This window comes from Agrobacterium sp. LEGMi-208b, from assembly GCF_059511785.1.
Genome location: NZ_CM183445.1, coordinates 2,515,309 through 2,571,374, shown reverse-complemented (window position 1 = coordinate 2,571,374; position 56,066 = coordinate 2,515,309). Strand labels below are relative to the sequence as shown.

Sequence of the window (56,066 nt, the reverse complement as noted above, 5' to 3'; positions counted from 1 at the left end):
ATCGAGCGTTTCGCCTTCTACGAAAAAGCCAAACAAGCCTATTGCGTCATCACGACGGGCGAAACCCGGTTTTACGGCTGCTTCCTCCTGACGAAGGGCGTCATCCCGCCAGCCACCTAAGGCCGACGACGGGAAAATTGCGCCGCCCACCCACCTTCATGACAATTTCAAGTTGTTATGGCAAAAACTTCCACTAGGCTTGAAAAAACCAACCGGAGGTGTGCGGATCATGACCCAATATGTCCTGGCGTTCTGGAATGTCGAAAACCTGTTTGCGCCGGAGGGTTATCCGGCGCGCGAGCCGTGGATTGCGGAGCGGCTGAAGAACGACCTTAAAGGCTGGACCGAGGACCTGTTCAAAACCAAGGTCAAACAGCTCGGCCTGATCATAAGCCAGATCGGCGGCGCGGGACCGGATCTGCTCGGTGTCTGCGAAGTCGAGAACCGTTTCGTTCTGGAGACGCTGGCGGAACATCTGAACGACCTCATGCCCGCGCGCTCCTATCGTGTCGTGCACGCCGATTCCAGCAAGGACCAGCGCGGCATCGATACCGCCTTCATTTACGACAGCGAAAAGCTGCTGATCAACGAAAACGAGATTTTCAGCCATTTCGTGATGCGCCGCACCGGCACGCGCGACATTACGCAATGCACCTTCATCACCAAAGGCGGCCGCCAGCTTGTCGCGCTGTCCAATCACTGGCCGTCACGCTCGGGCGGCGCGGTGGAAAGCGCCGGTTTCCGCATGACCGCCGGCGAAACGCTGGGCTACTGGCACCAGCGTATCCGGGAAGAAAAAGGAAACGATATCGCCGTCATCGCCTTCGGTGATTTCAACGATGATCCTTCCGACGCCTCGCTCCGCTATCACGCCAATTCCACCCGCGAGCGCGACGATGTCGAAAACTCGCAATCGGCCATGTTCTACAATCTCGCCTGGAACTATCTGCGCCAGCCGGTGGTGGATTCCGTCGGTTCGGCAAGAACGATCTACGGCACGCTTTATTTCAACGGAGACGCCAACATCTTCGACCAGATCCTTGTTTCCAAATCGCTTCTGAGCGGCGGCAGCGGGTTCAAGGTGCGCGAGGAAACCGCGAAGGTGGAAGCCATCGCCGCCATGGTCAGCCACAGCAAGAACGAAGGACCGATCCGCTTCGGCCTGTCGAAAGGCGATGCGGTCAAAAACGTCAATCTCGGCGGTTTTTCCGATCATTTCCCCGTTTCGGTCGTTGTCGAGGAAGACGACACCATCGTGTGATCGGGAATAAGCCGGCATCGAAAACAAAAAAGGCCGGGGCTTTCGCTCCGGCCTTCCTGTTTTCCCGTTAGGGAAGCTTAGTTGACGGCCTTGTCGACCAGCTTGTTCTTGCCGATCCAGGGCATCATGCCGCGCAGCTTGGCGCCGACTTCTTCGATCTGGTGGGCGTCGTTGTTGCGGCGGATGCCCTTGAAGCGGGCAGCGCCGGCCTTCCATTCCTGCATCCACTCGGAGGTGAACTTGCCGGTCTGGATGTCGTGCAGGACGCGCTTCATTTCAGCCTTGGTGTCGGCGGTGATGATGCGCGGACCGGTGACGTATTCGCCCCACTCGGCCGTGTTGGAGATCGAGTAGTTCATGTTGGCGATGCCGCCTTCATAGATCAGGTCGACGATCAGCTTCACTTCGTGCAGGCACTCGAAATAGGCCATTTCCGGAGCGTAACCGGCTTCGACCAGCGTTTCGAAACCGGCGCGGATGAGCTCGACGAGACCGCCGCACAGAACGACCTGTTCGCCGAAGAGGTCGGTTTCGCACTCTTCCTTGAAGTTGGTTTCGATGATGCCCGAACGGCCGCCGCCAACGCCGCAGGCGTAGGACAGAGCGAGTTCAAGGGCGTTGCCCGAAGCGTTCTGGTGAACGGCAACGAGGCAGGGAACGCCGCCGCCCTTCTGGTATTCGCCGCGAACCGTGTGGCCGGGGCCCTTCGGTGCGATCATGACGACGTCGAGCGATGCCTTCGGCTCGATGAGGCCGAAGTGAACGTTGAGGCCGTGTGCGAAGGCAATCGCTGCGCCATCGCGGATGTTGCCGGCGATGTCAGCCTTGTAGATGTCGGCCTGGAGTTCGTCCGGCGTCGCCATCATCAGGAGGTCGCCCCACTTGGCGGCTTCGGCAACGGTCATGACCTTGAAGCCGTCGGCTTCGGCCTTCTTGACCGTCGGCGAGCCGGCCTTCAGAGCGATGACGACGTTCTTGGCGCCGGAATCCTTGAGGTTCAGCGCATGGGCGCGGCCCTGGGAACCGTAACCGACGATGACGACATTCTTGGACTTGATGAGATTGAGATCGGCATCACGATCATAATAAACGCGCATTTTATGGTCCTTCCCTAATGCTTGTCTCTCAGTTGTCTGAACCGGAATCTCAGGCGGGTTTGCCGCTGAGTTCCGAATGTACCTTTTCCGTCCCGTAGAGCGTCAGAAAGGCGACGACCGCCTTCTTTGCCCGGGCGGAAAAATCCTTGTCCGGTGCCTCGCCCAGCAGCATGCGCACATGCAGATCCGAAACGATGAGACCGTAAAAACTGCGATACGCCTCCTCGGCGTCATCGAAACGCAGATAGCCGGAACGGCGACCCGCTTCGATCAGTCCACGCGCCCGACGGTCGATCTGGCGACGGCCACGCTCGAGCAACAGATCACCGAGCTTGGAACCGTCTCGGCTCGCCTGGCCGATGGCCAGACGGTTGAGCGCCAGCGACACGTCGCCCGCCAGCACGTCCAGCAGATCATGCGCGAAAACCTCAAGGTGATCGGCAAGCTGCGGCGCGGAGACGCGGTCACCGGCCTTTTCGAAGGTGCGGACCTTGCTCTGCTGGAAGGTGATCATCGCCGCCAGCAGGCCATCGCGATCACCGAACCACTTGTAGAGGCTTTCTTTCGAACAGTTGGCGGCGCGCGCCAGCCCGGATGTGGTGAGCGCTTTCTCGCCGCCCTCGACCAATAGACGCAATGCCTGATCCAGAACGGCGTTCTGGCGCGGCGAAAATTCCTGCGCTGTGATCGGGTCGGAAGCCAAGTCTTTTCCACTCCAGGGCTCGATTAATGTACCGTACGGTACGGTTCGAGCGCCATTTAAGCGGAGGCAGCGTTGGGGTCAAGCGGATTCTTTAAAGGGAGATAAGATTGACGCTGCCCCGCGGTATGGATGGAGGCTTGCGGGTAACCTCAAGGAGGTTGTGCGTCGGTATCGGATCGAGGTACGTGTGGTTTACCCCCCTCTGCCCTGCCGGGCATCTCCCCCTCAAGGGGGGAGATCGGCAAGAGGCCCCCTTGTCGCTTCACTCTCAAGCTTCAAGATGGGCGAGACCTCGCCGCAGATCGATCTCCCCCCTTGAGGGGGAGATGCCCGGCAGGGCAGAGGGGGGTAAAGCCACACCCACCTTCGGTCCGCCAGTCAACACGCGACCTTCCAACGAACCAATCTACCCCGCCGCTATCTCACGCGAAGCATCAATATCCCGCGACGGCGACAGTCCATAAAACCGGCTATATTCGCGGCTGAACTGCGAGGGGCTCTGGTAACCGACACGATGGCCCGCCGTGCCCGCATCCAGCCTTTCCGCAAGCATCAGCCGGCGCGCCTCATGCAGCCGCAGCTGCTTCTGGTACTGCACCGGCGTCATCGCCGTGATCGTCTTGAAATGGTGATGGAAGGACGAGACGCTCATGCCGATGTGCTCGGCAAGATCCTCGATGCGCAGCTGGCGTGCGAAATTCTCGCGCAGCCAGGCGATGGCGCGGGCGATGCGGTTGCCATGGCTGCCGGCCGCGATGATGTTCATCAGCTGCCCGCCGGCCGGTCCGGTCAGGATGCGATAGAGGATTTCCTGCTCGATCAGCGGCGCCATGGCGGCAATGTCAGCTGGACGATCGAGCAAGCGTAGAAGCCGGATGGCCGCATCGAGAAGCTCCGGTGTGGCCTTGTTAACGACGATGCCGCGTTGCCCATTCGCGGGCTCCGAAGGTGGATCGATCGGTACGCGGCTCATAAGATCAAGCAGCTTCTCACTGTCGATGGCAAGGGCGATGCAGAAATGCGGCACCTCCCTGCTCGCCTCCACCACCCGCCAGGCAACCGGCAGATCCAGTGACGTCAGGAGATAGTCGCCGGCGCCATAATTGATGGTGTCCGTGCCCAGCTGAACGCTTTTCGAGCCCTGGATCACGAGTGCGAGCGAGGGACGGTAACTGCCGTGACATGGCGCGCTGGGTATCGTGCGCCGACTGATACCGAGGGATTCGATCGCCGTGCGCGCCTCACCGTCTTGGGTAGCGTGCCGCGCGGCGATGGAGGCAATCTCCTGATAGACATTGAACGGCAAGGACATGAGGGAAAATCCCCTGACTGAAGGAAGAGACATATTGGATGTCTCTTATTTATAAAGCCGCCCGCCATCCGCAAAGAGCACACGGGTATTTTTGCAGGATCGTGCAAGAAGCTCGGAGGATCGCTCTAACGCCCCTTGACGCTTCCATCGCATAGTCCGCCGTCCCCAACTCCCGAAAGGATATTCAGATGGCTATTGCAAGAGGTTATGCTGCGACCGACGCGTCGAAGCCGCTTACCCCGTTCACCTTCGAACGCCGCGAGCCGAATGATGACGACGTCGTCATCGATATCAAATATGCCGGCATCTGCCACTCGGACATCCACACCGTCCGCAATGAATGGAAGAACGCCGTTTACCCGATCGTTCCGGGTCACGAAATCGCCGGTGTCGTGCGCGCCGTCGGCTCCAAGGTCACCAGGTTCAAGGTCGGCGACCATGTCGGCGTCGGCTGTTTCGTCGATTCCTGCGTTGGCTGCGCCACACGCGACCTCGACAATGAGCAGTACATGCCCGGTCTCGTCGGAACCTATAACTCCGTCGACAGAGACGGCAAGACCGCGACCCAGGGCGGCTATTCCGACCATATCGTCGTTCGGGAAGACTACGTCCTTTCCATCCCGGAAAACCTGCCTCTTGACGCCTCTGCGCCGCTTCTCTGCGCCGGCATCACGCTCTATTCGCCGCTGCAGCACTGGAATGCCGGCCCCGGCAAGAAGGTTGCAATTGTCGGCATGGGTGGCCTTGGCCATATGGGCGTGAAGATCGGTTCGGCCATGGGCGCTGATATCACCGTTCTCTCGCAGTCCCTGTCGAAGAAGGAAGACGGCCTCAAGCTCGGCGCGAAGGACTATTACGCCACCAGCGACGCCTCGACCTTCGAGAAGCTCGCCGGCACCTTCGACCTGATCCTGTGCACCGTCTCGGCCGAAATCGACTGGAATGCCTATCTCAACCTGCTGAAGGTCAACGGCACGATGGTTCTGCTCGGCGTGCCGGAACATGCGATCCCGGTCCACGCATTCTCGGTCATTCCCGGCCGTCGTTCGCTGGCCGGCTCGATGATCGGCTCGATCAAGGAAACCCAGGAAATGCTGGATTTCTGCGGCAAGCACGACATCGTTTCGGAAATCGAGAAGATCGACATCAAGGACGTCAACGAAGCCTATGAGCGCGTGTTGAAGAGCGACGTGCGTTACCGCTTCGTCATCGACATGGCCTCGCTCGACGCTTGAGCGTTGAATTGGGCAAAGATGCCACATCTTCACTCCGTCACCCCGGACTAGATCCGGGGTCCAGCACGATCAAGTCTTTGATCGCAAAGGACTCTCCTCACGGCGCGGACGCGCCGTGGCTGGATGCCGGATCAAGTCCGGCATGACGGAGGAGAAGTTTGGCGCAGCGACAGAAGTACGAGGGCGGGAAGCACGGCCTCGCTCTTAGCCTCAACCCTCGTCCTTCAGCGTCTCTTTCTGGGTAATCAGCCGCGCGCTGTGCTGGCCGCTCAGATAAATCCACAGCCAGCTCCACGCCACGGCAAGCCGCGACCGGGTCCCGATCAAAAAGTAGATATGGGCAAGCCCCCATATCCACCACGCCAGCACGCCCTTCAGCTTGAACCTGCCGAAATCGATCACCGCCGCGCGTTTACCGATGGTGGCGAGATTGCCCTGATGGCTGTAACGGAAAGGCGCCGGCAAAGGCTTACCCTCCAGCCGCGCCCTGATGACCTTCGCAACATAAGCGCCCTGCTGCTTTGCCGCGGGCGCAATGCCCGGCACCGGCTTGCCGTTCTCCTGATTGACGGCGGCCGTATCGCCGATGACGAAGATATCGGCATCGTCTTCCAGATTGAGATGCGGTCCGACGATGGCACGCCCCGCCCTGTCCGCGGCGGCATCAAGCCATTTGGCGGCGGGCGACGCCTGCACCCCGGCGGCCCAGACGACGGTGCGGCAGGGATAATAGGTCTCGCCCACCGTCACACCCTCGTCGCTGCAGGCCGTCACCGGCGTGCCCAGCAAAACCTCGACGCCGAGCTTCTCAAGCGCTTCCTTGGCGTAGGCGGAAAGGTCCTCGGTGAAAACAGGCAGGACGCGGGCCCCGGCTTCGACGAGCAGCACACGGGTCTTCCGGGTGTCCACATTGCGGAATTCCGCCGGCAGCGCCTTGTGGGCCAGTTCGGCGATCATGCCGGCCATTTCCACGCCCGTCGGGCCTGCCCCGATGATGACGAAGGTCAGCTGCGCCTGCCGTTCCTCTTCACTGGTGGCAAGTTCGGCCCTTTCGAAGGCCAGAAGCAGGCGGCGGCGGATTGTCGTTGCATCTTCCAGCGTCTTGAGGCCGGGGGCGGAACGCTCCCACTCGTCACGGCCGAAATAGGCATGGCGCGCGCCGGTGGCCAGCACCAGCGTGTCGAAGTGGATCGCTTCACCCGAATTCAGATGGACGGTTCGTGCCGCCCGGTCCACACCGGTCACCTCGGCAAGCAAGGTCGTCACCTCCTTGCGGTCGCGGTAGAGATGGCGGATCGGCCAGGCAATTTCGGATGTCGCGAGAGCCGTGGTCGCCACCTGATACAGCAATGGCTGGAACAGGTGATGATTGCGGCGATCTATCAAGGTGATGCGGACAGGGGCCCCCTCCAGCCCGTGTACCAGTTGCAAACCGCCGAAGCCTCCACCCACGACGACAACATGATGTTCTTGCATATGTCTCTGCCTTCAAAAGCTCGCGCACGGAGCATGCGCCAGCTAACTATAGGCAAAAAAATTGACTTTGGTTATGCAATAGCCTGACCGCAGGCGCGACAAAAACGCCGGACTGTTTCAGCCATGCCAAACTCCAGCGCATCCGCCGTCAGCCCGTGACCAATGGAAACCTCGGCCAGATAAGGGATATGTTTCATCAGCTTGGGCAGGTTTGCGACCGTAAGGTCATGGCCGGCATTGACGGCAAGGCCGAGCGCTTTGGCATGGTCTGCCGTCTGCCCCAGCTTCTCGACAAGCGCGTCAGCCTTTTGCGGATCGTCAAAACAGCCGCCATAGGGGCCGGTGTAAAGTTCGATACGCGCCGCACCTGTTTCAGCCGCCAGCTCCACCGGCTCGCGGTCTCCGTCGCCATCGGCAAAAAGCGAAACACGCATGCCGCCCGCCTTCAGGCGTCCCACCACATCTTTCAGGAAAACGCCGTGTTTGCGGAAATCCCAACCATGGTCTGACGTCGCCTGCGACGGGTCATCGGGCACCAGCGTCACCTGCTCCGGCTGGGTCTTCTCGCAAAGAACGAGAAAATCCTCGGTCGGATACCCTTCGATGTTGAACTCTGCACCGGGAAAGCGGTCGTCGATGAGCGCACGCAGCATCGGCAGATCGGAAAAGCGGATATGGCGCTGATCCGGCCGCGGGTGTACAGTCAGGCCGCTTGCCCCCGCCGCCAGTGCAATATGCCCGAAATGCGCGACATCCGGCCATGGAAGATCGCGGCGGTTGCGTAACATGGCAATTGCGTTCAGATTGACAGAAAGTTTTGCGGGCATGGCATCGGCGCTCCGGTTCGGAATTGACATCCTGTTTCACGCAGGTTGAGGCCAATCGCAAGGAGGCCGGCAAATTTTTTATTATTGCGGGAACGAAAACAGACAATACACGTTACGGTTCTGATGTAGCGTTTGGCATGAGGTCTTGATCGGAAAACATGTCCGGCTTGGGGGAACAAGCAACGGACACCTTTAAAAAGGCAGGCACACTGTCAAAGAGCGCAAAGGGGGAGACAATGCAGGATGGCCGTATGCCGTTCGGAAGTCACGGCGACGAGGATAAACCCAATCTAAGGGTCAGCAGCTTTTTACCTGACATAAGCCTGCCCTCCTCCCTGCCCGCGGAGCCCGTCCCCATCGCCGATATGGCCAATATCTTCGGGGTGACCCACCGGACGCTGCATTTTTACGAGGAAAAAGCGCTGCTGACCTCCAAGCGCATCGGCCAGATGCGGGTCTACACCCACCGCAACGTCCAGCGCATGGCCGTCATCAACGTCTGCCGCGAAGTGGGTATTTCCGTCGCCGCAATTACGGAAATTATGGAAAAACTCGTCCGTTCGCTCTCGCAGGAAGAGGCGGACGATATATTCCACGCCGCGCTGCGGCAGCGGAAGCGGGAACTGACCGCCGAGCTTTCCACCCTTCAGCGCCAGGCCCAGCAGATCGAGGAGTTGCTGGTCACCGACGAGGATGCGGATGGCATGGATGGCGCGGAACGGGCGCCGGCGAAGGATATCGCCCTGACCGACACCGAACGAAAATGCCTGGAACTGATGGCGGAGGGTTATGCCCCGGTGCGTCTTGCCCGTGCTCTTGGCCTTTCCGGCAGCGATCTCAACATGCTGGAGGCGAAGATCATCGGCAAGTTCAATGCCAGCAACCGCTTTCAGGCAGTCGCCAAGGCGGTTCTGCTCGGCGTCATCCGCGCCTGACAGGGCATTTCCAGGAAAAGTGCACAGCGGTTTTCCGTCCGGACAATGCGTAGACAAAAAGATAGAGCATTGACGCTGCGCCCGTTATTAACCGGAAATGCTCTATCTCAGCGAACGATCGTCAGGGTTTCCGCCGCGCGCGTGATGGCGGTGTAAAGCCACCTTTCGCGGGAATCCCGAAAGGCATAGCTCTCGTCGAAGAGAACTACATTGTTCCATTGCGAGCCCTGCGCCTTGTGCACCGTCAGCGCATAACCGAAATCGAATTCGTCATAACGCTTGCGGGTCGACCACGGAATTTCGGTCTCCACATCCTCGAAGGCCGCCTTCAGCAATTTGATCTTGGCCGCGCCGCGATCCATATCGTCGTCTTCAGGCCGGATCATCAGGTTGATGCCGGGCTTCACCGTCTCGCGCGAAGAGCTCATCACCTGCCAGAGCGAGCCGTTGAGCAGGCCTTTGGCCGGATCGTTCCGGAGGCAGACCAGCTTGTCGCCGGATTGTGGGTAATCGGCGGTAAAACCCTTCAGCTCACGAAGCCGCTGATTGTAGCGGCGGCGGGTGCGGTTGGTGCCGACCAGCACCTGGTCGGCATCGAGCACCAGCGACTGCGTCACTTCGGATTTGGAAATCACCTGCGCTGTTCCGTAATCGCCGCGCATGATCTCGCGACCTTCCCGCACATCCATGGCAAGATGGATGATGGGATTGTCCTTGGCCTGACGGTGAATTTCCGACAGCAGATAATCCGGCTCCTGCTCGGTGAAAAAGCCGCCGCCCGAAACCGGCGGCAGCTGCCCCGGATCGCCAAGGACGAGGATGGGCGTGCCAAAACTCATCAGATCCTTGCCGAGCTGCTCGTCCACCATCGAACATTCATCGATGATGATCAGCGCCGCCTTGGCGAGCGGGCTCTGGCGGTTGATGGAGAACATCGGCGCGATCGAGGTCTTGCCGGTTTCCTCGTCCTCCACCGTTTCTTCGCCGCGCGGGCGGTAGATCAGCGAATGGATGGTGCGGGCATTGGTTGCCCCGCGCGAACGCAGCACCTGCGCCGCCTTGCCGGTGAAGGCCGCAAACAGCACCTCGCCATCGACATTTTCCGCAAAATGCTTGGCAAGCGTCGTCTTGCCCGTTCCGGCATAACCGAACAGCCGGAAAACCGGCGTCCGGCCTTCCTTCAGCCAGCGGGAAACAGCCTTGAGCGCTTCGTCCTGTTGCGGTGAAAATAACATGCGCCCTCATCGCAGGATTCGAGCCTGATGCGCAACAGAAAAAGAACGAAAGATGAATCATCCCGCCAGAATGCGGCAATAAAACACGGCTGGTTTTTAAGTCATGGTCGCTATCATGCCGGGCATGAAGATATTGATTCTCGGCGCGACAGGTTTCATCGGTTCGGAAGTGACAGCAAGGCTGCACGGCCGTGGCCATGCCGTCAGCGGCCTGGCGCGCTCTGTCGCCCGCGCGCGGGACAGGTGGCCTTTCGCGACCTGGATTTCCGCCGATCTCGCCCGCATGACACGGGCGGCGGACTGGGACACGCTGGTCAGGGATCACGACGCCATCGTCAATTGCGCCGGCGCACTTCAGGACGGCTTGTCGGACGATCTGGCGGCGACACAGGAAAAAGCCATGCTGGCGCTTTACGAGGCGGCGGCGCAGGCGGGCGGCAAGCGGGTGATCCAGATATCGGCCCGCACAGCGGGAGCCGCGGCCGACCTGCCATTTCTCGCCACCAAACGCCATGCCGATCAGGCGCTCACCGCAAGTGACCTGCCTTACGTCATTCTGCGCCCCGCGCTGGTTGTCGGGCGCAATGCCCATGGCGGCACGGCGCTGGTGCGCGCGCTTGCCGGCTTTCCTTTCGTCCTCCCGCTCGTCAATGGCACAATGCCGGTTCGAACGGTCGCGGTCGTGGATGTGGCGGCAGCCGTTTGTGCGGCCATCGATGGTGAAATTCCACCCGGCAGCGATCTCGAACTCGCCGCTGAAGAAACGCTGACATTGCGGGATGTCGTTACCGTGCACCGACAATGGCTCGGACTGTCCCCCGCACCCGTCGTAGACCTTCCGGCAGCCCTCATACGGCCCGTCAGCCTGTTGGCAGATGCCGCGGGCAGGCTCGGCTGGCGCTCCCCGCTCCGCTCGACCGCCATGAAGGTCATGTCGGAAGGCATCGTCACCGAAGAGAGGTTGCAATCGGTGACGCCGCTCAAGAGCCTGAAACAGACGCTGACCGCCCATCCATCCGGCGTGCAGGACCTGTGGTTTGCCAGATCTTATCTGCTGAAACCGCTGGTCATCCTCTGCCTGTCTCTATTCTGGCTGTTGTCCGGTCTTATTCCGCTGTTCGAAATCGACCGCGCGGCGGCGCATTTTCTGGCCTTCATGCCGCAGGCGCCGGCCGTGACCCTCACACTTGTCACCTGCCTCATCGATATCGCCCTCGGTATCACCGTGCTACTGCGCCCACTCGCCGGAAAGGCGCTCATCGGCATGCTGCTGGTCAGCGCCGCCTATCTGACGGGCGGTAGCCTGCTGGAACCGGGTCTGTGGCTCGATCCCCTCGGTCCCCTTGTCAAGGTTCTGCCTTCCATCGCCCTGACGCTCCTTGCCCTCGCCACGCTGGATGAACGCTGATGACGCTTGAGGAACTGCTGCGGCTCGCCCATGTCATCGGCGCGACGGTGCTGTTCGGCACCGGCGCGGGCATCGCCTTTTTTATGGTGATGGCACGCCAAACGGCAAACCCGGCGCTGATCGCGCATGTGGCCGGCACGGTCGTCATTGCCGATACGATCTTCACCGCCACCGCCGCGATCATCCAGCCGGTGACCGGCTATTTTCTGGCGCGCATCATCGGCTGGCCGCTGACGGAAGGCTGGATCGCCCTTTCGCTTGGCCTTTATGTCTTCACCGGCATTTTCTGGCTGCCGGTGGTGTGGATCCAGATCAGGCTGCGCGATATCGCCCGTGATTGCGCCGCCACCGGACAAGCCTTGCCGGCCCAGTGGTTCCGCCTTTACCGCATCTGGTTCGCCTGCGGTTTTCCCGCCTTCTTCGCGGTTCTCGGCATCATCTGGCTCATGCTCAACAAGCCGGATATTCCCCTGTTCGGCTGATGCGGCTCAATGCGCCGCCTGCTTCTCGACAAGCTGCGCCAGTTGCTCCGCAACCGTGTTCCAGCCGTCGAAGAAGCCCATCTCCGCATGCCTGTCGCGGTCGGCAAGGTTGTTGTGCATGGCATAGGCCACATATTCCATGCCGTCTGGATGATCGCGAAACGTCATCACGGCGGTGAGGAACGGCTCTGCAGAGGGCCGGAAACCCGCAGTCAGCGCATCGGTGAAGATGAGACGCTCCTCATGATCCACCGCCAGGAAACATCCGTTGACATGCGGACCGAATGCCGCCCCATCCTCGCTGTAGCGTGTCTCGAAAGCGCCGCCGGGATAAAGCTCCATGCGGTCGACGCGGCATTGGCCGGGATGCGGCACCCACCATTGTTCGAGGCTGGCCTTGTCCGTCCAGGCATTCCAGACGAGCCGGCGCGGCGCCCTTATGATGCGTGAAATCTTCAGGTCGAGATCGGGATTGAAAGTCTCGGTCATTGGTCATTCTCCCCTTTGCTGGACATCCTGTCCTGTTGCGCCATGACGAATTGCTCGAGCCGATCGGTGCGGCCCTCCCAGATGGCGCGCTGCTGCGAAAGCCAGCCATCGAGCATGGAGAACCGCTGTTTCTCCAGCGCGCAGAACCGGACACGCCCCTGCTTGCGCGTCACGATCAACCCCGCCTCTTCCAGCTGGCGGATATGTTTCATGAAGGATGGCAAGGCCATATCGAAGGGTTCGGCGAGCGTTCCGATGCTCGCCTCCCCGCCGCCCAGTCGCAGGATCACCGCCCGGCGGGTCGGATCGGCAAGAGACTGGAAGATGTCGTCGAGCGCGTCTGAATAGTTTTCCATAAGGCTAACTATCATGACAAAACACTTAGCTCAATGGATAAGTTTAAAAATATTCGAAACGGGGAATAATCCATCGGGTTGCGGTGTCTCTTGATGTGCTGGCGGCTTGAGCCCGCCCCCGAACCAAGGAGGATATGTCCATGAAGATCCGCTTTCTCGTTCCCGCCCTCGTTCTGGCTTTTGCCGGAACGGCCTATGCCGCCCCTGCGGTCGAAACCGTCAAGACCGCCAAGGGCGATGTGCTGGCGGGCGAAAAAGGCATGACGCTCTACACTTTCAAGAACGACAAGAAGGGCGTATCCAATTGTTATGACAAATGCGCGGTGAACTGGCCGCCGTTTTTCGCAGCCGCCAGCGACAAGGCCGAGGGCGCCTATTCCCTCGTGAAGCGCAAGGATGGCAAGATGCAATGGGCGAAGGACGGCATGCCGCTTTATTACTGGGTCAAGGACACGAAAAAAGGCGACGCCACCGGCGACGGTATGAACGGTGTATGGGATGCCGCAAAACCCTGATGGCATGACGGACGAAAAGCGGGGGAACCATTCCCCCGCAGCCGGCAGTTTCGAAACCGAAATGCTGGCACTGATGCCCATGCTGCGCCGTTATTCCCGCAGCCTTTCCCGTTCCGACGCCGATGGCGAGGACCTCTTGCAGGACTGCGTGGAAAAGGCGCTGGCCAATAAAAGGCAATGGCGCGGAACGGGTTTGAAAACATGGGCTTACACGATAATGACGAATCTTTATCGTAACCGCCACCGCGCCGAGAAACGCCACCCGTCCGAGAGCCTGGACGGCCATGAGAGCATCGCCGTCACGGAAACGCTCTCCGACACGCTGGAGAACGACCGCCTGCATGGCGCGCTCGCCCTTCTTTCGTCTGATATGCGCGCGGTGCTGATGCTGGTGACGGTGGAGGGTTACAGCTATCAGGAGGCGGCCGAGACATTGTCGATCCCGCTCGGCACCGTCATGTCCAGACTGTCCCGCGCCCGCGAGACCCTTCGCCAGCATCTGGCGGCGGATAATATCATTCCCCTGCGGAGACCACGATGAAACGGCTAGAGGCCATAACCGAAGACGATCTGCACGCCTATGTCGACGGACTTCTTTCCGACGACGATCGCGCGGCTGTCGAGGCCTGGCTGGCGGAAAGACCGGAAGACCAGGCCCGGGTGCAGGCGTGGAGAAATCAGGCCGATATTCTGCGCAATGCCTTTGCCTCCTATGCCGCCGCGCATCCGCATGATGCATCGATGCTCAATCCGCAAAAAAAGGACAGCGCATGGCGGGCAAAACCGGTTCTCCTGCAAACAGCGGCAGCCCTCTTGATCTTCGTGGCGGGTGCTGCGGCGGGCAGGCTTCTGCCGCCGTCTTTTTCCACGCCACAGGACGTGACCCTGGCGTCGCTGACGACGGATATTCCGGCACAGGCGAAATCCGCCTATCTCATCTATGCAAGCGAGGTGCGCCATCCCGTCGAAGTCGGCGCCGGAGAACAGCAGCATCTCGCCACATGGCTCGGCAAGCGGCTCGGTTACCCCTTCACCATCCCCGATCTCTCGAAGATCGGATACGACCTCGTCGGCGGACGTCTTATCCCCGTCAGTGGCAAGCCGGGTGCGATGCTGATGTATCAGGACAAGACCGGCCGCCGGGTGACGGTGCTGATCGGCCATAACGAGGAAAACCGCACCACCAGCTTCCGCATGGCCAGCGCCGACGGCATCGAGACCTTCTACTGGATCGACAATGAACTGGGCTACGCCGTGTCCGCCGAGCTGACGCGCGACGAGGTGCAGGCAATCGCCGAGGAATGTTACCGGCAATTTCCGACGTGAAGACCGCTATTTCAGCATCGGCCAGAGGCTGATGACGAGAAGCACGGCCATGGTGATATTGAACCATTTGAGTCGGGCCGGGACAGCCAGCCAGTCGCGCAGGGCCGAACCGAAACCGGCCCAGGTGGAAACGCTGGGAAGATTGACCGCGGCGAAGGCCACCCCGACGACAAGGACGGTGAGGAAATATTGCCCCTCATCCGTATAGGTCGCCATCGCCGTCACCGCCATCACCCAGGCCTTCGGGTTGACCCATTGAAAGGCGGCGGCTGCGAGGAAACTCATCGGCTCGGATGCGGCCGAACCTTCGCTGAGGCTGCGCGAGGTGCCGATCTTCCACGCGATCCAGACGAGATAGAGCCCGCCGGCGAATTTCAGGCCGGTGTAAAGCGCTGGCACCGAATGCAGCAACGCGCCGAGACCGAAGCCGACCCCGATCAGCAGCGACAGAAACCCCGCGCCGATGCCCAGCATATGCGGAATGGTGCGGCGGAAACCGAAATTCACGCCTGACGCAAACAGCATCATGTTGTTCGGGCCGGGCGTGATGGAGGTGGTGAAGGCAAACAGCACCAGCGCGATGAAAGTTTCGATTGTCATGATCTCTCCTTGAGCCGAAATCCTATCCGCCGGGCCATCATCAGGCCACCCCGCCGGATCGATGGCCGGGGTCAATTTTTTTGATGGATCGATCCTGTCCGTGCCGGCTTTGAGAAGTCGGAACAAAGTTCTATTGTCCAATCAACAACCGCTGGAGCGAACCCATGTATGACGATATTCCTTCCGTCACCCTGCCCTCCGGAAAGGAGGTTCCAGCCCTCGGCCTCGGGACCTGGAACATGGGGGAGACGCGATCATCCGCGCCGCAGGAGGTCGAAAGCATCCGCAAGGCGATCGATCTTGGCATGACGCTGATCGACACGGCGGAAATGTATGCGGATGGCCGATCGGAAGAGGTGGTCGGCGCGGCCATTGCCGGCCGACGGGACGACGTGTTTCTGGTCAGCAAGGTCTATCCCTGGAACGCCAGCGCCAGAGGCACGGCGGAGGCCTGCGAGCGCAGCCTTGCAAGGCTCGGCACCGACCATATCGACCTCTATCTTCTGCATTGGCGCGGCGAGCATCCCCTCGAAGAAACCGTGGCGGCTTTCGAAAGGCTGAAGAGCGACGGCAAGATCGGCGACTGGGGCGTATCCAATTTCGATACAGACGACATGGAAGAGCTTTTTACGGTTCCCGGCGGCAAGAACTGCGCCGCCAATCAGGTACTCTACAACCTGTCCCGGCGTGGACCCGAGTTTTCGCTGCTACCCTGGTGCCAGGAGCGCGGCGTGCCGCTGATGGCCTATTCCCCCATCGAGCAGGGCCGCATCTTGAAGAACCACGAACTCATCCGCATCGCCAAGGCCTATCAGGCGACACCGGCGCAACTGGCGCTGGCCTTTCTTCTGGAAAGGGACGGCGTCATCGCCATTCCGAAATCCGCCAGCGTCTCCCGTGTCGAGGAAAATCGCGGCGCGACCGATCTTGAAATAACCGAGGAAGACTTGGCGGCACTGGATGCCGTCTTCCCGCCGCCAACACGCAAGATCTCGCTGGAAATGCTTTGAGGTAACAGAGAGTTACGCAACCATTCGGAATCAATCGCTCAAGCGGTTGAATCGGAATGTGAACGCAATGCCGATGAAAAAGCCTGTTGTTCAGGCATGCGACATCAGGCACGGACCAGACGAAACGGCGCGACAAGCCGCGCCGTCAGATCATGAGAACGTACCGCCCCTCATTAGGGTATGCGGTGCTCATATTCCTCTTTCAGCCCCAGCCAGGTATCCCAGAAGGGACCGGGCTCCTCTTCCTGAAGCCGGGCAGCGAGAATATCGAGGTGGACGTGCCAGCCGGCGCTGACATTGAGCTTGGTCGTGCGATCCGCCAGCCGGCGATGGACCAGCGTCAGAAGCACGTCCTTGCCCAGAGCCTGAAGCTCGATGGACACTTCCGCGCCCTCGCCCCAACTGAAGACGAGGCGGTGCGGCGGAACGACGGTGATGATGCGGGACGCCATCCTGTGCTCTTCGGAAAAACCCTCCGGGCGGTGGCCAGGCGGATCGGAGAGCTCGTCGTTACGCCAGACGAGCTCGAACGGCGCATCAGCCGCAAGCCGCATTTCGCCCGATGCCAGCCAGCGGCGGCGAAGATCGCTTTGGGTCAGATAGGCCCATACCCGCTCGATCGGTCCCGGCAGCAGCCGTTCGATCTTTAAGGTGGTGGGCTCGATGAGACGGCCATAGGCGTCAGGCATTGCAATATCAGCCATTGTCATTTCCTCCATCTGCAGGGATTTTTCCCTGATCTTCCTCCCTGAGCATCTGCTCAAGAATATCGAGGCGATTGCCCCAGAACCGCCGGTAGAAATCCAGCCATTCATGCGCCTCTGCCAACCGTTCGGGCGAAAGGCGGCAGACATGGGTACGGCCCCTCACCTCGCGGCGGATAAGCCCCGCATTTTCCAGCGCCTTGATATGTTTCGAGGCGGCAGCGAGCGATATATCGAAGGGTTGCGCCAACTGGCTCACCGTTCGCTCACCACGGGAAAGGTCACGCAGCATCGTGCGTCGCGTGGCGTCGCCAAGGGCATGAAAGACGGTGTCGAGATGTGAAGCGGATAATTCAACCATGTTGTTGAATATGGACTGTCGACGCAGAAAGTCAACCATATGGTTGAATATAAATTCATCGAATGGATACGACGAACCACAGGCCGAACGGCTGACAACAGCGGATCGAGTTTTCGGATCGAAATCAGATTCGGAGAAACTTCATTGCCAACTGGCATTCTTTGAAACGTAAACATCGAAGCGCAAAGAACGAAATATGAGCACGAATAAATATCAATATAAAAAAACTCTAATAATCATAACAGAAGTCAAATGAAAGAGTGAGATTGATTAAACTTCACGATCTATATTTACGATAGCGCAACCGGAATGCGTGATGATACTGATATATTAATCGGGATCATCAGTATTATGATCGGGAAATATACCAATCAAATGCAAGCAGCCCTCCTTTTGGAAGGCAACTTCACCTCCTCGCCATTACCAGGTCTGATCAAGCAGCTTCAAACCGTGTTCAACCGGCTCGGCATGCCCCTGACGTGCCCCGGAATGTCTTCGACCTATGTGCAGATGTTTGGGCCGAACGATCTTCAGGTCACCATCGAGTTCATGGCCGGGCCGGCGGATCACGGCGTTTTCGCTGGCACACTCGGCTCACCAATCTCCACCATGCTGGTGCCCGATGCCACAGACCGTATCAGACGCCATAAATCCCATCTGCTTGTCTATGTGCAGCACGGTGTATTCGGCGGCGTGATGCGGGAAAAAGGTATTTCGAGCCTGTTCAACGAACTCGGCATGCACCAGCCCGGACATTCGCTTGCCGAGTTTCTCGAGCGGATCAAAGTCCTGTCGATTGCCTGCGAAACAATCTGCGCAGAAATGCCCGCAAGCCTGATCCACTGGACACAGAGCAACATGGTGTTTTCATCCGCCAACTTCACGACAGTCGTGGGAGAGCCCATCGGTCCGCTGACGGTTCATCCCTGCCTTTACGGTCCGGAACAGCCCCGGGGATCGGCGAAGCAATATGTCGGCATCCACACCTTGGGGGCAGCAGACTATATTGGGCGGGAAATCCACGTGGAAGCCGCGCCGGTTCCCTGGACGGAATTATATGCGGGCGCCCTGAGTTTCATCAAAATCGCTACCGAGAAAAACGGATATATCATCCCCGATGGCGACATCTTCGGGGTGGAGGACGATTCCGTTTCTTTCCGGGTTTGCCATGTCGGAGCAAATCCCGAACAAGGCCTGTCGGATCATTATCAACTAACCCTTCGCTACTCTCGCGAACATGGGTATACGATGCCTGATGCCAAACGTCGGCTGACGGTTCCAGGTGGCGTCGACGGCGTTGAAAGGCTGATCGGCACGGCGACACCGGAAGCACGGGCCCAGCTTCGCAGAATGCGCGAAAGCGCGGCGCTGGCCGAAGGTGTCGGCGGTCGTCTCGTCGTGACGCGGCCCGCGGATGAACCACCGCAGAACCCCGGTCGTGCAGGAAATGCACGCATCATCCCCTTTGGAAAACGCACCGGACTATAGTTGGGAAAAACACAAGCCCGCAACGTAGCGCGGGCTTGATATTGGACGGCACTTCTCGCGTTGGGAGATCACATCCCCTGCGGGCCGCGGTTCATCGCCGCGATACCGGTGCGGCAAATCTCGATCAGGCCGAGCGGCTTGATGATCGCCACGAACTGGTCGATCTTGGATGACTTGCCGGTGATCTCGAAAATGAAATGCTCAACCGTCGCATCCACCACCTTGGCCTGAAACGCATCGGCAAGGCGCAATGCCTCGGCGCGGACTTCGCCCGTGCCGGCAACCTTGATCAGCGCCACTTCGCGCTCGATTGGCCGTTCCTGCCCCAGTTCGCGGGCACGGACGGTGAGATCGAGAACCCGGTGCACCGGAACGATGCGCTCCAGCTGCGCCTTGATCTGCTCCAGCACGATGGGCGTGCCGCGCGTGACGATGGTGATGCGCGACAGATGCGCTTCATGTTCCGTTTCCGAAACCGTCAGGCTTTCGATGTTATAGCCACGGCCGGAGAAAAGGCCGATGACCCGGGCGAGGACGCCCGGCTCGTTGCTGACGAGAACCGACAGCGTGTGATTTTCAACGGCAGCCGTTTCCTTCTGGATGAAATAGGCGGAGCCGGTGGGTTGTAGGTGTGCGTTCATGTCCTTTTCCTCTCCCGGCTCAGACTAGCTGACGGCCCTTGGCGTCAATGGCGTTGGCAACGGCTTCATCCGTCGCCTCATCCGGCAACAGCATCTCGTTATGGGCTTTACCAGACGGAATCATCGGGAAGCAATTGGCAAGATTGGCAACGCGGCAATCGAAGATAACCGGCTTGTTGACCGCGATCATCTCGGCGATCTTGTCATCCAGTTCCTTCGGATCGTCGCAATACATGCCGACCGCGCCATAGGCTTCCGCCAACTTGACAAAGTCAGGCATGGCTTCGGTATAGGAGTTCGACAGGCGGTTGCCGTGCAACAGCTGCTGCCATTGCCGAACCATGCCCATATACTGGTTATTGAGGATGAAAATCTTCACCGGCAGGCCGTACTGGATGGCGCAGGACATTTCCTGGATGCACATCTGGATCGAGGCATCACCGGCAATGTCGATGACCAGCGCTTCGGGATGAGCCACCTGTACGCCGATGGCTGCCGGCAGGCCGTAGCCCATGGTGCCGAGACCGCCCGAAGTCATCCAGTGGTTCGGCTCCTCGAAGCCGAAGAACTGCGCCGCCCACATCTGGTGCTGGCCAACCTCTGTCGTGATATAGGTATCACGTCCCTTCGACGCCTCATAAAGCCGCTGCAATGCATATTGCGGCATGATGACATCTTTGGAATTCTTGTAGGCGAAGGAATTGCGGGCGCGCCAGCGTTCGATCTGCGACCACCAGTCTTCCGTCTGCGCTTTCTCCGGCTTTTTCGGCAAGGCGCGCCACAGGCGAACCATGTCTTCCAAAACATGCCCGACATCGCCGATAACAGGCACGTCGACGCGAACGGTCTTGTTGATCGAAGACGGGTCGATGTCGATATGGATCTTCTTCGAATTCGGCGAAAACGCATTGATGCGGCCGGTAATTCGGTCGTCGAAACGCGCGCCGACGCAGACCAGAACGTCGCAATCATGCATCGTCATATTGGCTTCGTAGGAACCGTGCATGCCCAGCATGCCGAGCCAGTTCTTGCCGGAAGCGGGATAGGCGCCAAGACCCATCAGCGTCGAGGTGATCGGGAAACCGGTCAGCTCAACCAGTTCGCGCAGCAGACGGGTTGCCTCCGGGCCGGAATTGATGACGCCACCGCCGGTGTAGAAGACAGGCTTCTTCGCCTTGGACATCAGGTCGATGGCGGCGTGAATTGCGTTGAGGTCGCCCTGAACCTTTGGCTTGTAGCTCTTCTGCTGAACGGAGGCGGAAGGCGGGGTGTACGTGCCGGTGGCGAACTGGATGTCCTTCGGAATATCGACGACGACAGGGCCGGGACGACCCGTCTGCGCAATACGGAAGGCCTCATGGATGATGCCCGCCAGCTCGTTGACGTCCTTCACCAGCCAGTTGTGCTTGGTGCAGGGGCGCGTGATGCCGACGGTATCGCATTCCTGGAAAGCATCGGAACCGATCAGCGTGGTGGGAACCTGGCCGGACAGGCAGACGAGCGGAATGGAATCCATCAGCGCATCCTGCAACGGGGTGACCGCATTCGTCGCGCCGGGGCCGGAGGTAACGAGCATGACGCCGACCTTGCCGGTGGAGCGGGCATAACCTTCGGCCGCGTGGCCGGCACCCTGCTCGTGGCGCACGAGAATGTGCTGAATGTCTTCCTGCTGGAAAATCTCGTCATAGATCGGAAGAACGGCACCGCCGGGATAACCGAAGATGTGCTCGACGCCATTGTCCTTCAGCGCCTGCAGAACGATCTCCGCACCTGTCATGCGATTGCTGTTTTCCGTATTGTCCTTATCCGTCATTGCCTGTTTCCATCCCGCTTTGGCTTTGGATATCGAGGAGCCCGAGGGCCTGTTTGAAGACATAAAAAAAGGCCCCTAGAGGAGCCTCGTTCAGCGCATGGGTGCTTTCGCCGGATGGTTACACCATCCTGCCCATGCGCCGTCCCACCACGATAAGTACGTTAAGATTTTTCATGGGCCGGAGTGTTAGCCACAAAAGCCCCAGCCGTCAACGCATATTGCAGGAAAAAATCACCACCGCCTTCTTTTATTACCCTAGAGGGGGCTTTGGCGAAATTTTCGAACGCAGCCCATACACTTGTTGTTAAGCATAATCTTTTAGTCTCGAAAGCGCAGATGCTGCCCGAACCACCGCGATCATCCGCATGTACCGGGAAAAAATGTGAATAACGACACGTCTCATAACGCGTCCCGCATGGACGAAAACGAACGGCGATCCGGCCAGCAACCGGCAAACCGCATGCTGGGTCGTGTCATCGCCTGTAACGGGGCGCATGCCACCATTGCCGCCGAAACGGAACCCGGCTCCACCGATGTGTCGCAGCTCTGGTCCGTCGGACGCCTGATCTCCATCGAAATGGGCACGAGCCGTGTCACCGCGCTGGTCTTTGCCATGCGCACCGGCGAAGATTATTGGGCAGCGGACAGGCCAAACAGGCTGCTGATCGACGTGGAACTCGTGGGCGAAGTCTATCGCACCGAAGATGGCAGCGAACGTTTTTCCACCGGCATCTCCCGTTACCCCTATCTCGGCGCGGTGGCGCATCGCATCCGCACCAGCGACCTTGCAAAGATCTACGACAGCGGCAAACGCGACGCCTGCGTCATCGGCAAGTTGACCCAGGACGACACGATCGACGCCGCCATCAGCATTCCGCAGATGCTTGCCAAACATTTCGCCGTTGTCGGCTCGACGGGTGTGGGCAAGACCACTGCCGTTTCGCTGCTGCTGAACAAGGCGATCGAGACCGACCCGAAACTGCGCGTCCTCATTCTCGATCCGCATAATGAATTCGCGGCCGCTTTTCCCGATCATTCGGTGGTCATCGACACCGACACGCTGGATTTGCCCTTCTGGCTGATGCGCCTTGAGGAGTTTGCGGAAGTGATTTTCCGCGGACGCAAGCCCGTGCCGGAAGAAATGGATTTTCTTCGAGATCTCGTTCCGGAAGCGAAAAAGGCATTTCGCGGCACCGAAGGTTCCGCCGTGCGCCGCACGGCCGACAAAAGCGCGATCACGCCGGATACGCCGGTGCCCTACCGCATCGCCGATCTCCTCGCCCTCATCGATGAACGCATCGGAAGGCTGGAAGGGCGCGGCGAAAAACCCGCCCTGCGCACGCTGAAAGGCCGCATCCTCTCGGCCATCAACGACACGCGCTACAATTTCATGTTCTCCAGCAATACGATCAACGACAATATTCTGGAGACGGTCGCGCATATTTTCCGCATACCCGGGGAAGGCAAACCGATTTCGGTGTTCCAGCTCTCCGGCATCCCCTCCGAAGTAGTGAATTCGGTGGTCTCGGTGCTCTGCCGCATGTCCTTCGAACTGGCGGTGCTGGCGCGCGGCTCGCTGCATATGCTCGTCGTCTGCGAGGAAGCGCACCGTTATGTTCCGGCTGACCCCGAACGCGGCTTTTTCCCCACCCGGCAATCCATCGCCCAGATCGCCAAGGAAGGCCGCAAATACGGCATCTCGCTCGGCGTCATCAGTCAGCGGCCAAGCGAGCTGGACCAGACCATCCTGTCGCAATGCTCGACCCTGTTCGCCATGCGGCTGTCGAACGAGATCGACCAGAAGATCATTCTCTCCGCCGTGCCGAACGCGTCGACCTCGACCACGAGTTTCCTTTCTTCCATCGGCAATGGCGAGGCCATTGCCTTCGGCGAGGCCGTGAATGTGCCGATGCGCATGCGCTTCGACCGTGTCGTGACGGCCAAATTGCCGAAGGCGAGCGGCATCACCAGCCATGTGAGCCATGAAACCCCTGACACGGTCGACCTGAACAGCATCGTCACCCGCATGCGCGCCACGGCCAAGCCCGTTATCACCGGTTTCCAGCAAAGCGTGGAAGCGGCTTTTTCCGACCAGCCGGAACCGACCCCGCCAAGCCGGGCGACGGAGGAGATCGATAGCTGGAAGCGTGAATTGGGAGCGCCCGCATCAGAGGGATATGAACCCTATCGCCCGGACATGCTGCCCGGACGCGCACCGCCTGCGCCAACCACGAACGCCTCGGCGGACCCCACCTCCGGCGCCGTCAACGAGCTGCGCAAGGCCGGTTTCCAGATGCAGGCACAGAATGGCCCGCCGCCCGGCGAGACGCGCCCTTCGCTACGCGAAAGCCTGCTGAAAAAACCGCTCGGCAGCCTCTACCGCAAGGATTAGGCCCCCTTCACGGCTGGATGCGTTTCCAGTCGTCGCCCATCTGGTTGCGGAACCAGGTCATCTGCCGTTTGGCATATTGCCGGGTCGCGGCCGCCGATCTTTCGATCACCTCCGCCTCGCCCATGCGCCCTGCAAGCATGTCGGCTATCTGCGAAACGCCGATCGCCTTCATCGCCGTTGCATCGGGTGCAAGATTAAGCGCGAGAAGCGCCTGCACCTCCTCCACTGCACCACTTTCCATCATCGCCTCGAAACGGCGGTTGATACGGTCATGCAGCACCGGCCTCTCCGGCAGGACGACGAATTTCTGCGCCCGCTCGGGATCGACGATTACCGGGCCGCTGGCACGCTGGAAATCGCGGATCGATTTTCCCGTCGCCTCAAGCACCTCCAGAGCCCGGACGATACGCTGCCCGTCTCCCGGCTGCAGCATCTCCGCCATGGCCGGATCACGGCGCGACAATTCGGCATGCAACACCGCTGCCCCTTCCTCGATCAGCCGGGTACGAAATCCATCGCGGATGCCATCGGGTGTGGCGGGCATATCGGAGAGGCCACCCGTAAGTGCCTTGAAATAAAGACCGGTGCCGCCGACGATGACGGGAAAACGCCCCTCAGCACGCAGATCGGAAAGCAGCGCGGAAATATCCCGCAGCCATTCACCCGTCGAATAGAGGCTGCTTGCCGGCACATGGCCGTAGAGATGATGCGGCACACCCTCCATCTCGTCTTCCGAAGGCCGGGCGGTCAGCACCCGCAGCGTGTCGTAAACCTGCATGCTGTCGGCATTGATGACGACGCCGTTCCGCTCCCGCGCCAGACGAAGCGCAAGCGCGGACTTGCCGCTTGCCGTCGGGCCGGTTATCAGGATCGCATCAAAATTCTCATCAAGGTTTTTCATCATGGCTCTCGTTGCCACGCTTATCGCCAATCCGTCAAATCCTGTTCTGACACCGGCCCTCGGCGAAGCGGCCGCAAAGGCCGTCAACGCATCGGGCCTTTATTGGCTGGCCGATGGCATCGCCTGCGATATCGCGCTCCCCGAGGGAACCGACGCAGACGCGGCTGATCGTCTCCTCCGAATGGCAATCGTCGATCGGAAAATAGACATCGTCATCCAGGAGCAGGATCAACGGCGCAAGAAGCTGCTGATCGCCGACATGGATTCGACCATGATTGGCCAGGAATGCATCGATGAGCTGGCGGCCGAAGTCGGGCTGAAGGACAAGGTCTCCGCCATCACCGCCCGCGCCATGAATGGCGAGATCGCCTTCGAACCGGCGCTGCGTGAGCGAGTCGCGCTGCTGAAAGGCCTGCCTGTTTCGGTCATCGATGATGTCATCGAAAAACGCATTACCCTTACACCGGGTGGCAAGGAACTGATCACCACCATGAAGGCGAAAGGTTATTACACGGCGCTTGTTTCCGGCGGCTTCACCGTCTTCACCAACCGTGTCGCCGCCATGCTCGGTTTCGATGAGAACCGCGCCAATCTGCTCGGCGAAGCCAATGGCGAGCTTGACGGCACGGTGGCCGAACCCATCCTCGGCAAACAGGCCAAGGTGGATGCGCTGAACCAGATTGCCGAAAAGCTCGGCATTTCACCGGAAGAGGCGATGGCGGTCGGCGATGGCGCCAACGATCTCGGCATGTTGCATCTGGCCGGCGCCGGTGTCGCCCTGCACGCAAAGCCCGCCGTTGCCGCCGAAGCGCGGATGCGCATCGACCATGGCGACCTGACTGCGCTTCTTTACATTCAGGGTTATCGCAAGACGGATTTTGTCATTCCATGATCATTCGTGAGACAGAAAGACTCATTCTGCGCGAGTGGAAGGAGAGCGACCGCGACCTGTTCCGCGAAATCAATGCGGATGAGAAGGTCATGGAATTTTTCCCCTTCCGCCGCAGCCATGCGGAAGCCGACGCGGTGCTGGAAACCATCAATGGCATGATCCGCGGCAGCGGTTATGGCTTTTACGCCATGGAGCTGCGGGAAACCGGTGAAGTCATGGGCTTCTGCGGCATATCCCCGGTCATGAACCTCGATCCGCCCTTCCCGATCGGCACCATGGAAATCGGCTGGCGGCTCGCCACCCGCTTCTGGGGGCACGGCTATGTCACCGAAGCCGCGCAATCGCTGCTCGTTATGGCCTTTGACGAGAAAGAAACACCGGAAATCGTCTCCTTCGCCGTGCACGACAACCATCGTTCGACGGCGGTGATGGAGCGCATCGGCCTGAAACGCGACCCTTCCCGCGATTTCGACCATCCGCGCGTGCCGGAAGACACCCATCCACATCTGCGGCCACACGTCACCTATGCGTTGACGCTGGAGGAATGGCGGGCGCGATAATTTCCTCGCCCGCCCGATTTTACGGCTTACTTTACCGCCGCATTGCCGCCATCGGCGAACAGCGCCGTCCCGGCGACGAAGCTCGCCATCGAGCTTGCAAGAAAAAGTGCTGCCTGTGCCATTTCTTCCGGTTGGGCAATGCGCTTCATCGCATGCAGACCCGCAGCCCATTCCTTCTGGGCCGCATCCCCGGCCATGGGCGTATCGACCCCGCCCGGCAGCAACGCATTGGCGCGAATGCCTTTGACGGCATAATCGGCGGTAATGCCTTTCGCCAGTCCCATCAACGCCGCCTTGGATGCGCCATAAGCGGCCATGCCCGGTATGCCGGCACTGGAGCCGACGAAACTGGAGGTGAAGACGATGGAGCCGCCGGCCCGTTTCAACATCAGCGGAATCTGGCTGCGTGCACCGAGAAAGGCAGAGGTGAGATTGGCGGTCAGCACGTGATCCCACTCCTCGGGCGAAATCTCCGCAAGAGGCTTCATGGCCCCCACCGCACCGGCATTGTTGACGGCGATATCGAGACCGCCGAACACGCTCTCGGCCGCCGCCGCCATCAGGGAATGGGTTTCGGCAACACCGGCATCACCCACGACGGTGTGGACACGGCCGCCTGTCTCACGAATGTCTGCGGCAACCTTGCCGAGCGCCGCCTCACCCCGCGCATTGATGACGACGGCCGCGCCTTCGGCAGCAAACAACATCGCCGTCGCCCGGCCGATGCCGGATGACGCGCCAGTGATGATGGCAACCTTGTTTTCGAGTAATTTCATATCCTTGGCCTCCGTTTGATGGAGACCAAGGGATAGGGACATGACGGGACCGCAACCACCCGATTCCTGCCGGAGCGGGTGAAAAGCAGCTTATTCCAGCGGCAGCGCCACGACGCGCAGATTGCCCTGCGCATCCGCCACCATCATATGCGCATTCTTGCGGCCTTCGGATTTCAGGCCGTTCACACGCACCAGCACGTCGCCCGGAACTTCCATGAAGTCCTGCCCGACTTCGACGATGATATCGCCGGCCTTCATGCCCTTCTGTTCGGCCGGCGAGCCCGGATCGACGCTCGCCACCAGCACGCCTTCGACACTTTCGGCAATGCCCTTTTCGGTGCGCAGCTCGTTGCTGAGTACCACGAGGTTCATGCCGAGCACGCTCTGCGGCGCTTCACGCACTTCCGGCGTCTGGTCCTGCGCCTGATCGTCGGCGCCGCCATCATCTTCGGGCGCAACCACGCCGCCATCGCCATCTTCACTCTGCTGATCTTCGGTCGAAGCCTTTTCGTCCGTCGTATCCTGCAACTGGCCGAGCTTGACCTTGACGGTCTGCTCCTTGCCGTCACGCAGGATCACCACATCGACCTCCTTGCCGACAGGGCTTTCCGCCACGATCCGCAGGAGGTCGCGCATTTCGTGAATATCCTTGCCGTCGAATTTCAGGACGACATCGCCGGCCTGGATCGGGCCGTTCTCCACCGGGCCGCCCTTGGCGACGCCTGATATCAGCGCACCCTTGGCGCTGTCCATGCCGAGGCTCGCGGCCACATCGTCAGTGACGGGCTGGACACGAACGCCGAGCCAGCCGCGGCGGGTCTCGCCGAACTCGATGAGCTGCTGGACGATATTCTGGGCAAGCTCAGTTGGAACGGCGAAACCGATGCCGATCGAACCGCCGCTCGGGGAAATGATCGCCGTGTTGATGCCGATAACCTCACCCTTCATGTTGAAGAGCGGACCGCCGGAATTGCCCTTGTTGATGGCCGCATCCGTCTGGATGAAATTGTCATAGGGGCCGGCATTGATATTGCGGCCGCGTGCGGAAATGACACCCACGGTCAGCGAACCGCCGAGCCCGAAGGGATTGCCGATGGCCATCACCCAGTCGCCGATGCGCATGCTGCGCGAATCGCCGAACTTGACCGCCTTCAGCGGTGCTTTCGGCTCCACCTTCAGGACGGAAAGATCGGTCTTGGTATCGGTGCCGACCAGCGTCGCCTTCAGCTTCGAGCCATTGGGGAAAATCACCTCAATGGCATCGGCACCTTCGATGACGTGGTTGTTGGTGACGACATAACCGGCCGGATCGATGACGAAACCCGAACCCAGCGAACTCACCTTTTCGCCGCCTTCGGGCTTCTGGCTGTCGAAATAATCCTTGAAGAACTCCTGGAAGGGCGACCCCTCCGGCAAACGCGGCGGAACCGGGCCCTTGCCCTCGGTCTTGACGTTCTGCGAGGTGGAAATATTCACCACCGCATCGAGAAGCGGCTCGGCGAGATCGGCCACCGATTCTGGCCCGTGGCTCTGCGCTCTCGCAGCAACCGGAGCCGAAAGGCTACCTGCCACAAGCGCGATGCCCGCGACTGCGGCGATGCTGCTGCGAAAAGGCGAAAGAAGGGTCACGGCCATAAGCGTCCTCGCGTTTCAAATAGTCCTGCCCTGCATATATCGGCAAAGCATAAGGCGGAATGATGAAGTGTAAAAATACCTTTTCGTGAACAGGCAATTGTTTCCAACACCTCTTCGCGCGCATCAAAGCCGTACAGAAAAGCGTGAGCAAGGCAAACACCTATTGTCGATTGTGATCGCTTTCAGGAAAGAACGCGGAAAACATGCGGACATTATCGCTCGGACAACGCCTTCCGGCTCGCCAGCACACCGACAACACCACTCACGAGAACAAGAGAATAACCCACCCATAACACCGGGCTCGGCTGTTCGGAGAAGAATAGGTAGCCGAATAATAAACTCCAGAGCAGTTGGGTATACTGAAAAGGCGCCATGAAAGAGGACTGCGCCATCCGTATCGAAAGCGTCAGGCATAGCCTTCCGATTGCAAGCAAAGCACCTGCCCCGACATAGAACAGCCACGTTGTCGGTCGCGCCACTCGGCTGAAGAACGATCATGACGCCGGCAAGACCCAGAACGGCAGACAACCATTGAAAGTTGTTGGGACGTTCTCTCAGAAACACCAAAGCCAGCAATATCGTGATGATGGGGCTCGTAAAGCGGATCGAATAAACGTCTGCAATCGGCATACGTGAAATCGCGTATAGTGTCAGCCATATCATACCAGCGGACATGACACCCCGCGCGGACACCACTGCCCATCCCTTTGCAGAATGAATCTTAAAGCCACCCAACGGCTTGGAAAGCAACAAGCTGAAAATGACGGCAAAAATACCGGAGAAAAAAAGCACCTGAGGAAGCGAGTGTGAACTGCTGAGAGTTTTGGAAACAGCGTCCATCAATGAAAAAGCTGCGAATCCAAGTACGGCGAATACAAAGGCGACTGAGTAACTGTCTCTATCATGCTGAAGCGCGCGCAGCATCTTCCGTTCTTCCAGATTGTGAAAACCGAATACTAGTGTTGTTGGCCCACAATTTTATGAATTTCAGAGCGCACTCGATCGAAAAGAAAGGGCCGGTAAAAACCGGCCCCTCCAAAATCACATTATCCGTTATCAGTTCGCCGGTGCTGGCGCAGGTGCGGCCGGAGCGGCAGGGGCCGCGCCGTCGATATTGTTGAAATAACGGAAGAAGGTCGAGTCCGGGGACAGAACCAGCGTCGTGCCGTTGCCGTTCAGCGCATTGGCATAGGCGGACATGGAGCGATAGAACTCAAAGAAGTTCGGATCGCGCTGGAAAGCCTCACCGAACACCTTGTTGCGCTCCGCATCGCCTTCACCGCGCAGAACTTCGGACTGACGGCGGGCGTCGGATTCCAGCTCGACGACCTGACGGTCGGCGATGGCGCGGCGGCGCTGGGCCTCTTCATTACCGCGGGCGCGGATGAGTTCGGCCTCGGCCAGACGTTCCGACTTCATGCGCTCGAAGGTCTGCTGCGAGACTTCCTGCGTCAGGTCGGTACGGCGGATGCGGACATCGACGATGCTGATGCCGAGCGATTCCGCATCGGGACGCAGATCGTCGCGCACTTCCTGCATCATCGACGCACGCGCATCCGAAAGCGCCGATTCGAAGCCGCGCAGACCGTAGACCCGGCGCAGCGATGCGTCGAGGCGGGTACGCAGGCGCGATTCCGCCGACATCTGGTCACCCGAGACCGTCTGCCGGAAGTGGCGCGCATCCGTGATGCGATAGACCACGAAGGCATCGACCTCGTAGAACTTGCCGCCGGAAACCTGAACACGGATATTGTCGTGATCGAAGCGCAGCGCCCGGTTCTCGATATATTGCACTCGGTCAGCATCCATGAAGGCGAAGGGCAGCTTGAAATAGAGGCCCGGCGCGGTTTTCACGTCCTGAATTTCACCGAAGCGGACGACGATGGCCTGCTGGCGTTCGTTGACGACGAAGATCGACGAATAACCGAGGAAAAGCACGACGGCGAGACCGACGAGAATGGCAGTAAGACGGTTACCCATATCAGTTGCCTCCCTGCTGTGCTGCGCCCGGATTGTTGCGCATGATCTCGTTCAGAGGCAGATAAGGCACCACGCCCTGTTTCTCGTCGATGATGATCTTGTTGGAGCCCTTCAGGACCTGTTCCATCGTTTCCAGGAACATGCGCTGGCGGGTCACGTCAGGCGCGGTGCGATACTGGTCATAGATGGAGACGAAGCGCTGCGCCTCACCCTGTGCCTCGTTGACAACGCGCGACTTGTAGGCGTTCGCTTCTTCGAGGATCTGCGCGGCCTGACCGCGCGCGGCGCCGAGCTTCTGGTTGGCGTACTGGTTGGCTTCCTGAACGAAGCGGTCTTCGTCCTGTTCGGCACGCTGCACTTCGTCGAAGGCGTCGGCCACTTCGCGCGGCGGCGCCGCATCTTCGATGGCCACGGCATTGATGGAAATGCCGGCGCCATAACCGTCCATGGTGGACTGGATGATGGTGCGCACATCCGCCGCAATCGCCTGACGATTATCGCGGAAAATATCCTGTGCCGGACGACGGCCGACGACTTCGCGCATGGCGCTTTCGGAAACCTGCTGCAGGGTTTCGGCCGGGCTGTCGACGTTGAAGAGATAGGATTTCGGATCCGAAACCGTATAGAGCACCGAGAACTGCACGTTGACGATGTTCTGGTCGCCCGTCAGCATCACGCCGCTCGACGAAGACGACGAGGCGCGCGAACCGATATTCTGCTGCTGCTCGGTAACCTTGACGATCTCAACCGTCTCGATTGGCCACAGATGGAAATGCAGGCCGGGCATCGAGATTTCGTCCTTCGGGCGGCCGAAACGCAGCTCCACGCCGCGCTCGTCCGGCTGGACGGTATAGATGGACTGGATGCCGAGGAAAACCAGCACGACGAGAACCACGATGGCAACCGCGCCGCCGTTGAAGCCGCCGGGCAGCACATTCTTGAAACGGTCCTGGCTGCGCCGGATGATCTCTTCAAGATCGGGCGGGCCGCCATTGCCGCCGCCACCGCCGCGAGGCCGGTTAGGCCCCTGCCCCCATGGGCCGCCACCGCCGCCCTGGTTGTTTCCTCCACCGCCGCCGCCCCAAGGGCCGCCGCCGCCATTCTGATTGCTCCAGGGCATCAATACCTCTTTATAAAAGCCTCTCCCGGTTCCGTTCGAAAGCGATTGCTCGCGTGCGGCGGGAATATCGACCCGTTATAGGAAGGAGAAGCGTCCGTTTCAACGCAGAGGTGGTAACTAAATACCCAATCGGGGTAAATAGTTCACTTTGACGCGGCTCTTCGCACATAAGTGGTAAACAGAACCGGATAATTGTCCTTTTCCCCTGCGGGAGCGGGGATTTCCTCGGTTTTCTCAAAAACGGCAGGATCGATTTCCGGAAAAAAAGTGTCGCCATCGAGCTTTACCGCCACATGGGTGACGGAAAGTTGATCGGCGAAGGGCATGGCCTGACGGTAAATCTCACCGCCACCGGCCACGAAGACCTCATCCACACCCAGTTCCGCAGCCTTGCTTTTAGCAAGCGTCAAAGCCTCCTCCAGTGAGGAGACGACATCCACGCCTTGCGGCCGGTAGTCAGCATTTCGGCTGACGATGATATGCGGGCGGCCCGGCAATGGGCGCTCGCCGACGGATAAAAACGTCTTGCGCCCCATGATGAGCGGCTTGCCCATCGTCATCGCCTTGAAGCGCTTGAGGTCGGTCGAGAGTTTCCACGGCATGTCGAGATCGCGGCCGATGACACCGTTTTCGGACACCGCGACGATGATGGTAACGCGCGGCCCGCTCATACCGCGATCGGTGCCTTGATGCTTGAATCGGCCTCGTAGTTTTCCAGCGTAAAGTCTTCGAACTTAAAGGCGAAAAGGTCCTTCACGTCAGGATTGAGGCGCATCGTCGGCAGGGCCTTGGGCGTGCGCGTCATCTGCAGCTGCGCCTGTTCGAAATGATTGGCATAGATATGCGCATCACCAAGCGTATGGACGAAATCGCCCGGCTTCAGGCCGGTGACCTGCGCCACCATCAGCGTCAGCAGCGCATAGGACGCGATGTTGAAGGGCACGCCGAGGAAAATGTCGGCGGAGCGCTGGTAAAGCTGGCAGGACAATTTGCCGTCCGACACATAGAACTGGAACAGGCAATGGCAGGGCGGCAGCGCCATCTCATCCACCAGCGCCGGGTTCCAGGCCGAAACAATGTGACGGCGCGAGTTCGGATTGGTTTTCAGGCCCTCGATCAAAAGCGCGATCTGGTCGACATGGCGACCGTCCGGTGCCGGCCAGGAGCGCCACTGCGCGCCATAGACCGGGCCGAGATCACCGTTTTCATCGGCCCACTCATCCCAGATGGAAACGCCGTTGTCCTTGAGATAGGCGATATTGGTATCGCCCTTCAGGAACCAGAGAAGTTCATGGATGATGGAGCGCAGATGCAGCTTCTTGGTGGTGAGGACCGGAAACCCTTCGGAAAGGTCGAAACGCATCTGATAACCGAAGACCGAGCGCGTACCCGTGCCGGTGCGGTCTCCGCGGTCGGAGCCGGTTTCCATCACATGCCGGAGAAGATCGAGATATTGTTTCATGCGTTCTGCCGCCGATTCCCTGATATAGAGGGAATATAATAGCACAGGGCGGCAGAACCAATCACCGGGGAAACGCTTATCCCCGCCTTTCAGGAAAAATCAGAGGGATTGCAGTTTTCCGAGTTCCTTGGCGACCAGATAATAAAAGGTCACGCGCGATTTGGAACGGTCCGCTGCCATGGCCTTGGCGACGGCATCGATTGCCTGATCGGCCGTACCATCAGTCACGCCGAGCTTCTTGCCGCACCAGCTCGCCTTCACACGTGCAAGCTCTTCCGGATCGGAAGCGGACACCAGCGAGGAATCCCGGTTGCGCAGGGCAATGCCGAGATGTTTGACGATCTTGCCGACAACGGCTTCGTCGGCTGCTGCGTCGTATTTCTTCACATCTGCGAGATAGTCAGTCATGTCCACTCCTTCGTGTGTCCCCGGCCCGGTGTTGCTTCTGATGACCGGTTGCATGGACAATGGGACAGCAATCCCTCGTCGTCAAGAATTGTCTAAAGTGCGGGCGGCAATCACGAAACCTTTTCATGGAATTGTCATCACCCCCCTTTTCTCAGGCGGTCGAAACGCCTATATGAGCCTTGCCGGGGCAACCCGGCTATGGCGATAAACGGTCGGTGTAATAAACCTATTGGACCCGGGGGCGGTACCCGGCGCCTCCACCAAAAACCGGCGGACTTTCATGGAACGAAGGCCGGCTTTTGATGGGGGCGAAACAGGATCGACAAGGGCGTAAAGATCGAACTTTTGCTCGGCATGATACCGCCGTTATCGGGTCACAAGTGTAGTTGCAAACGACAACAACGCTAAGGAATATGCTCTCGCTGCCTAATGGCGGTGCGGGAATTCCGCTCTAAAGTCCTCACGGTTAGCCCCGTGAGGCGGGGTTCGGAGGTACCTGGCAACAGAAACCTCCACCTTCTCCATTTTGCCTGAATTGGTTATATGATAGCTGACTCGCAATCGGCATCGGCTTTTCCGTTGCTGCCGTTCAGGACATTGCGTATACTTGGCCAACGCGTGAGCGTCAGGATCGGAAATGATCCCGGCTCAAGGATTACGCGAAGATTCAAAGTGTTACAGCGTCCTTGGCGCGCAAGCCGCGCCGTGCATGAAAAGACGTTCGAATAAGGGAAAGACAGGACCGCATGGGGCAGGATCATATCCGTTACGACATTCTCGCACAGGATGCCCTTCGCGGCGTTATTCGCAAGGTTTTGGGTGAAGTGGCCGCAACCGGCCGCCTGCCCGGCGACCACCACTTCTTCATCACCTTCCTGACCGGTGCGCCGGGCGTGCGGATTTCCCAGCACCTCAAGGCAAAATATGCCGAGCAGATGACCATCGTTATCCAGCATCAGTTCTGGGACCTGAAGGTCACCGAAACCGGCTTTGAAATCGGCCTCTCCTTCTCCGATACGCCGGAAAAGCTTGTTATCCCCTATAACGCCATTCGCGGTTTCTACGATCCTTCCGTCAATTTTGAGCTCGAATTCGACGTGCCGTTGGCCGAAGAAGAAGAGATGGAAGATGCGGAAATCACCGCTTATCCCGTTTCCCATGAGGCAAAGCCCGCTGCCGCTTCCGAAACACCGAAATCCGGTGAGGAAAAGAAGGAAGGTTCGGTCGTTTCGCTGGATGCCTTCCGCAAGAAGCAATAACGGCTTTTACACCGAGCTTACGAAACCCGAGGAGACATATCCCCATGGCGGCCGATATCGTCAATCTGCGTCAGTTTCGGAAACAGAAAGCCCGTAGCGAAAAAGAAAAACAGGCGGAGCAGAACCGCCTGTCCTTCGGCCGAACCAAGACCGAAAAAAATCTCACCTCGGCCCTGAACGAAAAGGCCGAAAAGGCGCTCGATCAGAGGCGGCTCGAAAAAAACGATGATGGGACCGGCAAGGACTGACGGGCCGGCCGACCGACGCGGATTTCGGGACTATCAGAAAAGAATCGCAAAACAGGGACTTGCGGGGGAGACATGATTCAGACCTCCAACCGGTTTCACCGGAGACCGATCTGATGATCCGCAAGCACTCCGCGACGTTGCACGGCCACCGCACCAGCATTTCACTTGAGGATGCCTTCTGGGACGAACTGAAAATCATTGCGGAAAGACGCAAGATCAGTTTTGCCGCCCTGCTCGCCGAAATTGACGACAACCGCGCCGCCGACAGCAATCTCTCCTCGTCCCTGCGGGTTTATGTGCTGAACTGGCTGAAAACCCGCTGACCTTCCGCAAGCTGTCCCGTCAAAGACGCTCCGGCCACGAGCAGGCATGTCGCCAGCAGGATTTTACCCATCTAGCCACTACGAAAAATTCCGCCAAAAACTCGTAACGCCGTGAAAGTATTCATTAAACATTAGCAGCATAATCTGCGCTCCAAGGCATCCCCGTATTGCGTAGCCTTGCTTTCAAATTTTGTTTCACATCCTTCCATTCCACACATCCGCCACGAGGCGACCATGGTTTCTGCCGTTTCGGGAACGAGCGCCGCTGTTTCCCTGCTTTCTTCTTCATCCACATCGTCTTCAAGCGTTTCCGAACTGAAAGCACAGATTGCCGAAAAGCAGTCGGAGCTTGCCCAGACCACGGAAGCGAAAGCACAGGAAGAGCTGAAGAGCGCAATCGCGTCCCTCAAAGCTCAGCTTGAGGCTCTCGAAAACAGCGCCGACAAATCGGCATCGTCGAGCGAGAATGCGGAAAAGCCCGGCCTTTCCGGTGAAAGCGACAGGATCGGCACCAAAAATTTCGACGCCGACACACCATTCGGCGAACGCGAAACCTGGGTTTGACAATTTCGTCGGGATTTTTCCGTCAAAGCGATTGATGGGCGGCGCAAAATGCTCGTCTCACAAGGCCGCAAACCTTTTGCCAGATTTGGCCTCATCGTGGGGTCAAGCCATGGCTGTCCGGTTGAAATTTCTGGGTACTTTATATGGCATGGAAATTGATGGTGAACGTTGCGCATTCTTCTCAACGTCATCCTTGGGCTTGTCCCAAGGATCTAAACACGTCAACAAAATCAAGACGTTGCAGATCCTCGGGACAAGCCCGAGGATGACGTCAGAGTGTTTGGCGAGGTTTGCCTTTCATCGAAAGAACGCCCATACTTCATTCGTGTCCGAAAGGAGAGTGACGTCTGACCTTCATTAAAAATCAATGTTATAGGCGGCGCGTGAAAATTTAAATCGGACAGCAGTGGGAGAGGTCCGGGGGTGACATTGGCGTGGTTGGCGCAACCCGTCACCCTGTCTGACGAAGTCGCTTCCTTTTTGATGTCCAGTGCCTGACGACAGGCTCCAGAGCCCAATGCAATAGCGCCTGCGCCATTTCAACAATTGTTAAACCGGGCAGCGGTGCGGCACGCCAGAGCATAACGGCGGCATGCGGAGGGAAGCCCCCGCGCCGTCAACCAATTAAAGGGAATCGGCTTCCCCCTCACCACAAGCCTAAGGCGTGGCGGGCGCGTTTTCCGGGGCCAGTTGCCGGATGGCGTTTTCCGTCGGAGGAACCACCAGAACCGGCGCGGATTGCCGCTCGGGCGTCGGCTGTTGCCCCTGTTCCTGCTGTTGCTGCTGCAACCGCTCCTGCTGTTCCTTTTCCTGACGCAGACGTTCTTCAGCCGCAGCTTTCAAACGTGCCTCTTCTTCGGCCTTGGCCTTGGCTTCCGCCTCCGCCCGCTCCTTCTCGGCCTGCCGCTCGGCCGCCTGAAAGCGATAAAGCGCCACTTCGCGGCGCAGACGCTGCTTTTCGAGGACGCTGGCCTGCATGGCCTCCACCCGGCGGCGTTCCTTTTCGAAAGCCCGGAGCGAAAGGTAATTGCTGAGCGCCGAAACATCGGTCGTCAAAGCCGGCGCGGCAAGCGGGCCGTTAAAATTCAGGCGCACCGACGGCTCGGCCCCCGCGACCGTTTCAGTGCCGGGATTGAACAGGAGATCGAGGTCGCCATTCACGGTCGAAGCCGCAAGATCGACCGTCGCATCGGCCGTCAGCGTTACCGGATCGATCCCCGCGCGCAGATTCTGGAAATGCAGCGCGCCACCATTCAGCGAGAATGGCAATGCCACATCACCGAGGCCGATTTCACCCTGCCACAGGCTCTGATCCACGAGCGGGCGCACCTTGGGCGCGTCGATCGGCTGCTGCAAGCCATCCGCCGCCTGCAGGATCGGCGGCAGGCTGCCGGGATTTAGCCCCTTCAGCACCAGCCCACCGGCCCGTATTTCACCGGAACCACCCGCCGATTTCAGCATTTCACCGACGCTTTTGCCGGTCGATTCGGCCGTCAGATCGATGGCAACCCTGCCTGCCGCGACCGGTCCGTTGGCATTCGCCCACAGGATAGGCTCCGGATTGGCGTCGGTCACCGCGATCTTGGTGCGGAAAATACCCGCGCCCTCGCCCGTCGACATGGCGAGCCGCCCGGTGAGCTTGCCGCCCATGAAGGTGCCGGCGACATCATCAAGCGAGAGACTGCCCGCATCATGCGTGACCTTGGCCGAAGCACCCGTGACCGTGCCGAAGGGGCCGGCCTCGAAGCTTTCCGCTTTCAAGGCAAGCGAAGCCTTGAGCTGCGGGAAAGCGGCCATGGCCAGAGGCTTGGCGTTGAGCGCCCCGGTTTCCGGATCGATCACCGGCCCATAGATCGCATCACCCAGCCAGGCGAGATCGGCCGTTCTGACCGCAAGATCGCCGGCGACGGGATAGGGCGCGGCACGCTGGAAAGTCAGATTACCCGAGAAAGGATTTCCACCCGCCTGCCCGCCGATCGAGGAAAGCGCGATCTTTTGCCCATCCACCGCCACTTTCGCATTGGCCTTCAACGCCATACCGCCGCCAAGCTGCGGCAGACCGACGGCGTTCATGATGAGATAAGGTTCGATGTCGGCGCTTTCGAGCGCCACATCGGCGCTGCCCTCACCAAAATTGGCGGCCGAAACGGCAAAGGAACCGTTCATCGAAAAATGCGTGCGCTCCGTCGAGAAGCGCAATTCCGTCTGGGCCGGCGAGCCGAGCGTGCCATTAAGCTTGATGGATAAAAGCCCCTCGCCATCCGCATCGAAGGGCAGCGGATCAAGCCCCGCCTGCCCGAACAGAATGGCCGTCGACTGGTTCTTCAGAACCGCCTCCAGCGACATGGCGGTATCATCGGTGATCGACAGGAAATCCGGCATCTTGGCCACAGCCGAGAGCCGGCTGCCATTGACGGTGCCGGAGACGGCAACATTGGCCCCGCCATTTTCGCTGTTGACCGAAACATCAACTGCAAGGTCGGAATTGGCATACCACGGCGCGCTCGCCGCCAGACGGCCGAGGAATGGATGGTTCGGCAATTTCTGCTGCAGCATGGTGAAGAACGGCTGCATATCCGCCGCATGCAGGTTCACCGTGCCCTTGCCCGCATATTTCAGCAGCGAACCCTGCAGCTCACCCTTTGCCCTGACCTCCGCACCAGCGATATCTCCAGCCGTCATGTTCTCGAGCGAGAGAACGCCGCCCGCCATGGTGAAGGCGGTCTCGACGTGATTGGCGGTCACGCCGGCCATGTTGAACCGGTCGGCCTTGAATTTCGCGGTAATGCGGTGGTCGAGGACGGAACTGCCGACCTGATCACCGAGCGCCAGACTGCCGAGCGCCTTCAGCGCATCGAGATCGATTTCGTTACCGGCGAGATCGATGGAAAGATTGGAGGTCTTGCCATCGGAGCGACGCTCCAGCTCACCTTTCAGCGAGGCATCGCCGATTGCAAGCTCCAGATTGTCGAAACGCTGGTTGAGCGTCGTCAGCGAGACATCGGCGGAAAAACCGGCTGCATTGAGCTGGCGGATCGCCGGATCGACCGAACCGGACAGCCAGTTCGCCAGGCCCGAAGGCTGGTTGGAGGCGAGAAGCAGATTGCCGTTGAAGGCGGGGCCGCCGAGCAGTGTCAATGACCCCTTGGCTTCGAGCTGCGTCCTGCCCGGCAGGGTCGCCACGGCATTCACCACCTGCCAGCCGCTGCCTTCCGGGCGCACGTCGAGCCTGATGTCGCGAATGGTCGTGTCATCGGAAACGAGTGCCGGAAGGCTGATGCTCGCCTTGCCCGGCACCGGCGGCACCGGAATGCGGGCCACCATGGCGGCAAAGGCTTCAATACGCTGGCGCACCGAGGCGGTGGGTTGGCGCGAGGTCTTGCCCGTCTGCACGACGGGCGGCGCGAAGCGGGCGACATCGATCTGCTGGCCATCGGCCGTCAGCAGAAATTCCGGCTTGGCGCCGGTATCGAGCGTCGCTTCCCCCGTCACGACATAGGGATTTTCGCTGCCGCCGAGTTCCATGCGGTAGCTCGGGATACGCACGCTCTCATTGGTGAGTTCGAAGCTGCCGCGGGTGCGCGGCGAGGAAAACAGCGATTGTCCAGCCTGCTGCTTCTGCTTTTCGTCCTCACGGAAACTGAAGGAGAAAGAGCCGCTATAGGCCGGCTTTCCCGCCGTTGCGGCAATCGCACCATCGAGATCGACCTCGACCGGATGTTCATCCGGCACCAGCCGTACCCTGAGTCCCATGCGGCCGGCGGCATAATCCGGCTCGCTGCTGGAGAGCGAGAAGGAGCCCGGATGCCCGTCGACGGCAGCACGTCCCTCGGCCTTCCACGGCCCCGCCAGCGAATTGGCGGACATGTCGGCGTTAAGGCCCGTCACCACGCGGTTGCGGCCGGATTGCTCGTCGATGAATTCGATCTGCCCGCCTTCGATCTGCACGCTTTCCAGAACCACGGTACGGGCGGGAATCTCCGCCCGGCTGCCGCGCATCCAGTCCAGCGTGCCGTCTTTCAGCAGCCGTATCTTGGCCTTGGGTTCCTCAATGCGCATGTCGAAGATACGCGCTTCGCCGGAGAGGAAAGGTGCTAACTCGGCATCCATGGAAAAACGGGCGACCTGAATGAGCGGCGATCCATCCGCATCCGTTCCGGCGCGCACATCATGCAATGTCACCGAGGGGAAAGGCAGGATGCGGGCCTCGACGCGGCCATGCACCACCACCTTCTTGCCGAGAATACGGCTTGCCTGATCCTCGAAATCGCGGCGGAAATCCGTCCAGTCGACGAAATAGGGAATAAGCAGCGCCGAAAACAGCACCACGGCCAGCAGTCCGCCCAGAAAAACCAGAATACGCCCGAGCACTGACCTGCATCTCCCTTCGCGAACGCTGCAAACCTATTCTTTTCTGCCTTAACGGCAAGCAGCCTTTTGTACCAATCAAATGTGAGAATGATCAGACAAGCCGGAACAACTTGCCCGGATTGAAGATGTTATCGGGATCGAGCGACGTTTTGATGGCGCGCATGAGATCCAGTGCATTTCCCGCTTCTTCGGCCAGAAAACTCATCTTGCCCTGGCCGATGCCATGTTCACCGGTGCAGGTGCCGTCCATGGCGATGGCGCGGCGGTTGAGACGGGCGACGAAGGCTTCGGTTTTCGCAACGCTTTCCGCATCCTTACCATCGAACAGAATAAGGACGTGGAAGTTCCCGTCGCCCGCATGGCCGACGATGGGCGCCAGAAAACCGTTCTCCTCGATATCCCGCTGCGTTTCCACCACGCAATCCGCCAACCGCGAAATCGGCACGCAGACATCGGTGGAAAGCCCGTCGAGATGCGGTGCAAGCGCCCGCGACGCCCAATAGGCATCGTGTCGCGCCTTCCAGAGCTTGTTGCGCTCGGCCGCATCGCTGGTCCAGCGGAAATCGACGCCTCCGCATTCGGCGGCGATCTCGGCGAACTGCTGCGATTGCAGCGCCGCCGTTTCCTCGGTGCCATGGAACTCCACAAAGAGCGTCGGTTTCTCCGCGTAGTTCAGGCCGGAATAGGCGTTGCAGGCGCGCACCTGCACTTCATCAAGCAATTCGATGCGGGCAACCGGAACCCCCATCTGGATCGTCATGATGACGGCATCGCAGGCCGCCTTGATACTGTCGAAGGTGCAGACACCACCGGCGATCTTCTCCGGAATGCCCTGCAGCCGCAGCGTCACGGAGGTGATGACACCCAGCGTTCCCTCGGCACCCACGAAAAGCCGCGTCAGATCGTAACCGGCGGAAGACTTGCGGGCGCGGCGGGCCGTGCGGATTTCCTCGCCATTGGCGACGACGGCGGTGACGGCCAGCACATTGTCCTTCATCGTGCCGTAACGCACGGCATTGGTGCCGGAGGCGCGCGTCGAGGCCATGCCGCCGATCGAGGCATTGGCGCCGGGATCGATGGGGAAGAACAGGCCGGTATCGCGCAGATAGACATTGAGGTCCTCGCGCGTCACACCCGGCTCCACCGTCACGTCAAGATCTTCCGCATTCACCTCAATGATGCGATTCATCCGGCTGAAATCGATGCAGATTCCACCATCAGGCGCATTCACCTGCCCTTCCAGCGAAGACCCCGTTCCGAACGGAATAACCGGCACCTTATATTGCGCGCAGACCTTCACCACGGCCTTCACGTCGTCCGCGCTCTCGGCAAAAACGACACCGTCAGGCGCCTGCAACGTCAGATAGGTGGTGGTATGGCCGTGCTGTTCGCGAAACGCCTGTCCGGTCTGGAGCCTGTCGCCGAGCTGCTGCTTCAGCACCGCGAGTGCCGACGCGATGCCCTCTTCGTTCCGCTTTCCCGCCACCACGTCTTTCAGCGCCATCGTCCGTCTCCACCGCAACATCTGCCCGTAACGGATTCGATCCGTTACGAAATTCCGTCAGGTGGTATGGGATAAGGTTAACGCTTTGTCCAGCATCGCAATTGCGCCGAACGGTAATTGGCGGCAACCCTTTTCTATTCCGCCGCCAGCAACGGCTTGTCCTCTTCCAGCGCCTTGCGGCGGGCGGCAAGTTCAAGCTCGCGATGGAGGCGGATTTCCTCATCCGCCTGCGGTTTGGCAAAGCGGGCGATCAGCAGATAGGAGACCGGGGTGATGTAAAGTGTCACCAGCGTTGCAAAACCGAGACCGCCGACGATGACCCAGCCGAGCGCGATACGTGCTTCAGCACCGGCACCCTGCGCCAGCACCAGCGGCACGCCGCCGAGAATGGTGGCGATCATCGTCATCATGACGGGGCGCAAGCGGATGCTGGTGGCCTTTTCGATGGCCTCACGCACGGTAGCACCCTGATCGCGCAGATGATTGGCGAATTCCACGATGAGAATACCGTTCTTGGCCATGACGCCGACCAGCAGCACAAGCCCGATCTGGCTATAGACATTGAGGCTGGAGCCCGTGACCAGCAGTGCGATGACCGCGCAGGCAAGGCCGAGCGGCACCGTCGTCATGATGATGACCGAACTCAGCACGCTTTCGAATTGCGCGGCCAGCACGAGGAAGATGATGGCGATGGCGAAACCGAAGGTCAGCAACATACCGCTCGAATTTTCTTCAAGCGTCGCCGCTTCACCGAGCGGCAGCAGGCGGGCGCCGGGCGGCATTACCGATTGCGAAAGTTCGTTTACCTTTTGCAGCGCCTCACCCAGCGAAACGCCGTCCTTGAGGTTGGCGGTAAAGCCGACGGAGGGAAGCTGCTGCTCGCGGTTGAGCTGCGGCGCAACCGCATTTTCCTTGAGCGACGCGATGACCGACATCGGCACGATCTTGCCGTCGCCGGTTTTCAGGAAGACGTTTTCCAGATCGGTCGGATCGTTGATCGGCCGGGTGGAGGACAGGAGCCTGACCGGGATCGCATCGCCATCCACGAAGACGTCGACAATCGAGCGGCCTTCCAGCAGCGACTGCATGGCGCGCGACAGGCCGGTGATGTCAATGCCGAGATCCGACGCACGCTCGCGGTCGATGGAAACGGAAATCTGCGCCTGATTGGGCTCATTGTCGAAACGCGGCGTGTCGAACAGACCGCTTTCTTCCATGGAAAGCAGCAATTTCTGCGTCGCCTCGGTCAGCGCCGCATAGTTGCTGCCGACCATTGCCATCTGCAGGCCGTTGCCGGCGCCGCGAATTCTGAGGCTGTTCGGCTGCATCGCATTGCCGCGCAGCGCCGGAACTTTATTAGCGGCGGCAGTGACATCGGCAGCGATCTGGTTCTGCGTGCGCTCGCGATCGGCCCAGGGGGCGAGCGTCAGCACCATGAAGCCGGTATTGGACGAACCGTTCATGCCGGTGATGGAGTAGATATTGCGGATTTCGCCACTGTCGCGCAGCGGCTGCAGGTTTTCCTCGATCCGCTGCAGCTGGTCGCGGGTATATTCGAGGCTGACGCCCTGCGGCGCGGTGACCCGCATCATGATCGAGGCGCGGTCTTCGCGCGGCGTCAACTCGTTCTGGATCATGCCGAAGGCGATCCATGACAGGCCGGAAAAGATGAGCGCGACAACGATGACGATCAGCGGATTGTTCAGGCAGGCGGAAAGCGTCGTTTTATAGGTGGAGGCAAAGACATTACCGAACCAGGCGAGCGGCCCCGTCGGTTCCTTCAGCCCCTCTTTCAGCATGCGGGAAGCCAGCATCGGGCAGAGCGTCAGCGCCACGATGGAGGACAAGCCCACCGCGAAGGCCAGCACGAAACCGAATTCGCGAAACAGGCCGCCAAGCTGGCCCGGCAGGAAGGAGAGCGGAATGAACACGGCGGCAAGTGTGGCCGTCGTTGCGATGACGGCGAAGAAAACTTCCTGCGTGCCGAGAACGGCGGCGGCCCGCGGCCCCATGCCTTCCGCCCGGCGGCGCACGATGTTTTCCAGCACGACGATAGCGTCGTCGACCACGAGGCCAGTCGCCAGAACGATGGCAAGCAGGGTCAGAATATTGACCGAGAAGCCGACCATATAAATGGCGACGATGGTGCCGATCAGCGCCACGGGCATGGTGATCGCCGGAATGAGGGTGGCGCGCCAGTCGCGCAGGAACAGATAAAGCACGACGACGACGATGATCGCCGAGAGACCGAGCGCCAGTTCCACCTCGTGCAGCGCGCCTTCGATGAAGACGGCATCGTCACTGGTCACGACGATGCGCGTACCCTCGGGCAGATTGGCCGACATGGCGTCGACGGCGGCCTTCACACCGGTCGAGATACTGAGCGTGTTCGACTGCGCCTGACGGATGACACCGAGACCGACGCCCTGCACGCCATTGGAGCGCAGCGAGGTGGATTCGTCATCCGCACCCAGCATGACGGTCGCGACGTCGCGCAGGCGGATATTGTTCTTTATGAGAAGATTGGAGAAATCCTCGGGCTTCGTCAGGCTGGCCGTGGCGCGCACGACAATATCCTGCGTTGTGCTTTTCAGCGATCCCGCCGGCACATCGAGTGCAGCGCTGGCCAGCGCGTTCGAAACATCCGTCACCGTCAACCCACGGCTGGCGAGCGCCGCCTGATTGAGATCGACGCGGAAAACCTTTTCCTGATCGCCGTAAAGCTCCACATCCGCCACACCATCGACGGCGGCAAGGCGATCGATGATTTCGTCATCCACCAGCTTGGTCAGGTCTTCCATGCTGAGCGTGGACGAGGTGACGGCAAGGCGCATGATCGGCTGGCTGTCGGAATCCGCCTTGATGATCTGCGGCTCGTCGGCATCGTCGGGCAGCTGGTTGGTGACGCGGCCGATGGCGTCGCGCACGTCGTTGGCGGCAACCGCCAGATCGACATTGTCACCGAATTCCAGCGTCACGCGGCTGGTGCCGAATTGCGAGTTGGACGAAATGGACTTGACACCGCTGACACGCGCCACCGCACCTTCGATGGTCTGCGTCACTTCCTGATCGATGGTTTCCGGCGCCGCCCCTTCATAGGTGGTCCTGACACTGATCGTCGGCCGGTCGACGTCGGGCAGTTCGCGCACTTCGACACCGACAAGAGCCGCAAGGCCGGCAACGACCAGCAGGGTGTTGAGAACCGCCGCCAGGATAGGCCGGCGCACGAACAACGCGGTAAAGGCGAGCTTGGAATCCTGACCGGAGGGCGGCTGCGTCGTCATTGGCTGGCAACCTCCTCGGGCTTCGGCTGGCTGCCGACGCGGACCGCGCCGCCTTCGCGCACGCGCTGCAGACCCTCGATCACCACAGGCTCACCATCCGCCAGCTTCGCCTTGACGAGAACGGCATCGGGATTGCGCTGCACGATCTGCACCCGCACCTTGTTCGATTTATTATCGGTGACACGCCAGACGTAGGAGCCTTCCGCATCCCACTGCACGGCCAGCGGATCGACCGAGGCATAGGTCTCGCCGGCAAAACGCATGGTAACGCCGAAGGACATGCCGGCCCTCAGCTCATCCTTCTCATTGCCGAACTTCGCCCGGATGCGGATCGTGCGGCTCGCCTCATCGACGCGGTTGTCGACGGCCTCGATCTCACCCTTGAAAGTCTCGCCGGGGCGGGAAATGGACGTCGCCTCCACCGGCATGCCGACCTTGATCGCGGTTGCGAACCGCTCGGGAGCCCAGAAATTGACGAGAATTTCGGACCGGTCATCGATGCTGACGATGGTTGACTGCGTGGTGACATTATCGCCGATATTGGCGGCGACAATACCCGCCACACCCTCTATCGGCGCAACGATGTCGCGGCGCTTGAGATTGAGTTCGGCCGTGCTCAGCGCAAGCTTGGCGGCCTCCTCGGCAATCTGCGCATCCAGCACATCGAGGCGGGAGACGGATTTCAGGTTCTTGTAGGAATTGGATTTTTCGACGGCGCTGCGCAGCGTCACCTGCGCCTTGTCGCGCTCGATCACCTGCTCTTCATCGTCGAGCCGTGCCAGCACCTGCCCCTTCACGACACGTGCGCCGGATGACGTGCGGATTTCCGAAACCGTGCCGGAAGCCTGCGGCATGACGACGACCGACTGGATCGCCTCGCCATTGCCGATGGCGTTCAGCCGGTCATTGACCGTGCCTTTCTTCACCGGGGCCGTCACCACCAGGGTGGCGTTGCCGTTGCGGCGCGCACCATCGGCATTCTGCCCTGTGGACGCACCGGCGGTCGAACCGCCGGATGCGGCGACTTCGATCGCCCCGGCAGGCGTTTTGCCAAGCCCGATCGCGGCGAGCACATTGCGGGCTTCGGGCGAATAAAAGCCCCAGAGACAGAGCCCCGCTCCCACCACGGCAACACTGACACCCACCTGTTTCCAGACCCGCATATATTTCTCCGGTTGATCCGCGCAGCATAAAGCATTCCCGAAAACGTAGGTTCCGGGACAGATGCAGTATTCCCGCTTGGCGGGGGCAAGGCAACGCACAAAACCGTTCCTTACGTAATTGTAATTTGGGGGCAATTGCCATCCGCAGCAGCCAAACCGCAATCGGGGCCACGCATTCCTGTCGCAAATATCCGCCAGTGGGCTAATCTGCCTCCAGGACGCCATAACCGGAGGAAGCCATGAGCACCGTGACGAAAACCGAAAACCCGGAAACCGATCCACGCGTCAAGGCGGTGTTCGATGATATCCGCGCCACCCGCAAATCGGATTTCATCAACAATATGTGGCTCTACCTCGCCTTCGATGCCGATCTGCTTGAAAAGACCTGGGGCGAGGTCAAGGCGGTGATGGCCACGCCCTCGGCGCTCGATCCCGTGGTGAAGGAAATGCTCTATATCGCCGTTTCCGTCACCAATGGCTGCTCCTATTGCGCCCATTCCCACACGGCCGCCGCCAAAGCCAAGGGCATGACGACAGAGCAGCATGCCGATTTGCTGCGCGTCATCGCACTTGCCGCCAAGACAAACCAGCTTGCGGTGGCGCTGCAAGTGCCCGTTGATGCCGCGTTCGACGCCGACAGGCAGGCATGAAGCGAAAAAATGCCTTGGAATGGGCGTTTTGACAGTTGATACCGGAATAAAAGCAGAACACGGTTCTGGCCTTTATATCCCGAATCACTACATTGGGCCGCATGAGCAACAGTTTTGACGATATGCCGTTCTTCGATGAAGAACCCGTGGCGCCGCGCAGGGCGACGAATAGTGCCGGTGCAGAAAGCGGCGGCGGGCTTGGCATTGCCGCCCGCGCCATGGCGGCGCGCGATCAGACGCGTGCTGCGCCCGACTATCTGTCCGGTCTCAACCCGGAACAGCGCGACGCCGTGGAAACGCTAGACGGACCCGTACTCGTGCTCGCAGGCGCCGGCACCGGCAAGACCCGCGTTCTGACGACCCGCATCGCCCATATTCTGGCGACCGGCCGCGCCTATCCGAGCCAGATTCTCGCCGTGACCTTTACCAACAAGGCCGCCCGCGAGATGAAGGAACGTATCGGCGTGCTGGTCGGCGGCGCTGTCGAGGGCATGCCCTGGCTCGGCACCTTCCACTCCATCGGCGTCAAGCTGCTGCGTCGCCATGCCGAACTCGTCGGCCTGAAATCGGATTTCACCATTCTCGATACCGACGACGTGGTGCGGCTGATCAAGCAGCTCATTCAGGCCGAAGGGCTGGACGACAAGCGCTGGCCGGCCAAGCAGTTCGCCGGCATGATCGACGGCTGGAAGAACAAGGGCCTGACCCCGCCGGATATTCCGGAGGGCGACAGCCGCGCCTTCGCCAATGGCAAGGGCCGCGAGCTTTACACCGCCTATCAGAACCGGCTGAAAACGCTGAATGCCTGCGACTTCGGCGATCTACTGATGCACCCGATCAGCATCTTCCGCCGCCACACCGATATTCTGAAAGAGTATCACCAGAAGTTCCGTTACATTCTGGTGGACGAATATCAGGACACCAATACGGCGCAATATATGTGGCTGAGGCTTCTCGCACAGCGCGCCAAGGGCGAGCCGCAGAACGTCTGCTGCGTGGGTGACGACGATCAGTCGATCTATGGCTGGCGCGGCGCGGAAGTGGACAATATCCTCCGCTTCGACAAGGATTTCCCCGGCGCCAAGGTCATCAAGCTCGAACGCAATTACCGCTCTACCGAACATATTCTCGGCGCGGCCGGCCATCTGATCGCCCATAATGAGGGCCGTCTCGGCAAGACGCTGTTCACCGAACGCAGCAGCCCTGACGATGAAAAGGTCGTGGTGCATGCGGCCTGGGATTCGGAAGAGGAAGCCCGCGCGGTCGGCGAGGAAATCGAGCAGCTCCAGCGCAAGAACCACAAGCTGAACGACATGGCCATTCTCGTTCGCGCCTCCTTTCAGATGCGCGAGTTCGAAGACCGTTTCGTCACGCTCGGCCTCAATTACCGCGTCATTGGCGGCCCGCGCTTTTATGAGCGCCTCGAAATCCGCGACGCCATGGCCTATTTCCGGCTCGTCTGCCAGCCGGCCGACGATCTCGCCTTCGAGCGGATCGTCAATACGCCGAAGCGCGGCCTTGGTGATACGACGATCCGCAATCTGCACGACTATGCCCGCGCCCGCGATATTCCGATGCTGGCGGCAGCCGCCGATATCATCGAGACCGACGAACTGAAACCGAAGGCGCGCAAGGCGCTGTTCGATGTGGTGCAGGATTTCCGCCGCTGGCAGGGCCTCTTGGAAAACACCGAACACACCACGCTTGCCGAGCAGATCCTCGATGAAAGCGGCTATACCGCCATGTGGCAGGCCGACAAGACGGCCGAAGCCCCCGGACGGCTGGAAAACCTCAAGGAACTCATCCGCTCGATGGAAGCCTTCGAGAGCATGCGCGGCTTCCTCGAGCATGTCGCCCTCGTCATGGATGCCGAGCAGAACGAAAATCTCGATGCCGTATCGATCATGACGCTGCATTCCGCCAAGGGTCTGGAATTCGACACCGTCTTCCTGCCCGGCTGGGAAGAAGGCCTTTTCCCGCACCAGCGGGCGCTGGACGAGGGCGGGCGCTCCGGCCTGGAGGAAGAACGCCGTCTCGCTTATGTCGGCATCACCCGCGCCAAGAAGCTCTGCCATATCTGGTTCGTGTCGAACCGGCGCATTCACGGGCTGTGGCAATCCACCCTGCCCTCCCGTTTCCTCGATGAACTGCCACCCGCCCACGTGGATGTGGCGGCATCCGACAGCAATTATGGCGGTTATGGTGGACGCGGCGGCTATGGCCAGTCGCGCTTCGACAAGGCGGACCCTTTCGCAAACAACTACTCCACCCCCGGCTGGAAGCGCGCGCAGCAGAACCGCAGTGACGCCACCCGCGACAATTGGGGCACCCGCTCCGGCCATGCGGTCGAACGCATCGGTTACGGTGAAAGCGGCCCGCGCACCCGCACCATCGACGGCGAGCTGGTGGCGAAATCCGTCGCCGATACGCCATCGAAATTCTTTGTTGGCGATCGCGTTTTCCACCTCAAATTCGGCAATGGCAATATTTCCGCCATCGAAGGAAACAAGCTGACCATCGATTTCGATCGTGCCGGGCAGAAACGTGTGCTGGATGGATTTGTGGAAAAGGTCTGATTCGACAACCATGAGTGCCTGAAGACCGCTTTTTCCATAGCCCGCGTCATGCCGTTGCAATAAAGGAGTTGCAGTGGGGAAGCGGAAACCGGGCGAGGACAGCTTTGTATATATTACCGAAAAGCCAGCGCAGGCTCGCCGTTTTCCTGATCAATATGGACAGCGCCACCAAACGCCTCGCGGATATGACCGCGCGCCTCGATGCCATGGGGCTCAAGGCGGAGCGTGTTCCCGGCGTCAATGGCAGGGAACTGAATTACCCGATCCCGGAATTCAGCGAGATGTCCTACATGCTCATGCATGGCCGCCGCACCTCGCCGCCGGAAATCGGCTGCTATCTCAGCCATGTCGCCTGCGCCAATAGATTCATGGAGGGCGACGCCGATATCGCGCTCATCCTTGAGGATGACGTGGTCTTCGATGACGATTTTCTCAATGCCATAGACGAGGCGGTGCTGAACGGCGGCGACTGGGATTTATTGCGGCTGACGACGGTCAGCAACGGCCGGAAATTTCCATTCCGCCCACTGTCCAATGGCCGTTCGCTCGCCATTGCGATCACGCGGGAAAAAGGGTCGGGAGCCTATCTCGTCAACCGTCGCGCCGGAAAATGGATAGCGAAACTGATTCCCATGCGGCTCGCCTATGACATCGCATTCGATCTGGAATATCTCGCGGGGCTGAAGGCGGCCTTCCTCTATCCGCTCTGCGCCACGCAGGATGCGGACGGGGAAAGCCAGATCCAGAACAATCTGCGCATCTACCGCCTGCCGCGCTGGCGTTATTTCACCGTGCTGCCCTATCGCGCCTTTCTCGAAACCAGCCGTTTCCTGATGCGGAGCATCCGCTTCGCCGTCGCCAAGGCGGGCGTTGCGATGGAACGCGGCAAGGGCAAGACCGCTCCGGCCGGTCGTTGACCGATCCGTCTTACACTTCACCGGGCGTGAAGCCGACGAGATAGACGGCCGCGACCACGGCTGCGAGAAGGAAAATCGAAATGACGAAAATCGTCATCCGGTTCAATGGTTTGCGCGTCGTTTTCTTCATGGTGGAATAATGCGTGGCCGCATCGCTTGTTCCGCAACGCACAGGATAATGTCGTCTAAAACCGTGAGCCGGCGCAATTCGATTCCGCTTCAGACACATATCGGCTAAAGCTCGTCTCCATCTTCAGCTTTGCCGGCCCGCCATGACAGACACGACACATCCACGCCTCAACCCGCTGCATCTTGCCGCCGCCTTCGCCAGCGGCTGCCTTCTGACATTGATGGTGCATTTCAACGGTCAGCTTGCCCATTACGGCAATGCGCTGTTTTCCTCCTGGACGGCGCATGGCACCGGCACGGTGGCGGCGCTGATCTATCTCGCCATCATGCGCCCGAAGAAAGATGAAGGCACGGCAGAAAAACCGAAAGCGCCGCTCTGGGCCTATTGCGGCGGGGTCGTGGGTGCGGCCATCGTCATCCTCACCTCCACCGCCGTCAATTCGCCGCTGGCGCTTTCCGGCACCATTGCGCTCGGTCTCGGCGGACAGGTGATCTTCAGCTTACTGGCGGATATTTTCGGCCTCTTCGGCCTGCCAAAAAGGCGGCCGGACCTTCGGGACATGGCGGCGGTGGCGCTCATTCTCTGCGGCAGCGCACTCATCATCCTTGTCGGGAGAACGGCATGATTGTCTGGATCGCCATGGCCTTTACCGGCGGCGTCTTCGTGGCGCTGAGCCGGCAGATCAACGGCCGCCTCAGCCTGTCCAACTCGCCGCTCATCGCATCGTTCTGGAACCACATTGTCGGTTTTGCCGTGCTGACGGTCATCGGCCTCATCGTCGGTGGCCTCATTCCGCCGGGTGCTGCCGACGCGCCATGGCTTGCCTTTATCGGCGGGCCGATCGGCGTCGTCTTCATCGCTTCGGGAAGCTGGCTCATTCCGCGCATCGGTGCGGTCAATACCGCCCTTCTGGTCATCAGCGGCCAGATGGTCTCAGGCGTGGTTCTGGATCTTTTCGGCGATCATCCGCCGAAACTCTGGGCAAGCGCACTCGGCATCCTGCTCATCTTCGCCGGCATGGTGCTGACACAGCGGCGCGGCCGCTAGAGCATTTCCAGTAAAAGTGCGCAGCGGTTTTACGCCCGGAAAATGCGTAGAACCAAGAAAACTTAGGAATCACTGCCGCGCGAGAACATGCCGAGCAGCGTCTTGCCGCCGCTCTTACCCCCACTGCTTGCGAGTGTCGGACGGTTGCCGTTCAGCTTCGGCACCACCACCATGCGCTTGACTTCGCCGCGCTTGAAGGCAGCCAGAAAGCGCTGATAATCCCGGAATACCACGCAGCCATTCGATTCGCCGCGTTTCGCCAGCATGTAGGTGTGAGCCAGAAGACCGTCACGGCCATGCGGGTTGACACCGTTTTCCGGCGTCAGGCGAATGGCCTCGACGCCATGGAACCGCGCTTCGCGCATCGTCAGACGATAGCTGGAAGGTGGCGTCGAACCGCGCATTCTCACATGCACGTAATCGGGATTGTCGCGCATCTTGCCGATACCGGAATGCGCTTCCAGCTTCTCGCCATTCGGCATGTGCACCACGCCGGAGGAAATATCATAGATCGCCGTGCCATTACCGCGATCCGGCCACGGAACCGCATCCATCTTGCTCGGCTCGCGCATCGGATTGTCAGGCTTTGCAAAGGCAAGCATGGCGCCGGTGCTCTGCTTCGGCGCCGCAGGCGCGCGAAGGGGAACCGGCGCATCGAAAGCCGGTGCCGAAGCGACGGCCGGAACATGTTCCTCGGTCTTGGACGATGTCGCGGGGCGCGGTGACGGCTCAACCGTCTGAGCCGTCGCAACCTCGGGGCGGAAGCTCGGCAGCGGCACATCATCGGGCAGCAGGCTGCTTGCCTCTTCCTCGATCTGCGGCCGTGCCAGCGCCACTTCAAATGCCGGATGCTGCGGAACGGCGCTCTGATAGGCAACCTCAGAGGTGCGTCCAAGCGCCGAATCGACGATCGCCGACGGCTTGAGCGCGGCAAGCTGCTTCACCGTCGCCTGCCCTTTTGCATTGGCAGCCGCGCCGAAGCGCTCGCCGAATTCCTTCGCGCCGATCTCGGGCATGATGCCGGCGAGGCGAACCGCCTTCTGCTGGCCATGGCTGTGGTCGCTCAGGCGGGAAAACTTGCGGACGTGAATATCCCGCGCGGCGGCGTGGGCAATTGCCGTCTCAGTGGAAGCCAATCGCGTCACCAGCGTCTTTTCAAACTGCCCGACACCGTGCGAAGCGGCAGCCATGCTGTGCAGCGAGGCAAAGGCGGCGACGGCGAAAAGGCCGGCAAAGGCGCCGCCACCGAGAAGGGCGGACATTCGGCCGAACGAAAAGGATTTGCCTCTCTTGACGGAAGACGAACCGGCAAGACCGGCGCCATTATAGGCCGCAGCAGAAAACGCCATGATACTCGTTACTCGAACCGTTCACGCACACCCGGCCGACGCCGGAGGGATTTTGGGACATCCGAAGGGCGGGCAAACACCACGCCGGTTTCGGAACTGACTGGTTCGAAGCATGACGAATTATGGTAACCAAAGTGTTTACGAGTCCCTGCAAAAATAATTCGTTAAGGTCTGCGCATTGCAAGGCGAAGGCAAAACAATGACTTGCGCCGGGACTGCGTGCATCCGCATCGCCTGATCCGGGGAAATGCCCCTTAAAGGAGCGTCATCGGCCTAAAAATTTCCGTCGCCGCATTGTCAGGTAAATTCCGACTTGGCCGGAAATTTGCTGCAAATGCGGCAGGACTGCGACAGGAAGAGCCCCCCGCCCGAAACATCAGTGCCTGCCGGATAGGTCGAAAGGGGCTTGATCCGTCAAAGCCGGCTTGGCATCCTGCCTTGAAAAGGGAGGCACATCATGAAGGCGCTGCTGCTCATCGATATCCAGAACGGTTTTTGCCCGGGCGGCAATCTGGCCGTTGCCGATGGCGACAGGGTCGTGCCCGTCGCCAATGCCCTGATCGACAATGGCGGCTACGATCTGATCGTCGCCTCGCAGGACTGGCATCCGGAAAATCACGGCAGCTTCGCCTCGCAGCATCCCGGCAAGAAACCCTTCGACATGGGCGAACTTTCCGGAAAACCGCAGATGATGTGGCCGGACCATTGCGTGCAGGGCACGCCGGATGCGGAATTCCATCCGGATCTGAAGACGGAAGCCTTCGATTATATTCAGCAGAAGGGCGAAAACCCCGCCGTCGACAGCTATTCCGCCTTTCGCGACAATGATCAGGGGGCGACGACGGGACTGGCCGACTATCTGAGCCGTCAGGGTGTCACGCAACTCGACGTCTGCGGCCTTGCCACCGATTATTGCGTCAGTTTTTCGGTGCTTGATGCCCTCGACATGTTGCCCGGTGTGAATATCCGTTTCATCGAAGATGCCAGCCGCGGCATCGATCCGCAGGGCATCAAGGCCGCGATTTCGACGATGCGGGAAAAAGGCGCGGCCATTCTCAAAAGCCGTGACATTTTGCGGGACTAGGGCCCGTCGCGTTTAAAAAACGAACGCTACCGGACAGGGCGGATCCCCCACTCCCCCTCATTCCTGTGCTCGTCACAGGAATCCAGCCGACACGCGTCCGCGTGGCGAAAGGACTCTTCTCAGCCCAAGGCTTGGGCTGGCTGGATCCCTGTGACGAGCACAGGGATGAGGAAGGAGAGTACCATTAGCGCGGCTTCGGTTTCTCCAGCACGTCGATATCGCCTGCCGCATCCTCAAGGCGTCTCAGGATCGCAGCATGCGCATCCCTGAGCCCCTCATTATAAAAAACATGCCCCAGCTCCTCGGCCAGAAAATCCACGAAGATTTCCGCCTGCAGAAGGCCGATTTCGGTTTCGGTCTCCCGGGCAAGATAATCCCGGACACGTGCGGCCAGAGCGGCCTTTTCCTGCTTTTCCAGCATCGATCTTCCATCGTCTGACGATCAAGCGGTGCGGGAGAAACATGATGAAATGGCGCCCGGCACCGGCCATATGAGGCGTTACCGTAACGGAAGCTTCAAGGGAATCAATCGATCCATTCATGCAATTCGTTTGCCAGCCGGCCGGGACGGCGATAGAGCGGCGGGCAAGGAGTTTCCAGAAATGTTCAATGCAGATTTTCGCGAGGGATTGAAGAGCGGTTTCCCGATCGCCCTCTCCGCCGCCCCCTTCGGTGCGTTGTTCGGCGCAGTCGCAGTCGATAACGGACTGAGCATCACCGAAGCCACGATCATGAGCGGCACCGTCTATGCCGGCGCAAGCCAGCTCGTCGGGATCGAACTGTTCGGCCAGAAGGTTGCCCCCTGGCTGATCGTTCTTTCGGTCTTCGCCGTCAATTTTCGCCATATCCTCTATTCCGCCGCCATTGCCCGAATGATCTCGAACTGGTCATTCCTGCAAAAAGCCGCGGGCTTCTTCGTGCTGGTGGATCCGCAATTCGCCGAATCGGTGAGGAAATACGAAAATACCGGCACGGTCGGCTTTTCCTGGTACATGGGCTTCGCCACGCCGGTTTATGTGCTGTGGCTGGCCATGACCATTCTCGGCGCATCGCTCGGCAATATGGTCGGCGATCCGAAAGCCATCGGTCTCGATGTGCTGCTGCCGATCTATTTCATGGGCATGGTGTTAAGCTTCCGCCAGCGGGAGAATTTTTACCCTGTCATGCTGGCAAGCGCGGTTGGTGCAACGGTCGCCTATCACTTCGTCGGATCTCCCTGGCATGTCAGCCTCGGCGCGATTGCCGGTATCGTTGTCGCGGTCCTCTATCCGCCGAAGCCGGGCGCCGGAACAGGTTCCGAGGTGGAAACGCCATGAGCGACATGCTGCACACCGATACGCTGATCCTGATCGCGCTCGCCGCCATCGCCACCTATCTGACCCGCATCGGCGGTTATGTGCTGATGACGCGGATGAAATCCATCCCGCCGCGTATGGAGGCGGGACTGAACGCCGTTCCCGTGGCGGTTTTGACCACGCTCGTCGCACCCGCCTTTTTCGAAGGCGGATACGAGGTGAAGATCGGCATGGTGGCAGCACTTCTGGTCTGCCTGCGCTTTCCCGGCCTGACGATGCTGGCCATCGGCTGGGCCATCGTCATCGCGATCAGGCACTTTCCGTTTTTTTAGGCGACCCGCTCCAATGGCTTGGTTGCGGCAACGAGCCACGCCTTAACCTCCTCGTCGGTGATCAAGGGAGAAAGCTTCTCCAGAACCCCGGCGTGATAGGCGTTCAGCCAGCCCAGTTCTTCATCGGTCAGGAGAGCGGTCACCACCAGCCTGCGGTCGATGGGGCAAAAGGTCAGCGTCTCGAAGGAGAACATCGGCTGGTCGCCGCCGGCCACCTCTTCCGCCTCGCGCACATAGATGAGGTTCTCGATGCGGATGCCGAAAGCGCCGGGCCGGTAATAACCCGGCTCGTTGGACAGGATCATGCCCGGCAGCAACTCCTGCGTCGAAAGCCTTGAGATCCGCTGCGGCCCCTCATGCACCGAAAGATAGGAACCGACGCCATGGCCGGTGCCATGGGCGTAATCGGCACCCGCCTTCCACAGCGCGATGCGCGCCAGCGGATCGAGATCGCAACCGCGCGTTCCCTTCGGAAACCGCGCGGTGCTGATGCCGATCATGCCTTTCAGCACCAGTGTGAAGAAACGCTTCTGCTCTTCCGGAACGGCGCCGATTGCGACGGTACGGGTG

General features: G+C 60.0%; 55 protein-coding genes and 1 other RNA gene (2 of these 56 only partly in view). 27 read left to right on the top strand and 29 right to left on the bottom strand.

Going from position 1 to position 56,066, the window contains the following annotated elements:
- On the top strand, window positions 1-120 hold the 3' end of the coding sequence (locus tag AC5YUO_RS12405) for an RbsD/FucU family protein (RefSeq protein ID WP_400813378.1). Its footprint begins 333 nt before the window's first position; the window shows 120 of its 453 coding nt (coding positions 334-453); its start codon lies beyond the left edge, outside the window; it ends in the stop codon at window positions 118-120.
- Between the two features lie 109 nt (window positions 121-229).
- The gene (locus AC5YUO_RS12400; RefSeq protein WP_496153509.1) at window positions 230-1,261 is read left to right on the top strand and encodes an endonuclease/exonuclease/phosphatase family protein; all 1,032 of its coding nucleotides are present in this window, start codon (window positions 230-232) and stop codon (window positions 1,259-1,261) included.
- Window positions 1,262-1,338: 77 nt separating this feature from the next.
- On the opposite strand, the gene ilvC is transcribed toward AC5YUO_RS12400, so the two are convergent.
- The 3 genes from ilvC to AC5YUO_RS12385 form a co-directional block, all read right to left on the bottom strand.
- The gene (ilvC, locus tag AC5YUO_RS12395; RefSeq protein WP_035260000.1) at window positions 1,339-2,358 is read right to left on the bottom strand and encodes a ketol-acid reductoisomerase; all 1,020 of its coding nucleotides are present in this window, start codon (window positions 2,356-2,358) and stop codon (window positions 1,339-1,341) included.
- Window positions 2,359-2,407: 49 nt separating this feature from the next.
- Entirely contained in the window at window positions 2,408-3,061 is a 654-nt protein-coding gene (locus AC5YUO_RS12390) for a TetR/AcrR family transcriptional regulator (RefSeq protein WP_003507581.1), read from the bottom strand.
- A 406-nt stretch (window positions 3,062-3,467) separates the two neighbouring features.
- The gene (locus AC5YUO_RS12385; protein ID WP_496153508.1) at window positions 3,468-4,373 is read right to left on the bottom strand and encodes an AraC family transcriptional regulator; all 906 of its coding nucleotides are present in this window, start codon (window positions 4,371-4,373) and stop codon (window positions 3,468-3,470) included.
- Window positions 4,374-4,561: 188 nt separating this feature from the next.
- On the opposite strand from AC5YUO_RS12385, the gene AC5YUO_RS12380 reads away from it, so the two are divergent.
- Window positions 4,562-5,608, top strand: a complete 1,047-nt coding sequence (locus AC5YUO_RS12380) for an NAD(P)-dependent alcohol dehydrogenase (RefSeq protein ID WP_496153507.1) — start codon at window positions 4,562-4,564, stop codon at window positions 5,606-5,608.
- 210 nt (window positions 5,609-5,818) lie between these two features.
- Here the strand turns inward: AC5YUO_RS12380 and AC5YUO_RS12375 are convergent, their stop codons facing one another.
- Entirely contained in the window at window positions 5,819-7,084 is a 1,266-nt protein-coding gene (locus AC5YUO_RS12375; RefSeq protein WP_496153506.1) for an NAD(P)/FAD-dependent oxidoreductase, read from the bottom strand.
- A gap of 71 nt (window positions 7,085-7,155) precedes the next feature.
- Window positions 7,156-7,911, bottom strand: a complete 756-nt coding sequence (locus AC5YUO_RS12370; protein WP_496153505.1) for a pyridoxine 5'-phosphate synthase — start codon at window positions 7,909-7,911, stop codon at window positions 7,156-7,158.
- 236 nt (window positions 7,912-8,147) lie between these two features.
- Here AC5YUO_RS12370 and AC5YUO_RS12365 point away from each other — a divergent pair, with 236 nt between their 5' ends.
- On the top strand, window positions 8,148-8,846 hold the full coding sequence (locus tag AC5YUO_RS12365; RefSeq protein ID WP_400813370.1) for a MerR family transcriptional regulator: 699 nt from the start codon (window positions 8,148-8,150) through the stop codon (window positions 8,844-8,846).
- A 107-nt stretch (window positions 8,847-8,953) separates the two neighbouring features.
- Here the strand turns inward: AC5YUO_RS12365 and AC5YUO_RS12360 are convergent, their stop codons facing one another.
- Window positions 8,954-10,081 carry an ATP-dependent DNA helicase gene (locus AC5YUO_RS12360; RefSeq protein WP_059756749.1) on the bottom strand — a complete coding sequence of 376 codons (1,128 nt, stop codon included), beginning with the start codon at window positions 10,079-10,081 and terminating at the stop codon, window positions 8,954-8,956.
- A 124-nt stretch (window positions 10,082-10,205) separates the two neighbouring features.
- Between AC5YUO_RS12360 and AC5YUO_RS12355 the strand changes: the two genes are divergently transcribed.
- Both AC5YUO_RS12355 and AC5YUO_RS12350 read left to right on the top strand, forming a co-directional pair.
- Entirely contained in the window at window positions 10,206-11,489 is a 1,284-nt protein-coding gene (locus AC5YUO_RS12355; RefSeq protein WP_496153504.1) for an SDR family oxidoreductase, read from the top strand.
- Window positions 11,489-11,971, top strand: a complete 483-nt coding sequence (locus AC5YUO_RS12350; protein ID WP_496153503.1) for a DUF2269 family protein — start codon at window positions 11,489-11,491, stop codon at window positions 11,969-11,971. Before AC5YUO_RS12355 ends, AC5YUO_RS12350 begins: the two co-directional genes overlap by 1 nt.
- Before the next feature lie 6 nt (window positions 11,972-11,977).
- On the opposite strand, the gene AC5YUO_RS12345 is transcribed toward AC5YUO_RS12350, so the two are convergent.
- Both AC5YUO_RS12345 and AC5YUO_RS12340 read right to left on the bottom strand, forming a co-directional pair.
- Window positions 11,978-12,460 (bottom strand): SRPBCC family protein, encoded by a 483-nt coding sequence (locus AC5YUO_RS12345; RefSeq protein ID WP_496153502.1) that lies wholly within the window; start codon window positions 12,458-12,460, stop codon window positions 11,978-11,980.
- Complete coding sequence (locus AC5YUO_RS12340) at window positions 12,457-12,816, bottom strand: ArsR/SmtB family transcription factor (RefSeq protein ID WP_400813367.1); 360 nt, start codon at window positions 12,814-12,816, stop codon at window positions 12,457-12,459. Before AC5YUO_RS12340 ends, AC5YUO_RS12345 begins: the two co-directional genes overlap by 4 nt.
- Before the next feature lie 134 nt (window positions 12,817-12,950).
- Here AC5YUO_RS12340 and AC5YUO_RS12335 point away from each other — a divergent pair, with 134 nt between their 5' ends.
- Genes AC5YUO_RS12335 through AC5YUO_RS12325 form a run of 3 tightly spaced genes read left to right on the top strand, consistent with a single transcriptional unit; the run spans window position 12,951 to window position 14,657 of the window.
- Complete coding sequence (locus AC5YUO_RS12335; protein ID WP_496153501.1) at window positions 12,951-13,331, top strand: COG4315 family predicted lipoprotein; 381 nt, start codon at window positions 12,951-12,953, stop codon at window positions 13,329-13,331.
- The gene (locus AC5YUO_RS12330; protein ID WP_496153500.1) at window positions 13,315-13,872 is read left to right on the top strand and encodes an RNA polymerase sigma factor; all 558 of its coding nucleotides are present in this window, start codon (window positions 13,315-13,317) and stop codon (window positions 13,870-13,872) included. The genes AC5YUO_RS12335 and AC5YUO_RS12330 overlap by 17 nt, the downstream gene beginning before the upstream one ends.
- Window positions 13,869-14,657: an anti-sigma factor family protein gene (locus AC5YUO_RS12325; RefSeq protein WP_496153499.1), complete on the top strand. Its 789-nt coding sequence runs from the start codon at window positions 13,869-13,871 to the stop codon at window positions 14,655-14,657. The genes AC5YUO_RS12330 and AC5YUO_RS12325 overlap by 4 nt, the downstream gene beginning before the upstream one ends.
- Window positions 14,658-14,663: 6 nt before the next feature.
- Here AC5YUO_RS12325 and AC5YUO_RS12320 read toward each other — a convergent pair whose 3' ends face one another.
- Window positions 14,664-15,257 (bottom strand): LysE family translocator, encoded by a 594-nt coding sequence (locus AC5YUO_RS12320; protein ID WP_496153498.1) that lies wholly within the window; start codon window positions 15,255-15,257, stop codon window positions 14,664-14,666.
- Between the two features lie 164 nt (window positions 15,258-15,421).
- On the opposite strand from AC5YUO_RS12320, the gene AC5YUO_RS12315 reads away from it, so the two are divergent.
- A complete protein-coding gene (locus AC5YUO_RS12315) occupies window positions 15,422-16,267 on the top strand; it encodes an aldo/keto reductase (RefSeq protein WP_496153497.1) in 846 nt (281 codons plus the stop codon).
- Window positions 16,268-16,440: 173 nt separating this feature from the next.
- Here the strand turns inward: AC5YUO_RS12315 and AC5YUO_RS12310 are convergent, their stop codons facing one another.
- Window positions 16,441-16,971: an SRPBCC family protein gene (locus tag AC5YUO_RS12310; RefSeq protein WP_496153496.1), complete on the bottom strand. Its 531-nt coding sequence runs from the start codon at window positions 16,969-16,971 to the stop codon at window positions 16,441-16,443.
- Window positions 16,964-17,332, bottom strand: a complete 369-nt coding sequence (locus tag AC5YUO_RS12305; RefSeq protein ID WP_496153495.1) for an ArsR/SmtB family transcription factor — start codon at window positions 17,330-17,332, stop codon at window positions 16,964-16,966. The genes AC5YUO_RS12310 and AC5YUO_RS12305 overlap by 8 nt, the downstream gene beginning before the upstream one ends.
- 309 nt (window positions 17,333-17,641) lie before the next feature.
- On the opposite strand from AC5YUO_RS12305, the gene AC5YUO_RS12300 reads away from it, so the two are divergent.
- A complete protein-coding gene (locus tag AC5YUO_RS12300) occupies window positions 17,642-18,820 on the top strand; it encodes a hypothetical protein (RefSeq protein WP_496153494.1) in 1,179 nt (392 codons plus the stop codon).
- Window positions 18,821-18,888: 68 nt separating this feature from the next.
- On the opposite strand, the gene ilvN is transcribed toward AC5YUO_RS12300, so the two are convergent.
- Entirely contained in the window at window positions 18,889-19,461 is a 573-nt protein-coding gene (gene ilvN / locus AC5YUO_RS12295; protein ID WP_063949275.1) for an acetolactate synthase small subunit, read from the bottom strand.
- 19 nt (window positions 19,462-19,480) lie between these two features.
- Window positions 19,481-21,274 (bottom strand): acetolactate synthase 3 large subunit, encoded by a 1,794-nt coding sequence (locus AC5YUO_RS12290; protein WP_496153493.1) that lies wholly within the window; start codon window positions 21,272-21,274, stop codon window positions 19,481-19,483.
- A 382-nt stretch (window positions 21,275-21,656) separates the two neighbouring features.
- Here AC5YUO_RS12290 and AC5YUO_RS12285 point away from each other — a divergent pair, with 382 nt between their 5' ends.
- Complete coding sequence (locus AC5YUO_RS12285) at window positions 21,657-23,666, top strand: ATP-binding protein (RefSeq protein WP_496153492.1); 2,010 nt, start codon at window positions 21,657-21,659, stop codon at window positions 23,664-23,666.
- A 7-nt stretch (window positions 23,667-23,673) separates the two neighbouring features.
- Here the strand turns inward: AC5YUO_RS12285 and miaA are convergent, their stop codons facing one another.
- Complete coding sequence (gene miaA, locus AC5YUO_RS12280) at window positions 23,674-24,570, bottom strand: tRNA (adenosine(37)-N6)-dimethylallyltransferase MiaA (protein WP_496153491.1); 897 nt, start codon at window positions 24,568-24,570, stop codon at window positions 23,674-23,676.
- Here miaA and serB point away from each other — a divergent pair.
- Window positions 24,569-25,459: a phosphoserine phosphatase SerB gene (gene serB, locus AC5YUO_RS12275; protein ID WP_496153490.1), complete on the top strand. Its 891-nt coding sequence runs from the start codon at window positions 24,569-24,571 to the stop codon at window positions 25,457-25,459. The genes miaA and serB overlap by 2 nt on opposite strands.
- Window positions 25,456-26,019 carry a GNAT family N-acetyltransferase gene (locus tag AC5YUO_RS12270; RefSeq protein ID WP_063949279.1) on the top strand — a complete coding sequence of 188 codons (564 nt, stop codon included), beginning with the start codon at window positions 25,456-25,458 and terminating at the stop codon, window positions 26,017-26,019. Before serB ends, AC5YUO_RS12270 begins: the two co-directional genes overlap by 4 nt.
- Before the next feature lie 26 nt (window positions 26,020-26,045).
- Here the strand turns inward: AC5YUO_RS12270 and AC5YUO_RS12265 are convergent, their stop codons facing one another.
- The 8 genes from AC5YUO_RS12265 to AC5YUO_RS12230 all read right to left on the bottom strand — a co-directional run bounded on the left by AC5YUO_RS12265 (window position 26,046) and on the right by AC5YUO_RS12230 (window position 33,400).
- Window positions 26,046-26,795, bottom strand: coding sequence for an SDR family oxidoreductase (locus AC5YUO_RS12265; RefSeq protein ID WP_496153489.1), 750 nt, complete (start codon window positions 26,793-26,795; stop codon window positions 26,046-26,048).
- Between the two features lie 90 nt (window positions 26,796-26,885).
- The gene (locus AC5YUO_RS12260; protein WP_496153488.1) at window positions 26,886-28,430 is read right to left on the bottom strand and encodes a Do family serine endopeptidase; all 1,545 of its coding nucleotides are present in this window, start codon (window positions 28,428-28,430) and stop codon (window positions 26,886-26,888) included.
- A 123-nt stretch (window positions 28,431-28,553) separates the two neighbouring features.
- Complete coding sequence (locus AC5YUO_RS12255) at window positions 28,554-29,354, bottom strand: DMT family transporter (protein ID WP_496153487.1); 801 nt, start codon at window positions 29,352-29,354, stop codon at window positions 28,554-28,556.
- Between the two features lie 132 nt (window positions 29,355-29,486).
- A complete protein-coding gene (gene hflC, locus AC5YUO_RS12250) occupies window positions 29,487-30,410 on the bottom strand; it encodes a protease modulator HflC (RefSeq protein WP_496153486.1) in 924 nt (307 codons plus the stop codon).
- A gap of 1 nt (window position 30,411) precedes the next feature.
- A complete protein-coding gene (gene hflK, locus AC5YUO_RS12245; RefSeq protein ID WP_003522368.1) occupies window positions 30,412-31,530 on the bottom strand; it encodes an FtsH protease activity modulator HflK in 1,119 nt (372 codons plus the stop codon).
- Between the two features lie 143 nt (window positions 31,531-31,673).
- Window positions 31,674-32,201 carry a dihydrofolate reductase gene (locus AC5YUO_RS12240; protein ID WP_496153485.1) on the bottom strand — a complete coding sequence of 176 codons (528 nt, stop codon included), beginning with the start codon at window positions 32,199-32,201 and terminating at the stop codon, window positions 31,674-31,676.
- Entirely contained in the window at window positions 32,198-32,992 is a 795-nt protein-coding gene (locus tag AC5YUO_RS12235) for a thymidylate synthase (protein WP_496153484.1), read from the bottom strand. Before AC5YUO_RS12235 ends, AC5YUO_RS12240 begins: the two co-directional genes overlap by 4 nt.
- Before the next feature lie 99 nt (window positions 32,993-33,091).
- The gene (locus AC5YUO_RS12230) at window positions 33,092-33,400 is read right to left on the bottom strand and encodes a DUF2853 family protein (protein ID WP_003522365.1); all 309 of its coding nucleotides are present in this window, start codon (window positions 33,398-33,400) and stop codon (window positions 33,092-33,094) included.
- Window positions 33,401-33,542: 142 nt separating this feature from the next.
- On the opposite strand from AC5YUO_RS12230, the gene ssrA reads away from it, so the two are divergent.
- From ssrA to AC5YUO_RS12205, 5 genes are all read left to right on the top strand, one after another.
- Window positions 33,543-33,917, top strand: a transfer-messenger RNA (tmRNA) gene (ssrA, locus tag AC5YUO_RS12225).
- Window positions 33,918-34,146: 229 nt separating this feature from the next.
- On the top strand, window positions 34,147-34,659 hold the full coding sequence (locus AC5YUO_RS12220; RefSeq protein ID WP_496153483.1) for an SspB family protein: 513 nt from the start codon (window positions 34,147-34,149) through the stop codon (window positions 34,657-34,659).
- 44 nt (window positions 34,660-34,703) lie between these two features.
- Window positions 34,704-34,907, top strand: a complete 204-nt coding sequence (locus AC5YUO_RS12215) for a DUF4169 family protein (RefSeq protein WP_496153482.1) — start codon at window positions 34,704-34,706, stop codon at window positions 34,905-34,907.
- A 113-nt stretch (window positions 34,908-35,020) separates the two neighbouring features.
- Window positions 35,021-35,230 (top strand): ribbon-helix-helix domain-containing protein, encoded by a 210-nt coding sequence (locus tag AC5YUO_RS12210; protein ID WP_400813345.1) that lies wholly within the window; start codon window positions 35,021-35,023, stop codon window positions 35,228-35,230.
- 234 nt (window positions 35,231-35,464) lie between these two features.
- A complete protein-coding gene (locus tag AC5YUO_RS12205) occupies window positions 35,465-35,794 on the top strand; it encodes a hypothetical protein (protein ID WP_496153481.1) in 330 nt (109 codons plus the stop codon).
- Window positions 35,795-36,451: 657 nt separating this feature from the next.
- Here AC5YUO_RS12205 and AC5YUO_RS12200 read toward each other — a convergent pair.
- From AC5YUO_RS12200 to AC5YUO_RS12185, 4 genes are all read right to left on the bottom strand, one after another.
- Entirely contained in the window at window positions 36,452-40,165 is a 3,714-nt protein-coding gene (locus AC5YUO_RS12200) for an AsmA family protein (protein ID WP_496153480.1), read from the bottom strand.
- A 91-nt stretch (window positions 40,166-40,256) separates the two neighbouring features.
- A complete protein-coding gene (locus AC5YUO_RS12195; RefSeq protein ID WP_496153479.1) occupies window positions 40,257-41,669 on the bottom strand; it encodes an FAD-binding oxidoreductase in 1,413 nt (470 codons plus the stop codon).
- Between the two features lie 134 nt (window positions 41,670-41,803).
- Window positions 41,804-44,953 (bottom strand): efflux RND transporter permease subunit, encoded by a 3,150-nt coding sequence (locus tag AC5YUO_RS12190; protein ID WP_496153478.1) that lies wholly within the window; start codon window positions 44,951-44,953, stop codon window positions 41,804-41,806.
- Window positions 44,950-46,116 carry an efflux RND transporter periplasmic adaptor subunit gene (locus tag AC5YUO_RS12185; protein WP_496153477.1) on the bottom strand — a complete coding sequence of 389 codons (1,167 nt, stop codon included), beginning with the start codon at window positions 46,114-46,116 and terminating at the stop codon, window positions 44,950-44,952. Before AC5YUO_RS12185 ends, AC5YUO_RS12190 begins: the two co-directional genes overlap by 4 nt.
- 239 nt (window positions 46,117-46,355) lie before the next feature.
- On the opposite strand from AC5YUO_RS12185, the gene AC5YUO_RS12180 reads away from it, so the two are divergent.
- The 5 genes from AC5YUO_RS12180 (at window position 46,356) to AC5YUO_RS12160 (ending at window position 51,436) form a co-directional block, all read left to right on the top strand.
- On the top strand, window positions 46,356-46,766 hold the full coding sequence (locus AC5YUO_RS12180; protein WP_003522357.1) for a carboxymuconolactone decarboxylase family protein: 411 nt from the start codon (window positions 46,356-46,358) through the stop codon (window positions 46,764-46,766).
- Window positions 46,767-46,867: 101 nt separating this feature from the next.
- Window positions 46,868-49,342, top strand: coding sequence for an ATP-dependent helicase (locus AC5YUO_RS12175; RefSeq protein ID WP_496153476.1), 2,475 nt, complete (start codon window positions 46,868-46,870; stop codon window positions 49,340-49,342).
- A gap of 104 nt (window positions 49,343-49,446) precedes the next feature.
- Window positions 49,447-50,259: a glycosyltransferase family 25 protein gene (locus AC5YUO_RS12170; RefSeq protein WP_496153475.1), complete on the top strand. Its 813-nt coding sequence runs from the start codon at window positions 49,447-49,449 to the stop codon at window positions 50,257-50,259.
- A 272-nt stretch (window positions 50,260-50,531) separates the two neighbouring features.
- Window positions 50,532-51,014 (top strand): DMT family transporter, encoded by a 483-nt coding sequence (locus tag AC5YUO_RS12165; protein WP_496153474.1) that lies wholly within the window; start codon window positions 50,532-50,534, stop codon window positions 51,012-51,014.
- Window positions 51,011-51,436, top strand: coding sequence for a DMT family transporter (locus AC5YUO_RS12160; RefSeq protein WP_020812062.1), 426 nt, complete (start codon window positions 51,011-51,013; stop codon window positions 51,434-51,436). The genes AC5YUO_RS12165 and AC5YUO_RS12160 overlap by 4 nt, the downstream gene beginning before the upstream one ends.
- Window positions 51,437-51,498: 62 nt before the next feature.
- Here the strand turns inward: AC5YUO_RS12160 and AC5YUO_RS12155 are convergent, their stop codons facing one another.
- Window positions 51,499-52,785: a DUF2778 domain-containing protein gene (locus AC5YUO_RS12155; RefSeq protein WP_496153473.1), complete on the bottom strand. Its 1,287-nt coding sequence runs from the start codon at window positions 52,783-52,785 to the stop codon at window positions 51,499-51,501.
- Window positions 52,786-53,242: 457 nt separating this feature from the next.
- Here AC5YUO_RS12155 and pncA point away from each other — a divergent pair, with 457 nt between their 5' ends.
- Complete coding sequence (pncA, locus tag AC5YUO_RS12150) at window positions 53,243-53,869, top strand: bifunctional nicotinamidase/pyrazinamidase (protein ID WP_496153472.1); 627 nt, start codon at window positions 53,243-53,245, stop codon at window positions 53,867-53,869.
- Window positions 53,870-54,053: 184 nt separating this feature from the next.
- On the opposite strand, the gene AC5YUO_RS12145 is transcribed toward pncA, so the two are convergent.
- A complete protein-coding gene (locus AC5YUO_RS12145; protein WP_496153471.1) occupies window positions 54,054-54,290 on the bottom strand; it encodes a DUF2164 domain-containing protein in 237 nt (78 codons plus the stop codon).
- A 181-nt stretch (window positions 54,291-54,471) separates the two neighbouring features.
- On the opposite strand from AC5YUO_RS12145, the gene AC5YUO_RS12140 reads away from it, so the two are divergent.
- On the top strand, window positions 54,472-55,185 hold the full coding sequence (locus AC5YUO_RS12140; protein WP_496153470.1) for an AzlC family ABC transporter permease: 714 nt from the start codon (window positions 54,472-54,474) through the stop codon (window positions 55,183-55,185).
- Window positions 55,182-55,496, top strand: coding sequence for an AzlD family protein (locus tag AC5YUO_RS12135; RefSeq protein ID WP_496153469.1), 315 nt, complete (start codon window positions 55,182-55,184; stop codon window positions 55,494-55,496). The genes AC5YUO_RS12140 and AC5YUO_RS12135 overlap by 4 nt, the downstream gene beginning before the upstream one ends.
- On the opposite strand, the gene AC5YUO_RS12130 is transcribed toward AC5YUO_RS12135, so the two are convergent.
- On the bottom strand, window positions 55,493-56,066 hold the 3' end of the coding sequence (locus AC5YUO_RS12130) for an aminopeptidase P family protein (RefSeq protein WP_496153468.1). Its footprint extends 1,268 nt past the window's final position; 574 of the gene's 1,842 nt are visible here — the last part of the coding sequence; the start codon falls outside the window, past its right edge — the gene reads right to left on this strand; it ends in the stop codon at window positions 55,493-55,495. The genes AC5YUO_RS12135 and AC5YUO_RS12130 overlap by 4 nt on opposite strands.

Bases quoted from the DNA above. Each gene is read 5' to 3' on its own strand.
- AC5YUO_RS12210 (WP_400813345.1), top strand. From the start codon at position 35,021: ATGATCCGCAAGCACTCCGCGACGTTGCACGGCCACCGCACCAGCATT.
- hflK (WP_003522368.1), bottom strand. From the start codon at position 31,530: ATGCCCTGGAGCAATCAGAATGGCGGCGGCGGCCCTTGGGGCGGCGGC.
- AC5YUO_RS12360 (WP_059756749.1), bottom strand. From the start codon at position 10,081: ATGTTATTTTCACCGCAACAGGACGAAGCGCTCAAGGCTGTTTCCCGC.
- AC5YUO_RS12335 (WP_496153501.1), top strand. From the start codon at position 12,951: ATGTCCATGAAGATCCGCTTTCTCGTTCCCGCCCTCGTTCTGGCTTTT.
- AC5YUO_RS12290 (WP_496153493.1), bottom strand. From the start codon at position 21,274: ATGACGGATAAGGACAATACGGAAAACAGCAATCGCATGACAGGTGCG.
- AC5YUO_RS12185 (WP_496153477.1), bottom strand. From the start codon at position 46,116: ATGCGGGTCTGGAAACAGGTGGGTGTCAGTGTTGCCGTGGTGGGAGCG.
- AC5YUO_RS12255 (WP_496153487.1), bottom strand. From the start codon at position 29,354: ATGCTGCGCGCGCTTCAGCATGATAGAGACAGTTACTCAGTCGCCTTT.
- AC5YUO_RS12310 (WP_496153496.1), bottom strand. From the start codon at position 16,971: ATGGCTGATATTGCAATGCCTGACGCCTATGGCCGTCTCATCGAGCCC.
- AC5YUO_RS12300 (WP_496153494.1), top strand. From the start codon at position 17,642: ATGCGTGATGATACTGATATATTAATCGGGATCATCAGTATTATGATC.
- ilvC (WP_035260000.1), bottom strand. From the start codon at position 2,358: ATGCGCGTTTATTATGATCGTGATGCCGATCTCAATCTCATCAAGTCC.
- hflC (WP_496153486.1), bottom strand. From the start codon at position 30,410: ATGGGTAACCGTCTTACTGCCATTCTCGTCGGTCTCGCCGTCGTGCTT.
- AC5YUO_RS12385 (WP_496153508.1), bottom strand. From the start codon at position 4,373: ATGTCCTTGCCGTTCAATGTCTATCAGGAGATTGCCTCCATCGCCGCG.
- AC5YUO_RS12265 (WP_496153489.1), bottom strand. From the start codon at position 26,795: ATGAAATTACTCGAAAACAAGGTTGCCATCATCACTGGCGCGTCATCC.
- AC5YUO_RS12365 (WP_400813370.1), top strand. From the start codon at position 8,148: ATGCAGGATGGCCGTATGCCGTTCGGAAGTCACGGCGACGAGGATAAA.
- AC5YUO_RS12155 (WP_496153473.1), bottom strand. From the start codon at position 52,785: ATGGCGTTTTCTGCTGCGGCCTATAATGGCGCCGGTCTTGCCGGTTCG.
- AC5YUO_RS12195 (WP_496153479.1), bottom strand. From the start codon at position 41,669: ATGGCGCTGAAAGACGTGGTGGCGGGAAAGCGGAACGAAGAGGGCATC.
- AC5YUO_RS12145 (WP_496153471.1), bottom strand. From the start codon at position 54,290: ATGCTGGAAAAGCAGGAAAAGGCCGCTCTGGCCGCACGTGTCCGGGAT.
- AC5YUO_RS12180 (WP_003522357.1), top strand. From the start codon at position 46,356: ATGAGCACCGTGACGAAAACCGAAAACCCGGAAACCGATCCACGCGTC.
- AC5YUO_RS12190 (WP_496153478.1), bottom strand. From the start codon at position 44,953: ATGACGACGCAGCCGCCCTCCGGTCAGGATTCCAAGCTCGCCTTTACC.
- AC5YUO_RS12175 (WP_496153476.1), top strand. From the start codon at position 46,868: ATGAGCAACAGTTTTGACGATATGCCGTTCTTCGATGAAGAACCCGTG.
- AC5YUO_RS12235 (WP_496153484.1), bottom strand. From the start codon at position 32,992: ATGAAACAATATCTCGATCTTCTCCGGCATGTGATGGAAACCGGCTCC.
- ilvN (WP_063949275.1), bottom strand. From the start codon at position 19,461: ATGAACGCACACCTACAACCCACCGGCTCCGCCTATTTCATCCAGAAG.
- AC5YUO_RS12340 (WP_400813367.1), bottom strand. From the start codon at position 12,816: ATGGAAAACTATTCAGACGCGCTCGACGACATCTTCCAGTCTCTTGCC.
- pncA (WP_496153472.1), top strand. From the start codon at position 53,243: ATGAAGGCGCTGCTGCTCATCGATATCCAGAACGGTTTTTGCCCGGGC.
- AC5YUO_RS12305 (WP_496153495.1), bottom strand. From the start codon at position 17,332: ATGGTTGAATTATCCGCTTCACATCTCGACACCGTCTTTCATGCCCTT.
- AC5YUO_RS12205 (WP_496153481.1), top strand. From the start codon at position 35,465: ATGGTTTCTGCCGTTTCGGGAACGAGCGCCGCTGTTTCCCTGCTTTCT.
- AC5YUO_RS12240 (WP_496153485.1), bottom strand. From the start codon at position 32,201: ATGAGCGGGCCGCGCGTTACCATCATCGTCGCGGTGTCCGAAAACGGT.
- AC5YUO_RS12325 (WP_496153499.1), top strand. From the start codon at position 13,869: ATGAAACGGCTAGAGGCCATAACCGAAGACGATCTGCACGCCTATGTC.
- AC5YUO_RS12220 (WP_496153483.1), top strand. From the start codon at position 34,147: ATGGGGCAGGATCATATCCGTTACGACATTCTCGCACAGGATGCCCTT.
- AC5YUO_RS12260 (WP_496153488.1), bottom strand. From the start codon at position 28,430: ATGGCCGTGACCCTTCTTTCGCCTTTTCGCAGCAGCATCGCCGCAGTC.
- AC5YUO_RS12230 (WP_003522365.1), bottom strand. From the start codon at position 33,400: ATGACTGACTATCTCGCAGATGTGAAGAAATACGACGCAGCAGCCGAC.
- AC5YUO_RS12345 (WP_496153502.1), bottom strand. From the start codon at position 12,460: ATGACCGAGACTTTCAATCCCGATCTCGACCTGAAGATTTCACGCATC.
- miaA (WP_496153491.1), bottom strand. From the start codon at position 24,570: ATGATGAAAAACCTTGATGAGAATTTTGATGCGATCCTGATAACCGGC.
- AC5YUO_RS12135 (WP_496153469.1), top strand. From the start codon at position 55,182: ATGAGCGACATGCTGCACACCGATACGCTGATCCTGATCGCGCTCGCC.
- AC5YUO_RS12140 (WP_496153470.1), top strand. From the start codon at position 54,472: ATGTTCAATGCAGATTTTCGCGAGGGATTGAAGAGCGGTTTCCCGATC.
- AC5YUO_RS12400 (WP_496153509.1), top strand. From the start codon at position 230: ATGACCCAATATGTCCTGGCGTTCTGGAATGTCGAAAACCTGTTTGCG.
- AC5YUO_RS12370 (WP_496153505.1), bottom strand. From the start codon at position 7,911: ATGCCCGCAAAACTTTCTGTCAATCTGAACGCAATTGCCATGTTACGC.
- AC5YUO_RS12215 (WP_496153482.1), top strand. From the start codon at position 34,704: ATGGCGGCCGATATCGTCAATCTGCGTCAGTTTCGGAAACAGAAAGCC.
- serB (WP_496153490.1), top strand. From the start codon at position 24,569: ATGGCTCTCGTTGCCACGCTTATCGCCAATCCGTCAAATCCTGTTCTG.
- AC5YUO_RS12315 (WP_496153497.1), top strand. From the start codon at position 15,422: ATGTATGACGATATTCCTTCCGTCACCCTGCCCTCCGGAAAGGAGGTT.
- AC5YUO_RS12330 (WP_496153500.1), top strand. From the start codon at position 13,315: ATGCCGCAAAACCCTGATGGCATGACGGACGAAAAGCGGGGGAACCAT.
- AC5YUO_RS12350 (WP_496153503.1), top strand. From the start codon at position 11,489: ATGACGCTTGAGGAACTGCTGCGGCTCGCCCATGTCATCGGCGCGACG.
- AC5YUO_RS12380 (WP_496153507.1), top strand. From the start codon at position 4,562: ATGGCTATTGCAAGAGGTTATGCTGCGACCGACGCGTCGAAGCCGCTT.
- AC5YUO_RS12165 (WP_496153474.1), top strand. From the start codon at position 50,532: ATGACAGACACGACACATCCACGCCTCAACCCGCTGCATCTTGCCGCC.
- AC5YUO_RS12270 (WP_063949279.1), top strand. From the start codon at position 25,456: ATGATCATTCGTGAGACAGAAAGACTCATTCTGCGCGAGTGGAAGGAG.
- AC5YUO_RS12355 (WP_496153504.1), top strand. From the start codon at position 10,206: ATGAAGATATTGATTCTCGGCGCGACAGGTTTCATCGGTTCGGAAGTG.
- AC5YUO_RS12320 (WP_496153498.1), bottom strand. From the start codon at position 15,257: ATGACAATCGAAACTTTCATCGCGCTGGTGCTGTTTGCCTTCACCACC.
- AC5YUO_RS12160 (WP_020812062.1), top strand. From the start codon at position 51,011: ATGATTGTCTGGATCGCCATGGCCTTTACCGGCGGCGTCTTCGTGGCG.
- AC5YUO_RS12375 (WP_496153506.1), bottom strand. From the start codon at position 7,084: ATGCAAGAACATCATGTTGTCGTCGTGGGTGGAGGCTTCGGCGGTTTG.